This window comes from Amycolatopsis sp. NPDC051371 (genome assembly GCF_040682155.1).
Taxonomy (GTDB): Bacteria; Actinomycetota; Actinomycetes; order Mycobacteriales; family Pseudonocardiaceae; genus Amycolatopsis.
Genome location: NZ_JBFBAG010000053.1, coordinates 1 through 51,061 on the forward strand (window position 1 = coordinate 1; position 51,061 = coordinate 51,061).

Here is a 51,061-nt window from a genome sequence, read left to right on the forward strand (position 1 = left end):
CGATCGGGATGCTCAGTCCCGACACCTACGAGCGGTCGCTGGCAGCGGCTGCCTGAACTGTGTAAGCCCCTGTCCACCGTTCGGGGTGAACCTCATCGTGCAACCGATGCGCCGTCGACCTCGGTTGCTTCGATGTCATCGGAGCAGTGTGTTGACACGTCGTAGCGTGTCGGACGGCGCCTCACCGAATTGGTCGCGGTAGCTTCCGGCGAATCGTCCAAAATGGAAGAGACCGTGCCGTCGGGCGACCTCGGCGACAGTTACTACGTCAGGAGCGCTGATCTCGAGATCTTCACGTGCCCGCCGGAGGCGGACATCGCGAAGGTATCCGTTCGGCGTCATGTCCAGATGGCGTTTGAAGCCCCGTTCGAGGGCGCGCACGCTGACGCCGACCGCGTCGGCGATGCTGGCGATTTCACGGGTTCACCTGCCCATGCCAGCGCTTTTTCGGGCCCGATCGTCTGGATGGCATCCGGTCGGTTCCCCGCGACAAGTCACCTGGAGCGGTGGCGTTGGCGTTGGCGCCGCGAGTCCCGTTGCCTTTCGGCCACCGGCATCCGCTTCTTGGGCATCCTGTCCCGCCAGGGAGTTCAGCCCCTCTTGCGATCGGCTTACCGAGCTGCTGCGCTCGGACCCTGACGGGGTTTCCACGTTCCGCGCATGCGAGATGCGGTCGGGGTGGGCGCCCCCGAAACCCCGGGGCCAGCGGTGTCCACGCGACCAGAAGGAAGTTTCGGTCGCCGGCGCACCCGCAGCGATGTTGTCACCGGTGGCCTTCACTCGTGCGTCGTCGGTGTCGACCACAGGCGCGGGGAGCGGAACCGCCGCCAGCATGCGCTCTGGAGTCCAGAACTTTCGGATCTCCTAGGAGTGCAACGCCTGCGATGACACGGTTTTCCCGCCGATGGACTTGGCCTGGCTGATCGTCCAGCCCGGCGTTTCCTGCGGTGAAGCAGCCGCGACGCCGTTCGCTGTTGAAAAGCCGGCTGTCACGAAAACGCTTACTGCGAACACGCTGATGACGCGTCTCATTGACGTCCCCTCCTCCATCGAATGTGCTGCAATCGTCGGGAGAGCCCATAGCGGCAGGGGAGGATGCGCAGAACCTGCGACGTGGAAGCCGTCCCCTCGGCTACAACCCACCCTATCGATGCCCGTTTTGGGCGTTGTACCCCATTGGTGTGGTTCACTGGACTCATGCCCAGCAGCGATGACCAGGAGATCGGCGGCTTTTCCGTCAGTGGTGGCGGCGTTGCGCGCCGTTGGACCACGGAAGACATGCGGCGGGCCGTGCCGCTGCCGACTCCGGTGCCGCCCGGTCAGGTTTCGGCCGACGACGAGCTGGCTGCTCGGGTGATCGTCGCCGCGATGAGCCGGCTGGTGTCGACCGGAACGGTGACGGTCCCGCAGATCGCCTTCGATCTCGGCGAGTCACGGGAAGACGTGTCGGCATGCGTGCAGAGGCTGGCGCGTCCCTGAACCGGTGTATGCGAGAAGAGGTGACGGTGGAGCAGGCCGCCTCGATCGGTCTCGATCGTAACGGGATGACGTCCGTCGATCGAACGACCTGGCCCATCGACCTCAGCCTCGTAGCGGCGGCCGCCGTCGCCTACGTGCTGTGCCGCGGCTGGCAAGGCTGGCGAACCAATCCCACCACGGCAAGCGCCATACGTACCCGCTCAACCAGATGACGTAACCGGGCGGTGTCGAGCACTGGTTGATGCTCGACACCGCACACATCATCGGCCGGTACAGCCTCGCAGAGCGAGGCGATGCCGTGGGTGCCCGAGATTGTCCATGACCTCTAAGGATTACGGTGTGGCCAACTCTATCAAGATGCTGACCTTCGCCGTCACCCTGATCGGCGGCGATCAGGCGGTGTTGATCAGACTTGCATTAGTCTACAATGGACTAAGATAGCAGTGATTGCGTATCCGATGGGGTTCCGTTGCTTGAGTAGTGCCTGACACTGTGCGACACTTGACGATACTGAAAGGCGGTCAAGATGTCGGCTGACCTGCATTTATTGGCAGAGTCTGACACTTAGCGACACTCACCGACTTTGCTTTCCCTCGCACTTGTAATCAGATGGTCAGGTCGGCCACTTTCTGGGCAACCGCCTGGAGCGTGTTGCGCGACGCGGATGGCATCGTTGGCGACTGCGGGGCAGCGTGCGGCGGCCTGGCTGTCGAACTAGGGGCGATTTAAGGGCGAAATTGCAGGTCGAACGAGGTTGACCGACGTCGACTGAGAGCATGAGCGATTGCAAACATCCCAGCTAGAGCGACTGACGTCGACCCGAAACGACTCGAACCAATAATCCGGAGGATTTCTGGTTCGAGCGAGCTCAGCGATCTTGCCTGCGGGCTGCTCGGCTTGGCGTTGCCCCCGGCAGTTGGCGGGGGAGAACTCTTGCCGAGCTCCTGGCGGGCTCGGCGGGCGTGCTTAAGGTACTTGGGGACACCCACGCGATTCGGTGTCCCGGTTGTTGATCTCGTTCAGCGGCGGAAGGGGCGTCGTGGGTCCCGCGGGTCTATGTCGAGGAACCGTTCGAACCAGGCTTGTGGCCGGTAGTCGCCGATGCCGAGTTCTCGGTTTTGGTCGGCGTCTGGGTCTTCGATGCCGTCGAGCTGTTTGCTGAAGAGTGCGAGGATGTCGAGGTCTTGGAACAGTGTTTCGTTGAGCATGTCCCAGTCGTGGTCGTCGTCGTGTTCGGGCAGGTCTGCGTAGCGTTCGGCGAAGCCGGCCCAGTCATCGCCGACGGCGGCTTCAGCGGAGCGGAGGATGAGGTGCAGTGCCATCTCTTCGGCTGGGCAGCGGGGCTGGGGCCGGTTGCCGTCAGTTAGGTCGTCGCTGAGGTCGCCGAAGGAGCGTGCGGCTTGCCGGCGCCAGACGGCGTTCTGTCGCCAGGTGATCCGCGGGAACTCGTCGAACACGGCCCAGGCACCAGTTTCGTTCACCGGCTCGTCACCGTGTTCGAGGACATCGTCGTAAGCTTGATCGGCCAGAACTCCGGCTGCGGTCCACAGGGCTGCTGCCGTTCGTGGTGTCAGTTGGAAGCCGCCGCACCGGTTGCAGTCGTCCGCGCCGCAGGTGCACAGGGGGAAGAGTTCGGCGAATTGAGGCCAGGCCGAGACTGGTACGCCGAGTTCGTCGATCTCGACTACCAACTCGGTGGCTTCGACGAACTCGATCCCGGGACGATCATCGATCACGCCGCCTGCGTCGACGAACCATTGCACGGCGGCGACGGCGTCGCTGCGGATGTGGTCCTGCTCGTCCTGTCGGACCTGCGCGACGCTGCGGTCGCTGTCAGCGGAGACGGAGAACTGCGCTGTCTCGATGTCGGCGATCGCGGCCTGTTCGAGTGCGTTCTCATCGGTGATGTCGACAACCGCTTCGACGGTCACCCTGACTCTGCGGCTGCGTCCCTGGGCGCGGGTCATTCATCCAGGCTATCCCCGCGGGCTGCGTGTGGTAGTCGAGTCCGCGGGGGCGCACGCTGAGCTGGTCGACATGGAGGTCGCGATGGGACGAGCAGCGGTCTACAAGCGGTGCGGCTGTAAGGCACGAGGAGAAGCCGGCGGCGAGCGAGGTGCCCTGTGTCCGCGGTTGGCCGAGCGGGGGCATGGGAGTTGGTACTTCTCGCTGGAGCTGCCGTGCGGCCGGGACGGTCGGCGGCAGCGGGTGCGTCGTGGCGGCTTCCGGTCCCGTGCGGCCGCGGAGCAGGCGCGGGCGTATCTGCTCGGGGCTGATGTGGTGCCGGGGCGGAGCGCGGTCACGGTGGGGCAGTGGTTGGACATCTGGCTGGAGATGCGCCAGACCCTGAGCTTCAACACGCGCCGGTTGTACACCCAGCACGTCAGCGACTAGCTGAAGCCGTACCTGGGGAGTGTGCCGTTGCGGTCGTTGACGGTGGCGCGGGTGCAGGCGATGTTCGTCGCGTTGGCCCGGGCGAACGCAACACGGGAGCGGCCACTGTCGTCGGCCACGTTCGTGCGGATCCGGGGGACGTTGCATGCGGCGCTGAACGGCGCGATCCGGGTGGGAGTGATTGAGCGGAACCCGGCGCATCTGGTGGAGCTGCCGTCGGGGCGGCGGCCGCGCGCGGTGGTGTGGACCGAGGCGCGGGTGGCGCATTGGCGGGCGACGGGTGAGCGGCCGCCGGTGGCGGTGTGGACGGTCCGGCAGACGGCCGGGTTCCTTGAGCACGCGCGTGGCCATCCGATGTATGTGCTGTATCTGGCGGTCGCGTTGCTCGGGTTGCGGCGGGGTGAGGCGACCGGGCTGCGCTGGTGCGATCTGGACCTCGACGCTGCGGTCGTGCAGGTATCGCACCAAGTGCAGGACCGGGGCGGCCGCACAGTCGTGTGCCCACCGAAGACCGAAACGAGCGTCCGCACGTTGGCGCTGGATCATGGCTTGGTGGCCGCGCTGCGAGCGCTTCGAGCAGAGCGGCGACAAGAGCGGGCCGGCGAGCCGGTCGGGTTTCTGTTCACCAACCGGTATGGCGGGCCGTTGAGCCCGGGGCACGTGACACACGCCTTCAGGCGGCTGGTGGCGGAGGCGGGGTTGCCGCCGATCCGGTTGCATGACCTGCGGCACGGGGCGGCGAGCTTGTCGCTGGCCGCGGGGAACGATTTGAAGGTGGTCCAGGCGATGCTGGGGCATTCCAGCATCGTGCTTACCGCCGACACTTACACCAGCGTCCTGCCTTGCCTGGCCCATCAGGCCGCCGAGGCAACGGCGGCTCTGGTGCTGGCGGCGGCTCGGAATGCGGCGGCCTCGTTGCGCGGCCGGGCAAGCGGGAAACGACGCGGGCGAGGCAAAGGCCGCCATGCCCGCAACAAGAAGGTCAAGGACAACGGCCGGCAAGCGCGGTCTCATTCGGCCCCACGCCGGTCCCATCCATGATCAAAGCCCACTGGCAAGATCCTCGTGATCAAGGATACCCGCAGGTGGGCTTCGATTCAGTGGGGTGCGCCATCAGGGACTCGAACCCCGAACCCGCTGGTTAAGAGCCAGCTGCTCTGCCAATTGAGCTAATGGCGCCGGTGTCTGCCGGAGGTTTCCCTCGGCGACGTGGAAAACATTAGCACCCGGTTCCGGGGCTCGTTCCAGGGGGGTCCCGTTGACGAGTTCCGACGTTGCCGCCCCGGTGTCGGGGCTGGTCGGGCACACTGTAGTCGGACATCGACGGCGAAACAGGCAGGTGGACATGACGCGTGTGGGGGTGCGGCTGTTGGTGGCCGCGGGGGTGATCGGCCTCACGGTGGCCGGCTGCAGCAGTGGTAGCCCTTCGAGTGAACCTCCGAAGGCGACGCCGTCCTCGAGTGCGCCCAAGCCCGCGCCGAAGCCTGCCGTGCTCACGGTGAGCCCTGCGAAGGATGCCAAGGACGTCGCGCCCGGGGAGCCCGTCAGCGTCGTCGTTGCCGACGGGAAGGTCGGTGACGTGAAGCTGACCGGGGCCGACGGCAAGGTCGTCGCGGGGAAGGCGCGCGCCGACGGGTCGGGGTGGGACTCCGCCGAGCCGCTCGGCTACAACAAGGCCTACAAGCTGACCGCGACCGCGACCGGCTCCGACGGCAAGCCGGTGACGCAGGAGTCGTCGTTCGCGACCGTCAAGCCCGCGCGGCAGCTCGGCGTCTCGGTGAACCTCGACGACGGCGAGACGGTCGGCGTCGGGATGCCGCTGATCTTCACCTTCAGCGGGAACGTCGCCGACAAGGCCGCCGCCGAGAAGGCGCTCAAGGTCACCGCCGAGCCGGCCACCGAGGGCGCCTTCCGCTGGTCCGGCGACAAGCAGGTGACCTGGCGGCCGAAGGACTACTGGAAGAGCGGCACCAAGATCACGGTCGACGCCGCCGTCTACGGCAAGGCGCTCGGCAAGGGCAGCTACGGCCGCGAGGACAAGAAGATCACCGGCACGATCGGCGACAAGCTCGTCGCGGTCGCCGACGGCCAGACGCACCAGATGACGGTCACGATCAACGACAAGGAGGTCAGGACCATGCCGACCTCCATGGGCAAGCCCGGCCACAACACCCCGGCCGGCACCTACACCGTCATGAGCGAGCACACCGGCTACACGATGAACTCCGCCACCTACGGCGTCCCCGAGGACGCTCCCGGCGGCTACAGCACCTTCGTCCAGTACGCGATCCGCCTGTCCTACAGCGGCATCTTCTACCACTCCGCGCCGTGGTCGGTGCGGCAGCAGGGCCACAGCAACGTCAGCCACGGCTGCCTCAACCTGTCCACCGAGAACACGAAGTGGCTGATGGACACGTCCAGGAAGGGTGACGTCGTCACGGTCCAGAACAGCGGCGGCCCGAAGCTCGAGCCGACCGACGGCTGGAGCGTCTGGCAGCTGTCCTGGGACGAGTGGAAGACGGCCGCGAACTAGCGGTCGTCGTACTCCGCGCGGGCCGCCGCGATGAGCGGCAGGTGCGTGAGGCTCCACTCGAGCAGCGGCGCGGTGGCTTCGCGCAGCGTCCGGCCCATCGACGTCAGCTCGTAGCTGACGTGCGGCGGCATGACGGCGTGGACCGTGCGCGTCACGATCCCGTCGCGCTCGAGGTCGCGCAGGGTCACGGTGAGCATGCGCTGGCTGATTCCGTCGATGGCCCGCTTGAGCTCGGTGAAGCGCCGCGGCCCGTCCTTGAGCATCCGCACGACCAGCAGCGCCCACTTGTCCCCGACGATCCCGAGGACTTCGCGGGCCTGGCACGCGTCCTGCACGGTTACCTCCTGAGAACCGAGGCACCAAAAAGTGCCGTATTGTCCGGTGTGCTTCGAGTGATCACGATGGTTCCATGTCCACGTTTCTACTGGTACACGGTGCTTGGCACAGCGGACGCAGCTGGGACCGCGTGGTCCCGCTGCTGGAGTCGGCCGGGCACCGCGTGTTCGCGCCGTCGCTGACCGGGTACGGCGACAAAGCCCACCTGCTGAGCCCGGAAGTCGGGCTCGGCACCCACATCGACGACATCGCCGGCGTGCTCGAGGACGAGCACGACGTCGTGCTGGTCGGGCACAGCTACGCCGGGATGGTCATCTCGGGAGCCGCCGACCGGATGCCGGAGCGGATCGCGCGGCTGGTGTTCCTCGACGCGATGGTCCCCGAAGACGGCGAGACCGCGGCCGACGTCATCCCCGTCACGAAGCAGCTGATCGACAGCGCGGTGGACGGCTGGCGGGTGCCGCCGATGGGCCTGTTCGGGGTCACCGATCCCGACGACGTCGCCTGGCTGCGCTCGATGCTGTCCGACCAGCCGGTGCGGTGCTTGACCGAGCCGGTCCGGCTGGACAACCCGGCGGCGAAGGCGATTCCGCGTACGCACATCCACTGCGTCGGCGGCGAGCCGACGGGTATCACCCGGCGGCCGGTCCCGGCGGGCGAGCCGGTGCGGGAGCTGCCGACCGGGCACGACTGCATGATCACCATGCCCGCCGAGCTGACCGGGCTGCTGCTCGAGGCCGCTTAGCCCTTCGACTCGCGCACCAGCTCCCGCGCCTCTTCTTCGGTCGCCACCGCGGGACCCGAGCCCCAGAGAGGCTTGTTCGCCGTCTCCCGGCTGAAGTAGACCGCGACGGCGCCGACCGCGCCGGCGGCCATCATGTACCACGCGGGCCAGAAATCGTGGCCGGTGGACGAGATCAGCGCCTGCATGACCAGCGGCGTCGTGCCGCCGAAGAGCGACACGGAGATGTTGAACGCGATGGACAGCGCGCCGTAGCGGATCGCGGTCGGGAACAGCGCCGGCAGGGCCGCGGGCATCGAAACCTCGAAGCAGAGCAGCAGCAGGCCGAGGCCCATGAGCCCGAGGAACGTCAGGACCAGGCCGCCGTCGTGCACCAGCAGCATCAGCGGCCAGGACAGCACGAAGAAGCCGAGGCAGCCGGCCATCATGACGGGCTTGCGGCCGACGTGGTCGGTGATCCGGCCGCCGACCAGGATGATCAGCATCATCACGACCATGACGACGATGATCAGCAGCAGGCCGTGGGTCGCGTCGAGGTGCAGTTGCTCGGACAGGTACGTCGGCATGTACGACAGGAGCATGTAGTCGGTGACGTTGAACACGAGCACCAGGCCGACGCAGATCAGCAGCGCGGGCCAGTAGTCGGTGAACATCTTCCAGAACGGCTCGCCGGAGCGGCCGCGCTTCTCCGACTCTTCGGCGTGCTTCTGGAACGCTGGCGTTTCCTCGAGCTTGAGGCGCATGTAGAGGCCGATGATGCCGAGCGGGCCGGCGACCAGGAACGGGACGCGCCAGCCCCAGTCGAGCAGCGTCTCGTGCGGGACCCAGGCCTTCATGCCGGTGACGACGGACGCGCCGAGCACGTACCCGGACAGCGTCCCGAACTCGAGCCACGAGCCCATGAAGCCGCGACGTTTGTCGGGGGAGTACTCGGCGATGAAGGTCGTCGCGCCGCCGTACTCGCCGCCGGTCGAGAACCCCTGCACCATCCGGGCGACCACGAGCAGGATCGGCGACCAGACCCCGATGGAGGAGTACGACGGGATCAGCCCGATGCTCAGAGTGCCGATAGCCATCATGATCATGGTGACGGCGAGGACTTTCTGCCGCCCGATCCGATCGCCGAGGGGGCCGAAGACCAGCCCGCCGAGGGGCCGCATGAGGAAGGCGGCGGTGAAGGCGCCGAACGTCCCGATCAGCCGGACTCCGGGGGAGATCGTGGGCGGGAAGAAGACCTCGGCGATGGTGTCGGCGATGTAGGCGTAGACGCCGAAGTCGAACCACTCCATGGCGTTGCCGAGGGCGGCGGCTCCCACCGCCCGCTTGAGAAGCGAGCGGTCGATGACGGTGATGTCCTCGTACCGCAGCTTCTTCTTCCGGCCTTTGATCCTCGGTGCTGAACGTGCCACCAGAACACGGTGCACCGCCGACCGGCCGCGTGCACGCTGAGCCATCCGGTCGTGAGGGTTGCCACCGACGGCCGAAGGGTGCGAAAAGCAAAAACCCCAGTTCGGTCCGAAGATCCAAACTGGGGTGTTGGGGTGAGCGACGGGTTTCGAACCCGCGACCTCCTGGACCACAACCAGGTGCTCTACCAGCTGAGCTACGCCCACCATTACCGAGGGGATCCGCTTGCGATCGCCTCGCTGGCAGTAATCGTAGCGGGTGCCCTCAAGCGGATTGCAGGGGGTTACCCCTGGTGCCGTTCCTGCACTTCAGCGGCCGCCGCCTTGGCTTCGTCGCTGGTCGGGCCGGGTTGCGGGACGAAGGCGACGCGCCGGTAGTAGTCGAGTTCGCCGATGGATTCCTTGATGTCCGCCAGCGCCCGGTGCGCGAGGCCCTTCTCCGGCTTGGCGTAGTAGATCCGCGGGTACCAGCGGCGGACGAGCTCCTTGACGGAAGAGACGTCGACCAGGCGGTAGTGGAGGTGGGCGTCGAGCGCCGGCATGTCGCGCGCGATGAAGCCGCGGTCGGTGGCGATCGAGTTGCCGGCGAGCGGCGCGGTCCCGGCTTCGGGGACGTGCTCGCGGATGTAGTCGAGGACGCGGCGTTCGGCTTCTTCGAGGGTGACGCTGGAGGCGCGGACCTCTTCGGTGAGGCCGGAGTGGGCGTGCATCTCGCGGACTACGTCGGGCATCCCGGCGAGTTTTTCTTCGTCGGCGTGGATGACGATGTCGACTCCGTCGCCGAGCACGTTCAGCTCCGCGTCGGTGACGAGGGCGGCGATTTCGATCAACGCTTCCTTGCCGAGGTCGAGCCCCGTCATTTCGCAGTCGATCCAGACTAGGCGGTCGGTCACCTGGTGACCCTAACCCGACACGGGGATAAGAGCGGCGTTACCTGCGCGTACGGCGCGTTACGCTCGCGGTGTGGTGCAGGACACACGATCGGGGAGTTGCGAGTGACCGAGCAGGGGTCGCCGGCGAGCGAAATCGCCGCTGGTTATGCGAGTGAGGGTGCCGCGCTCGAGCTGGGCGCGGTGGTGATCGACGGGAAGACGGACGCCGCGGCCGCGGTGCGCCTGCCGCTGGCGACGCTGAACCGGCACGGCCTGGTCGCGGGCGCGACCGGGACGGGCAAGACCAAGACGTTGCAGCTGATCGCGGAGCAGCTGTCGGCGGCCGGGGTGCCAGTGGTGCTCGCGGACGTCAAGGGCGACCTGTCCGGCCTGGCCGCGGCCGGCGAAGCGAACGACAAGGTCGGTAAGCGCTCCCAGGAGCTGGGCGACGACTGGGCCGGCACGGCGTACCCGGTGCAGTTCCTGTCCCTGGGCACCGGCGGGAAAGGCTCGCCGATCCGCGCGACGATCACGAGTTTCGGGCCGGTGCTGCTGTCGAAGGTGCTCGGGCTGAACGAGACCCAGGAGTCGACGCTCGGGCTGATCTTCCACTGGGCCGACCAGCGCGGTCTCGCGTTGCTGGACACGAAGGACCTCCGGTCGGTGATCACGCACCTGACCAGCGACGAGGGCAAGGCGGACCTCAAGGGCATCGGTGGGGTGTCGGCGGTGACGGCCGGGGTGATCCTGCGCGCGTTGTCGAACCTCGAGGCCCAAGGAGGCGAGGACTTCTTCGGCGAGCCGGAGCTGGATGTCCACGACCTCATGCGCCAGAACGACGGCAAGGGCGTCGTCACGCTGCTGGAGCTGGACAACCTGCAGGCGAAGCCGGCGTTGTTCTCGACGTTCCTGATGTGGCTGCTGGCCGAGCTGTTCGAGGAGCTGCCGGAGGAGGGCGATCTCGACCAGCCGAAGCTCGTCTTCTTCTTCGACGAGGCGCATCTGCTGTTCAACGACGCGTCGAAGGCGTTCCTCGAGCGCATCGAGCAGACCGTGAAGCTGATCCGGTCGAAGGGCGTCGGCGTGTTCTTCTGCACGCAGCTGCCCACGGACATCCCCAACAACGTGCTTTCGCAGCTCGGCGCGCGGATCCAGCACGCGCTGCGGGCGTTCACCCCGGACGACCAGGCGGCGCTGGCCAAGACGGTCAAGACCTACCCGAAGACGAAGTTCTACGAGCTCGACACGGCGTTGACGTCGCTGGGCATCGGCGAGGCGATCGTCACGGTGCTGTCGGAGCGGGGCGCGCCGACGCCGGTGGCGTGGACGCGGCTGCGGGCGCCGCGGTCGAAGATGGGCTCGATCGGTCCCGAAGCCGTTGCCGCCGCGGTCACTTCGTCGGACCTGCACGCGAAGTACGCCGAGACGATCGATCGCGAGTCCGCGTACGAGAAGCTGGCCGCGAAGGTCGCCGCGGCTCCCGCGCCGGAAGCTGCGCCTGCTGAGGCTCCTCCGGCTCCCGAGAAGGAGAAGGACGAGCCGGGACTCATCGAGTCGGCGATGAAGAACCCGGCCGTGAAGTCGTTCATGCGGTCCGCCGCGAGCGCGCTGGGCCGGGAGATCACGCGCGGGCTGTTCGGCAACCGGAAGCGGTGACGAATACCTGACGCGAGCTGTCAGGTATGGCTGCGATGCTCGGCTCACCTTCGAGACAGGGGAAACCAGCCATGACCAGCACTGCCACCGCGTCGTTCGTCCTCGACGAGTGGGCGCCGCAAGCGACCGACGAGGCCGCGGGCACGGAGTTCGCCCGGGTGGCGATCGCCAAGACGTTCACCGGAGCGGTCGAAGGGACCAGCACCGTCGAGATGCTCACGGCGTCGAACGCGACTTCGCGTGCGTACGTCGCCTTCGAGCGTCTCGCCGTCTCGGTCGACGGTCGCAAGGGCGCCTTCGTCCTGCACCACTCGGCCGACGAGTCCGGCCTGACGCTGAAGATCCTCACCGGCTCGGGCTCGGGCGAGCTGACCGGGATCTCCGGCACGGCGAACATCGAGGTGGACGCCGAGCAGAACCACACCTTGACGCTCACGTACGAGCTGTAGACAGCGCGAAGGCCGTTTCGAGAGCCCCCGATTGACTCTCGAAACGGCCTTCGCTGTCCCCGCTCCCCGAAAGCGGGTGGAACGGACCGCCCCGACCACGGCCCGCCCGCGTCCTAGTTGTTCACGATCTGGTCGACGATCTTCTTGGCGTCGTTGATCGGGATGGCGAAGCCGATCCCGACGCTGCCGGCCGAGCCGTTGGCCGAGGCCGTCGGGCTGTAGAGGGCCGAGTTGATGCCGATGACGTTGCCCTGCGCGTCGACCAGCGCGCCGCCGGAGTTGCCCTGGTTGATCGAGGCGTCCGTCTGGATCGCGGTGTAGCTGGGCGAGTCTTCGGACTGGTTCGACGTGCGGCTGAAGGGCGACTGCTGTTGCTGCTCGCCCTGGCCGATGTCGGACAGGTTCCGGTTGAGCGCGCTGACGATGCCGGTGGTGACGGTGTTCTGCAGCCCGCCCGGCGAGCCGATCGCGACGACCTCTTGGCCGACGGCCAGCTTGCTCGAGTCGCCCAGCGTCGCCGCCGTCAGACCGCTCGCGTTCTGGGCTTGGACCACGGCGATGTCCGCCTTGGTGTCCGCGCCGACCACGCTGGCCTGGTACTTCTTGCCGTCGGAGGTCGTGATCACGACGTTCTGGGCGCCGTCGACGACGTGCGCGTTGGTCAGGATCCGGCCGTTCGAGGTGAGGATGACGCCGGAGCCGATCGCCTCGCCCTGCTCGGTGGTTACGTTGATCTGGACCACGCTCGGCGTCACCTTCGCCGCGACGCCGCTGACGTCGCCGGAGGTCGAGTTCGAGACCGTCTGCCCGTTCGCCGCGGGCGTGCTCACCGACGTCGTCGCGCCGTCCGCCGAGTTCGTGGTGAGCCCGACGATCGCGGCGCCGCCGACGCCACCGACCAGCGCCGCGCCGAGGGCGGTCGCGCTGACGATCATCGCGACGCGGCCGCCTTTGCGCGGCTTGGTCTTCAGCGCCGTGGGCGGCTGCCCCGGCTGCTGGAGCGGCGGCTGCGGGGTGAACAGAGGGTTCGGCGCGGCCTGCTGCTGGTAGCCGTACTGCTGCTGCGCGTACGGCCCGTACTGCTGGGTGCTGTGGTGCGGCTGGTGCCCACCGGGTGAGGCGGGGCCGGGCCGACTCTCGTTCTCGGTCATGGATCTAGATTCGCGCCCGTGCTTGTGAACAGCCTGTGGAAATACCTCAGGCTTTGCTGAGAAGAATCAGCTGAGAAAACTCAGGCGGTTCTCAGGCATCAGGCGAAGAACGACGGCACGTCCAGTGCGCCTCCCGCCGCCTCGAACTCGTCGTGGACCGCCTTCCGCAGTTCGGCGTCGCCCAGGTAGTCCGCCGCGGTCAGGGCCAGGCCCAGCGCGCCGTCGCGGACTCCCGCGTCGCCGGTCTCCGAACCGGCCGCAGCCGCGAACTCCTTGGTGTGCAACGCGACCGTCGGGCCCGAGACCGCGAGCATCGGGTGTAGCGCTGGCATCCGGTACGACAGGTTGCCCAGGTCCGTCGAGCCCGTGAGCGACTCCGGGACGATGCCCGGCGGGAGCGGCTTGCGGCCGGTGCCCGCCTGGTTGACCGACCAGCGGCCGGCGAGCGTGGTGTTGAAGCGGATCGGCAGGTAGGCGGCTTGGGCGTCCCAGGTCAGCTCGACGCCGCAGCCGGTCATCGCCGCCGCGCCTTCGGCGATCGACGTCATGCGCGCGGCGAGGTCGCGCAGCGTGTCGGGGGATTCGGAGCGGAGGTAGAACAGCAGTGCGGCCCGTTCCGGGATGACGTTCGGCCGGGCGCCGCCGTCGGTGAAGATGCCGTGGACGCGGTCGCTCTGCGGGAGTTGCTGGCGCAGCGCCGAGACGCCCTGGTAGGCGGCGACGGCGGCGTCGAGCGCGTTGCGGCCCATGAACGGCTGAGCGCTCGCATGGGCGCCGACGCCGTGGAAGACCATCTCCAGCTGGCGGCGGCCGAGGAACGGGTGCAGCGCGATGTCGTGGCTGAAGGGGTGCAGCATGATCACCGCGTCGACGTCGTCGAACACGCCGGCGCGGGCGAGGATCTCCTTGCCGCCGCCGCCTTCCTCGGCCGGGGTGCCGATCAGGCTGACCCGGCCGCCGAGCCGCTCGGCGACCGTGGCGGCACCGAGGAAGCCGCCCGCGGCGGTCGTGCAGATGACGTTGTGACCGCACGCGTGGCCGAGGCCGGGGAGCGCGTCGTACTCGGCGAGGACGGCGATGTGCGGGCCTTCTCGCTGCGGGGTGCTGACGCGCAGCGCGGTGTCGAGCCCACCGACGCCGACGGTCGCTTCGTGGCCGTGGCGGTTCAGGAGGTCCGCCAGCGCCTGCACCGAGCGGTGCTCGGCGAACCCCTCCTCGGGGTGGGCGTGCAGATCTTGGCTCAACGCCACCAGATCGGGTGAACTGCGCTCGACCGCGGCGGTCACCTCGGCCCGGGTCGCCTCGTCCGCACCGGGGTGCGGCGAGGACAGCGGTTCGGCGGCCGCGACGGCGTCGGCGGTGGCCTCGACCAGGGAACGCAGGTAGCTGTCGTCGGGCGGGACGGGCTCGTGGTGGGTCATGGGGCGATGCTAACCGCAGCCTCCGACAATCCGCGGTGCTCAGCCCAGCCGGCCCGCCACGATCTGCGTGACGCCGGCGTACCGCTCGGTGATCCCGGTGAAGCCGCGGGCGCGCAGGCTCGCCGCGATCTCGCCGCGGTCGAACATCCGTTGCCCGCTCAAGATCCCGCCGACGGACTCCGCTACCCGCGCGGGTTGCCAGCCACGCCGGGCGCTCGTCAGCAACACGATCCGGCCGCCGGGCTTCAGCACACGCGCGAAGGAGTCCAACGCGGTTTCGGGCTCGGCGAACATGTGAAGGGCGGCGAAGCAGCAGACGCCGTCCACAGTGGACTCTCTCAGCGGGAGGCGTACGGCGTCGGCGCGCAGGTAGGCGACGGAGGCCGGGCCGTCCTCGGCGACGGCTTTGGCGAGCATCGTGCGCGCGCCGTCGAGGCCGATGGCGAGCCCGCCCGCGCCGACGGCCGCACCGAACGCGCGCGTGAACCGGCCGGTGCCGCAGGCGACGTCGAGCGCGGTGTCGCCGGGGTTCAGATCGAGGAGCTTCGTCGCGAGCTTGATTTCGCCCGCCATGCTCGGTCCGAGTGGGCCCTTGAGCGCGCGGCCGAGGGTGGGGCGCCAGTACCGCTCGTAGACCCGCGGGAGAAGGGTGGTGCGCATCAGGCGCTGGGTGAGGCCGGTCGGCGGGCCGGCCTGGCTGATGGCGCCCAGCAGGTCGAGGTAGCCGTCGGCGGCCTTCGCGGGCGTCTCGAGCAGGTCTTCGAGGCGTTCGGTGGCGGTCTTGGTCGGCATTGCGCTCCTCTCGAATACCGGCAGTATGTCAAATCCCGGCCACTCGAACGAGTGAAGAATTCGCGGGCTCAGGCGTTCGAGTCCGGAATTGTCGGTGGTCCCGCCTAGTGTCGCAGGCAAGGTTCCGATCCGAGGAGGACAGATGACGATTTCCCTGCTGGGCAGCGAGATCACGGTACGTGGCGAGTTCGACCTGGCCGCGGCGGCCAAGTTCCTGACGGGTTTCGCGCCCGCCGGCCAGCCGGAAGCGGAGCCCGGCGCGCTCCGGGTGGCGTTCCCGCTCGACGGCGAGTGGACACCGGCGGGAGCGGTGCTGCGGCAGAGATCGCCCGGCGAGGTGGCGGTGGAGGTCCACGGCCCGCCCTCGCAGGCGGATGCGGTGGTGACGCAGGCGCGGAGGATGTGTTCGCTGGACGTCGACGGCACCGGGTTCGGGGAGATCGGCGCCCGCGATCCGGTGGTGTCGCTGGTGCAGGGGATGCACCCGGGGTTGAGGCCGGTCCTGTTCGCGTCCCCGTACGAGGCGGCGTGCTGGGCGGTGCTGAGCCACCGGATCTGGATGACCCAGGCGGTCCGGCTCCGCCGGCGTTTGGCCGAGCGCCACGGCACGGAGGTCGACGTCGGCGGCCGCGTGCTGACAGCGTTCCCGGCGCCCGCGGCGCTGGCGAAGCTGGAGTACCTGCCGGGCTTGTCGGGTCCCAAGATGCAGCGGCTGCGCGGAATCGCCGAGGCCGCGGCCGACGGCATGCTCGACGCGGCGGCGTTGCGGGCGATGCCGGCGGACGAGGCGCTGAAACAGCTGCAGCTCTTGCCGGGGATAGGCCGCTTCAGCGCCGAGCTGATCCTGATCCGCGGCGCCGGCCACCCGGACGTGTTCCCCCGGGCGGAGTCCCGCCTCCACGAGATCATGCGCGACGCGTACCACCTCCCGGAGGCGGGCGTAGAGGAGCTGACGGAGATAGCCGAGGCGTGGGCGCCGTTCCGCAGCTGGGTGTCGTTCCTGTTCCGAGTGGAAGGGGAGGCGCGGATGAGGGAGTCCCGATGACCTGACCCGCGGGCGGCGACCTCGGAGGTCCGGCGTGGGCTGGGATGAGTGCACTCACCTGGCTCGCCAACCTCGCGAGTCTCGGCCTCGATCACGCGAGTTCCGTCCCCAGTCACGCGAGTTCCGGCCCTGATCACGCGAGTTCCGTCCCCGATCACGCGAGTTCCGGCTTCAAGCACGCGAGTCTCGGCCTTGGTCACCCGAGTTCCGTGCTCCGGCACACGAGTCACGGCTTCAGTCACGCGAGGCCGGCTCACCGCGCCGGAAGCCGACGTTCCCCAGCGGCGCGGCCGGCCGCGCCGTGCCCGAGCGCCCAGTCAGTCCGTCGCCGCGAGCCCGAACCGGCGTCCAGCCCACACCACGACGACAGGAGACCGCATCGACCCGATACCGCAGTCGGCGAAACCGCCAGCGGCGGGGACTCACAGTAGCCAGATATCGCCTGTGGTGAGGTGTTCGGGTGAGCTCGCCCGTTCAACTCGCGCTCGGCGGCCAGGCCGGTGCCGGTGCTGCCGTCCACGCGGCCGCCACCACTCCGTCGCTGATCGAGCAGGCCCAGACCCCGGCCGTGATCACGCTGGTCGCCGGTGGGGTGGCGCTGCTGGTCGTGCTCGTCGGCGGCAGGCCTTGGCGGCTGGCGCGCAACGGCGTCACCATCGTGCACGAGGCCGGGCACGCCCTGGCCGCCGTGCTGGTCGGGCGGCGTCTGCAGGGCATCAAGCTGCACTCGGACACCTCGGGCGTCACCGTCTCGCGCGGCAAGCCCGAGGGGCCGGGCATGGCCTTCACCGCGATGGCCGGCTACCTGGCGCCGTCGGTGCTCGGGCTGCTGTTCGCCAGCCTGCTGGGCGCCGACCTCGTCGGCACCGTCCTCGTGCTGATCGCGCTGCTGCTGCTCGGCGTGCTGGTGATGATCCGCAACGCCTACGGGGTGTTCAGCGTCGTCGCCAGTGCCGTCGTGCTCGCGCTGGTCGCGTTCGTCGCGCCGGTCGAGGTGCAGGCTCCGTTCAGCTACCTCGTGACGTGGTTCCTGCTGTTCGGGGGCGTGCGGCCGGTGATGGAGCTGCAGGTCAAGCGGCGGCAGGGCCGCGCCCGCGACTCCGACGCCGACCAGCTGGGCCGGCTCACCGCGGTGCCGCCGGTGCTGTGGGTGCTGGTCTTCGCCGTCGGGACGGTCAGCTGCCTCATCGCCGGCGCGCTGTGGCTCCTGGAGCCCGTGGCCGCCTAGCCACGCCCATGCGGCAAACTGGTCTCTCGCTGGTCCGCGCGGAGGGAGCCGAACGATGGACGAGGTCGCCAAGGCCGTGGAGGAGTGCGCACGGGCGGCGAAGCTGGCCGCGCCGTCGCTCGCCGCCGCTTCCGCCGAGGCCGTCGACGCCGCGCTGACCGGGATGGCCGAGAGGCTGCTCGCGCACCGCGACGAGATCCTGGAGGCGAACCAGGCCGACGTCGAGCGCGCGAAGGCCGAGGGGATGAGCGCCGGTCTGCTCGACCGGCTCACCATCACCCCGGAGCGGCTGACCGGCATGGCCGAGCAGCTCCAGTTGCTCGCCGGCGCCCCGCACCAGGAGCGCTCGGTCGACGTGTCCACGCTGGACGGCGGCCTGAAGTTGGTCGAGCGGCGACGTCCGGTCGGCGTGATCGGCGCGAACTACGAGGCGCGGCCGAACGTGACCGTCGACGTGGCGTCGCAGCTGGTCAAGTCCCGCAACGGCGGTGTGCTGCGCACGGGCTCGGCCGCGCTCGGCTCGGCCCAGCGGCTGCGCGAGGTGGTCATCGCCCCGGCGCTGACCGAGGCCGGCATCGACGCGGACTGCGTCCAGCTCGTGCCGCGAGTGGAGCGCGAGGCGGCGTCCGCGCTGGTGCGGCTGCCGAACCTGGTGCCGCTCGTGATCCTGCGCGGCAGTGGTGACAGCACCCGGGCGCTGGCCACCGAGGCGGCCGTCCACGGCGTGCGCACGCTGGCCCACGCCGACGGCGGCGGCGTCCTGTACATCGATCGCGGGGCGGACGTCACAAAGGCGCGTGACCTCGTCTACGCGAGCCTCGACCGGCTGGGCGTCTGCAACCGGCTGAACCTGCTGCTCATCCACGAGGGCATCCACGACGACGTCTGGCCGGGCATCTCCGAGGCACTGGCCGAGCGGGGTGTCACGCCTTCGCTGGCGCCCCACGAGCACGCCATCGGCTACGAGTGGGCGCTGGACTCCGACCGCGAGGCGACCGTCACAGTGGCCAAGGTCGGCGCGCTCGCCGACGCCGTCGAGATCGCCAACGAGCGGACGTCGGGCCTGGCGGCGGGCATCGCCACCGACGACGCGTCGGCCGCGGACGCCTTCTTCGACGGCTACACCGGCACGGGCGTCTTCTGGAACGCCCCGACCCGTCTCCTCGACGGCTTCAAGCTGCTCGCGGTCCCGGAAACCGGCATCAACCTGGACAAGGTCCCCGGCCCCCGCGGGCCGGTGACGTACACGGACCTCTACGTCCGCCAGTACGCCGTCCTGCCCGCCTGAGGCCGGTCAGATCCGCGGCGGCACGCTCGCGAGCCGCCGCAGCTCCTTCACGGTCTGCTCGGTGTTGTCCAGCAGTTCGGTCCGGTCGCCGGCTTCGGCGGCGTAGCGGAAGATCGCGGTCGGACCGTCGCTGATGGCGATCGCCGCCACCAGCCGGCCTTCCGGGTCGCGGGTGAGCCCGGTCGACACCGGTACCTCCCGGCCGACGGTGTCGACCGTGGTGAGGGTCCGTTCGTGGTACCAGCCGCGCGTGTCCATGCCGGATAGACGCCGCGATCGCCGGGCGTGTTACGGCGCGGCATACTGGGCCGGGTGTTCACCCGGCCGCACGTCCTGCTGTCCGCCGCGCAGTCGCTCGACGGCTTCCTCGACGACACCTCGCCCGAGCGGCTCGTACTGTCCACAGAGGACGACTTCGCGGTGGTGGACCGGTTGCGGGCCGAGGCCGACGCGATCTTCGTCGGGGCCGGGACCGTCCGGGCCGACAACCCGCGGTTGCTCGTGCGCTCCCCGGAGCTGCGGAAATGGCGGCTGGAGCAGGGGAAGCCCGAACAGCCCGTCAAGGTCACCGTCACCACCCGCGGCCTCGACCCGGACGCGCAGTTCTTCACCGTCGGGGACACCGAAAAGATCGTTTACGCGCCGCCCGGGGCCGCCGACGCGCTGAAGCACGTCGCGACCGTCGTCGATGCCGGGGATCCGTCCGACTTCTCGCGCGTCCTCGACGACCTCGGCGCGCGCGGCATCGGGAACCTGCTGGTCGAGGGCGGCGGCGGGATCCACACCCGGTTCCTCACCGAAGGCCTCGCCGACGAGCTGCGGCTGGCGATCGCGCCGTTCTTCGTCGGGCAGCCGGACGCGCCGCGGTTCGTCGGGCCCGGGCTCTACCCGCGTCCGCTGACTCTCGTCAGCGCGGAAGAGCTCCAGGGTATGGCGATTCTCCGCTACCGGGCCGCGGCCGAGCCGACCGGCCGGGACGTCCGGCGCCTGCGGGAAGCCATCGCGCTCGCCGCCGAGTGCCCGCCGAGCCACACCTTCCGGGTCGGGGCCGTCATCACCGACGCCGACGGCGAAGTCATCGCGACCGGGCATTCCGGCGAGGGCGACCCCCTGAACCACGCCGAGGAAGCCGCGCTCGCCAAGTGCGGCGGCGACCCGCGCCTGGCCGGGGCGACGATCTACAGCTCGCTGGAGCCGTGCAGCAACCGCAGCTCCCACCCGCTCAGCTGCACCCGGCTCATCCTCGACGCCGGGATCCCTCGGGTCGTCTTCGCGTGGCGCGAGCCGCCCGTCTTCGTGGACGCCCGGGGCACCGAGCTGCTGCGGGAAGCCGGGCGGCACGTCGTCGAGGTGCCCGCGCTGACCCCGGAGGTCCAGCGCGAGAACACCCACCTCGAGTTCTGAAAGCCACGAAGGCCACCCCACGCAGCTCGGAGTGGCCTTCGCCGGACGTCAGGTGCTAGCAGGCGCCGTTGTCCTGCCACACGCCCCATTCGCCGGTGGTGCCGGGCTCTTCGCCCTGCGTCCACCACTTGGCCGTGAACTTGTGGCTGTTGTGCGAAACGACGTTGTCCTTGACGTAGACCTTCGTCCGGTCCCACTCCGCTGCGGTGCAGGAGCCGCCGCCCGGGGTGGTGGGGGTCGTGGTCGGCTGGGTCGGCGTCGTCTGCGGCGGGGTCGCGCCGGCGAACCGGACGCTGAACTTCGTGAAGTCCCAGTCGTTCTGCGGGACGTTGCTGCAGACGCCGTTGTCGGTCGTCCCGACGCACGCGCGGTCGCGGTTGACCGACCAGAACGTGAAGCGGCCGAGGCCGTGGCTGGTCGCGTAGTCGTAGACCGTCTGGAAGTCGGCAGTGTAGAACATCTCCGCCGCGTCCGACTTGCCGTTCATGCCGGAAAAGCCCTCGTGCGAGTACGCGGTCGCGCTGTCCCAGCCCATGTGCGACATCAGCAGGCCGTGCAGCGCTTCCAGGGCGGACACCTGAGACGACCCGCCGTTGAAGCCGCCGTCGAACGGCATGATCGAGAAGTTGTTGGGGGTGAAGCCGATCGACTTCGCCTGGTCGAGCAGCTGCGTGCCGAACCAGCCGGTGCCGGCCGCGGTGCCCGGCATGGTCACCGACACGAACAGGCCGGGGTTGTTGGCCTGCAACGTCTTCGCCGCGCCGAGCTCGTTCGCGATGGCCGCGGTGTTTTCGTACTCGGGCTCTTCGAGGTCGAAGTCGATCGCCTTGAGCGAGTACTTGCTGATGACCTGCTGGTACGCGGCGGCGGTCGCGGCCACGTTCCCGCAGGTCTGGCCGAGCTTCGTACCGCCGTAACCGCCGACGGACACCGAGACGTCGCCGCCCGCGCCGCGGATCCGCGAAATCACGTTCGCGACGGTGGTGTCGGACGAGACGGCCGAGGTGCCGTCCCAGGTCGGGCTGCAGCCGCCGCCGTTGGGCGCCAGGATGAACGCGAGCTGGAAGGCCTTGAGCCCGGTCGCGTTCATCACGGTGATCGGGTCGGGCGGGTTGTTGCTCACGGGCATCAGGTAGGGCGCGGCGGCGTACCAGTTGTTGCTCAACGCCGCGGTGGCCGAGGGCGCGCCGAGCACGAGGCTGACGGCGGTGGCGGCGAAAGTGGCGGCGGCGAGCCCGATGGCGGCCAGTCTGCTCCTGCGCATGATCTGTCCTCCCGGTGGGGATCGAGGGTGGACAAACTATTGGACTAGACCATTGACTAAGTCAAGACACGAAGGTCGGATAGGGGCGATCGACGGGTGAAAAGCGCCGTAATATCCGATATTTGTCCGAGATCCGTGACGAGCGGGTGAGCCAGAGGCGGGTCGCCGCGGCGGAGGAAGCGGGAGAGTAAGGCGGCGGCAGGATTCCCGCGCGCCGAAGCGAGGTCCGGTGGCGGGACGGGCAAGCGGAGGCGGAGAAACGGGCAAGCCGCGTGAGGTGAGCCAGTGCGGGCAAACGGCGCACGTAGGGCGGCACCGGCGGGCAGCGATGCGCGGCAGGACCGCGCTGCCAAAACGAGGTGCCTCGTCGAGCCCTCAAGCCGCAGGCAGGGACACGACCACCACCAGCCCACCCTCCGGCCGGGCCGTCGCCACCACCTCCCCGCCGTGCGCGTGCGCCACCGAGCGCACGATCGACAACCCCAGCCCCGCGCCCTCCGCGGCCACCCGGGCCCGCCGGTGGAACGGGTCGAACAGCGCCGGCACCTCCGCCGGTGGGATCACCGGGCCGCTGTTGGCCACCTCCAGCTCCACCCGCCCCGGCAACGACCGGGTCGTCACCCGCACCCAGCCGTCCTCGACGTTGTGGCGGATGCCGTTCTCCACCAGGTTGTGCGCCAGCCGTTCCAGCATCAGCGCGTCTCCCAGGGCCGTCGCTTCACCCAGCTCCTCGAAAACCCCCGGCGGCACGACGTGCGCCACCACCGCCGCCAGGTCCACCGGGCAGCGCTCGGTCAGCGCGCTCTCGGATCGGGCCAGCAGCAGCAACCCGCTGATCAGCCTCTCGTGCCGCGCGTTGATCTGCAGCAGCTTGCCGCCGAGCTGCCGGACGTCCTCGGATGCCGTTCTGCGGTGCATCGCCACCTCGACCAGCGAACGGTTCAGCGTCAGCGGCGTGCGCAGCTCGTGCGACGCGTTCGCGACGAACCGCCGTTGCGCGTCGAACGACCGGTCGAGCCGCTCGACCATCACGTCGAACGCGTCGGCCAGGTTCTTCACCTCGTCGTCGGGGCCGCGCAACGCGATCCGCGAGTGACCGCCCGGGTCGGCCGCCGCCGCGATGTGGCGCGCCGTGTCCGTGACCTGCCGCAACGGCGCCAGTGCCCGGCCTGCGACCAGCCAGCCCAGCCCAGCCGCCAGCACCGCCACCGCGCCGAGCGCGATCGCACCCTGGGTCAGGAGCGACGTCGCCGCCGCTTCGCGCACCTGACGCGCCTGCTCGTCGAGGGACTCCGGCGAAGGCAGCTGCGGCAGACCGACCGGCGCGGTGCCCGCGATGAACGTGACCCGCCGCCCGACCTGCTGTGTGAACAGCAGGTACGTGACGCCCAGCAGCGCCCCGCCCGCCAGCACGAACAGGCCGCCGTACAGCACGGTCAGCCGCAGCCGGAGGCTCATCGGAGCCGGTAGCCGACCCCGGTGACCGTCTCCACCAGCGGCGGGTCACCGAGCTTGCGGCGCAGCTTGAGGATCGTGAGCCGGACCGCGCCGGTGAACGGGTCCGCGTGCTCGTCCCACGCCTTCTCCAGCAGGTGTTCGGCGGACACGGCGGCGCCGTCCGCGCGCAGCAGCTCGGCGAGCACGGCGAACTCCTTTTTGGACAGCGGGAGGTACCGCCCGTCGCGGAACACCTCGTGCCGCGCCGGATCGAGCGTGACGCCGGAGCGGCGCAGGATCGGCGGCGCGGCCGGGCGGCAGCGCCGCCCCAGCGACTGGATGCGGGCGGCCAGCTCGGGGAAGGCGAACGGCTTCGTCAGGTAGTCGTCGGCGCCGAGGGACAACCCGGCGACGCGGTCGGTGACCTCGACGGCCGCGGTGAGCATCAGGACCCGCGTCGCCGCCTCGGAGGCGACCACCCGCCGGCAGACGTCGTCGCCGTGCACGACCGGCAGGTCCCGGTCGAGCACGACGACGTCGTAGTCGTACACGGCGATCCGCTCGAGCGCGGCGCCGCCGTCGTGGGCGATGTCGACGGCGTGGGACTCGTCGCGCAGCCACTCCGCGATCGCGTCCGCGAGCATCGGCTCGTCCTCCACCACCAGGACCCGCATGCCGCCATGATCGCCGCGCCGGTGTTTCCTCGCCGTTAGCGGCACCGGTACAGCGTGTCCGGGCCGCCGATGACGCGCATCGGACCGGAACCGCCGTACGCGCCGGGGTCGACGACCGCGCAGTGCCGCTCGATCCAGCGTTGACGTTCGCCCTGGACCGGGCTCCGCGGCGGTCCGGGCGAAGTTCCCGCGCCGCTCAGCACGAACCGGAGCTTGCCCTCGGCGAGCCAGCGGTCGAGCTGCGAGACCGTGGGCGCGTCGTCGCGGCCGCCGAAACCGCCCATGCCGATCACGGTCGCGTCCGAGTCGATGAGGAACGGCGCGACCGCACCCGCCTCGGCGTTCACCGCCAGGGTGATCTCGGTGCCGTTCCGGCGGGCGTAGTCGAGGATGCGCCGTTGCTGGTCCGACAGCGTGGCCGTGCCGTCTCCGCCGGCGAGCATGAGCCGGGGCTGCGGCCCACCGGGCGACGGCGTCGGCGGCGCACCGGGCCCGCCGGCTGGTCCCGCGGCGGGCAGCGTCCCGGCCGACGTGCTCTGCGCGGCGGCGAACGACCACACCGCCGGCGTGAGCAGCAGCGGCACCAGCGCGGCGACGAATGCGCGTCGATGAGGTGCCACCACCAGCCAGGCGATCGCGGCCGCGGCCGTCCCGATCACCGCCCAGCGCGTCCAGCCGTGGAACGTCGTGTCGCGCGAAGTCAGGACGAACGCCCAGACCGCGCTCAGCGCGATGGCCAGAGGGAGCAGCGTCCGCCGGTGGTACCGCCACAGCAGCGCGAGCCCGGCGGCCGAAATCGCGGCGATCGCGGGTGCCATCGCCGTCGTGTAGTACGGGTGCCAGATGCCGCCGGCGAAGCTGAAGACCGCGGTCGTCACCAGCAGCCAGCCGCCCCACAGCAGCCAGCCGGTGTCCCGCCACCGGCGGCCGATGACGATCAGGACGAGCAACGCGAGCGGCAGCAGCCACGAGATCTGCCCGCCCACGAGGTCGTTGAACATCCGGCCCGGCCCGGGGTCACCGCCGAACGACGTCATGGTCTGCTGCCCGTTGCGCATGATCATCATGCCGCCGCCCTCGCTGTCGCCGGAGAGGCGGCCGAAGCCGTTGTAGCCGAAGACGAGGTCCCACGCGGAGCCGTCCTCGCTGCCGCCCATGTACGGCTTGGCGCCGGGCCACCAGTCGTGGAGCGCGATCCACCAGAACGACGAGACGGCCAGGACCGCGCCGGCGCCGAGGATGTCCAGCAGACGGCACTTGAGCGGTCCGGTCGTCCCGGCGAGGTAGGCGAGGACCAGGGCGGGCACGACGATCCACGCCTGCAGCATCTTCGTCAGGAAGCCGCAGCCGACGAAGAAAGCGCACCACCACAGCCATTTCCGGCCGTCTTCGAGCGCGCGGGTGACCGCGTACGCGGCGGCGACCAGGAACAGGACGAGCAGCGTGTCGGGGTTGTTGTCGCGGTCGATGATCACGGTGACCGGCGTCAGCGCGAGGATCGTCGCGGCCAGGAGGGCGACGTTCTCGCCGGCCCACAGCCGGACGGTGCGGTGAAGCAGGAAGACCGCCGCGACGCCTTCGAGGACTTGCGGCAGGAGCAATGCCCAGCCGTGGTAGCCGAAGACCAGGACGGAGATCGCCTGCGGCCACAGCGCCATCGGCGGTTTGTCGACCGTGACGACGCCGTAGGGGTCGAAGGAGCCGAAGAGGAAGTTGGTGAAGCCGCCGGTCATCGACTTGACGGCGGCCGAGTAGTAGGTGTTGCCGAGCTGGCCGTCGCCGATCTTCCAGGCGTAGAGCAGGGCGGCGCCGAGGCAGACGAGGGGGAGCGCCCAGGGGCGGGTCTTCGGAGGGGCGGCGGTGATCATGGCCGCCACCCAACTCCGGCCCGCGTTTCCCGGGCGTTTCCGAGTTACTCCGCCTCGAGGTCACCTTCCAGGGACAGGTAGACCTCACGCATGCGAGCCAGCAGCTCCGGGTCCGGCTCTTCCCACAGTCCGCGATCCGCGGCCTCGTTCAACCGCTCCACGATCCCCCGCAAGGCCCACGGATTGGCCTGCCGCAGGAACTCCTGGTTCACCTCGTCCAGCACGTACGACTCGGTCAGCTTCTCGTACATCCAATCGCCGACGACGCCCGCCGTCGCGTCGAAGCCGAACAGGTAGTCCACCGTTGCCGCCAGCTCGAACGCGCCCTTGTACCCGTGGCGGCGCATTGCCGCCAGCCAGCGGGGGTTGACCACCCGGGCGCGGAATACCCGGGCTGTCTCCTCGCCCAACGTCCGTGTGCGGACCGCGTCCGGTGAAGTGCTGTCGCCCACATAGGACGCCGGGGCCGTGCCCGTCAACGCCCGGACCGTCGCGATCATCCCGCCGTGGTACTGGAAGTAGTCGTCCGAATCCGCGATGTCGTGCTCGCGTGTGTCCGTGTTCTTCGCCGCCACCACGATGCGCTTGTACGAGTTCTCCATGTCCTCGCGCGCGGGACGTCCATCGAGATCACGGCCGTACGCGAAGCCGCCCCAGACCGCGTACACCTCCGCCAGATCCTTGTCGTCGCGCCAGTTTCCGCTGTCCATCAACGGCAGCAAGCCCGCGCCGTACGCGCCCGGCTTCGAGCCGAAGATTCGCGTCGTCGCGCGGCGAGAATCACCGTGAGCGGCCAGGTCGGAAGAAACGTGCGCCCGGACGAAGTTCTCCGAGTCAGGTTCGTCCAGAGCGGCCACCAGCCGGACCGCGTCGTCCATCATGGCGATCACGTGCGGGAACGCGTCCCGGAAGAAGCCGCTGATCCGGATCGTGACGTCGATGCGCGGCCGGCCCAGTTCGGACAGCGGGATCGCCTCGATGCCCGTGACCCGGCGGGACGCCTCGTCCCACACCGGCTGGACCCCCAGCAGCGCCAGGACTTCCGCCGCGTCGTCGCCGGACGTCCGCATCGCCGACGTCCCCCACACCGACAGCCCGACCGACCGCGGCCAGTCCCCATTGTCGTCGCGATATCGGCGAAGAAGAGAATCCGCCAGCGCCTGCCCGGTTTCCCAAGCGAGCCGGCTCGGGATCGCCTTCGGGTCGACCGTGTAGAAGTTGCGCCCGGTCGGCAGCACGTTCACCAGCCCGCGCAACGGCGACCCGCTCGGCCCGGCCGGGATGTACCCGCCGTCCAGCGCGTGCAACACGGCGTCGAGTTCGGCGGACGTACCCGCCAGCCGCGGGACGATCTCGGTGGCCGCGAACGAAAGAATCCGTGCGACAGCCTCGTCCGGCGCCACCGACTCGACCGCCGTGGCGTCCCAGCCCCGCATCTCCATCGTCTGGACGAGTTCGCGCGCCGTCTTCTCGACCGCGTCCACTTCGGACGTCGACGCGTCTTCTTTCAGCCCCAGGGCTGACCGCAGTCCCGGCACCGCGCCTTCGCGACCACCCCAGATCTGCGACGCCCGCAGCATCGCCAGCACGAGGTTGACGCGCGCCTCGCCGACCGGCGCCGCGCCCAGGATGTGCAGCCCGTCGCGGATCTGGGCGTCCTTGATCTCGCACAGCCAGCCGTCGATGTGCAGCAGGAAGTCGTCGAACTCCGCGTCGTGCGGACGCTCGCCGACGCCGAGGTCGTGGTCCAGCTTCGCGGCCTGGATCAGCGTCCAGATCTGGGCGCGGATCGCCGGCAGCTTCGCCGGGTCCATCGCCGCGATGTTCGCGTGCTCGTCGAGCAGCTGCTCCAGCCGAGCCATGTCGCCGTACGACTCCGCGCGCGCCATCGGCGGGATCAGGTGGTCGACGATCGTCGCGTGCGCCCGCCGCTTGGCCTGCGCGCCCTCGCCCGGGTCGTTGATCAGGAACGGGTACACCAGCGGCAGGTTCCCGAGCACGGCGTCCGGCGCGCACGACGCCGCGAGCCCGGCCGTCTTGCCCGGCAGCCACTCGAGGGATCCGTGCTTGCCCAGGTGGACGACGGCGTGCGCCCCGAACTCCTCCTCCAGCCAGCGGTACGCGGCCAGGTAGTGGTGGCTCGGCGGCAGGTCCGGGTTGTGGTAGATCGCGACGGGGTTCTCGCCGAACCCGCGCGGCGGCTGGATCATGATGATGACGTTGCCGCTTTGCAACGAGGCCAGCACGATGTCGCCGTTGTCGACGTACAGCTCGCCCGGCGCCGGGCCCCAGTGCTCCTCGACGCCCTCGCGCAGGTCGGCGGGCAGCGCCTCGAACCACGAAAGGTAGCGGGCAGCGGGCACGCGGATCGGGTTCCCGGCCAGCTGCTCCTCGGTCAGCCACTCCGGATCCTGACCGCCCGCGGCGATCAGCGCGTGGATCAACGCGTCACCGTCGGGCTGGTCAGTGCCGGTGGGATCGACGCCCGGGAACGCGTCCGCGCCCAGGTCGTAGCCCTGCTCCCGCATCCGTCGCAGCAGCTCGATGGTCGACGCGGGCGTGTCCAGCCCGACCGCGTTGCCGACGCGAGAGTGCTTCGTCGGGTACGCGGACAGCATCAGCGCGATGCGCCTGTCGGCGGGAGGCGTGTGCCGCAGGCGAGCGTGCGCCAGCGCGATGCGAGCGACGCGGGACGCGCGCTCGGCGTCCGGCACGTACCGGGGGAGGCCGTCGGCGTCCAGCTCCTTGAACGAGAACGGGACCGTGATCAGCCGCCCGTCGAACTCCGGGACGGCCATCTGGTTCCCGGCGTCGAGCGGCGAGAGGCCTTCGTCGCTGGCCGCCCAGGTCTCGCGGTCGCTGGTCAGGCACAGCGCCTGCAGGATCGGGACGTCGAGCGCCGCCATCTCGGCGACGTCCCACGCCTCGTCGTCGCCCCCGGCGCCCACCTCGGACGGCCGGGTGCCGCCCGCCGCGAGCACCGTGACCAGCAGCGCGTCGACCTTGCCCAGCTCGGCCATCATCTCCGGCTCGCGCGTACGCAGCGAAGCACAGTAGATCGGCAACGCGCGCCCGCCCGCGGCTTCGATCCGGTCGGCGAGGGTGTGGACGAAGTTCGTGTTCCCGGACAGGTGATGCGCCCGGTAGTAGAGGATCCCGATGACCGGGCCCGTGGCCTGCGAAGACCGTTCCAAGATGCCCCACGCCGGCTGCCGAGCGGGCGGCTCGAAGCCGTCGCCGGTGAGCAGGAGTGTGTCGGAGAGGAACCGGTGCAGCTGGGTGAGGTTCGCCGGGCCGCCCTGCGCGAGGTAGGCGTGGGCCTCGGCGGCGATGCCGGCCGGAACGGTCGAGAGCTTCATCAGCTCGGCGTCCGGCGTCTGCTCCCCGCCCAGGACGACGACGTGCGCGCCCGACGCACGCAGCGTGTCCAGGCCTTCCTGCCAGCTCCGCGGGGTGCCGAGGATGCGGACGACGACGATCTTGACGCCGTCCAGCAGCGCGGGCAGCTCGGCGACGTCGAGCCGGGCCGGGTTGCCGAGCCGGTATTCGCCGTCGGCCGAGCGGGCGCTGAGCAGGTCTGTGTCCGAAGTGGACAGAAGCAGGATCACGAGGTTCCTCCTCGGGGTCCGCGCCCCGGGTCGACGGGCGCGCCGGCCGGAGTTCCTGGCTCTCGAAGATCACTCTCCGATGACAGTGGCGGGACCGCCCCGGACTCTCACCGGGTTCCTCCACCTGCCGACGCGTGGGTATCGCCCTCACTCTCCGGTGCCGGTCGAGGTGCGTCAAGGTGACGTTCACCGGCGCTCGGTAGCCTGGGGGCTTGGAAGCCTTCCTCCGCGACTTCACCGCCGCCCAGTCGAGCCGCGGGCCCTACCGCACCGCGACCGCGGCCGAGCTGGAAGCCGCCGAGACGGGGTTCGCGGCCCTGCTCGACGGTGCTCCCCACCACCTCGATGAGCTGGGCTTTTCGGTCGACGACGACAGTCTCGTCCTCCAGGAACCGGGCTCCGAGCGCGCCTGGGGCCTCTACGTCTTCGACCGGTCCGCCCCACCCTCGCTGGTGGTCGAGGTGCCGCACGCTTCGTCCGACCTGCTCACCGAACTGATCGGCCTCGGGCTCTTCCGGCGCACCCCGGGCGCGATCCTCGCGGTCGGCGGTGCCCACCGGCGCCGGGAAGACCCCGCGCACGACACCGGGACCGTCTTCCACGCCGTCACCACGCTGCTCGCCCGGCGCGGCCTGCCGCAGGTCCAGCTGCACGGCTTCAAGGACCGGACCCTGCCCGCGGCCGACGTCGTGCTCTCGGCCGGGGCCGCCGAAGCCGGGGACGCCGCCCGCCGCGCGGCCGCCCGTCTCGCCGACGCCGGGTTCCGGGTCCGCCGGGCCTGGGCCGAGCCGTGCCGGGGCCTGGCCGGGACGACGAACGTCCAGAGCCAGGCCGCCGGCGGCACGCCGTTCCTGCACGTCGAGCTGAGCCGGACGGTCCGGGAGACCCGGCGCGACGACGTCGTCCGCGCGCTCGTCGAGGCCGACCTGCGCAAGCCCTAAGCGGACTGCTCTCCCAGCCGCGGGAACGGCTTCGTCGAGAACAAGACTTCCAGCGGGACCTCGAAGAACTCCGCGATCCGCAGCGCCACGAACAAGCTGGGGCTGTACTCGCCGCGCTCCAGGTACCCGATCGTCTGGTAGTGCACGCCCAGGGCCTCCGCCAGCTGGCGCCGCGAGATCGACCGTTCCGCGCGCAGCATCGCGATCCGGTTGTAGACGACCTCACTCATGACTCACCCCACACGCTGCATGGCCTTCTCCCGGCGCTCCGCCAGCGACGAACCCGCTTCCCGCCGCGCCATGCGGCGGAGCAGCACCGGGGCCAGGGCCAATCCGATCACGGACCACGCGAGCAGTACCGCGAGGGTCGGCAGCGGCCGCCAGGACTGGCCGATCTCGACGACGATCGCGCTGTCCGGCAGCAGCGCCGAGCGCATGCCGAGGCCCAGCCAGTACATCGGGAACACCTGCGCGATGTCCTGCACCCACACCGGCAGCGCGGTGACCGGGTAGAAGATCCCCGAGATCGCGCCGAGGCCCATGATCGGCAGGGTGATCAGCGCGATGGAGCGTGGGCTGTTCGTGAGCGATCCCAGCGCGGCCCCGAGCGGCAGCGTCGCGACCAGCCCGAGCGCCAGCGCCCAGAGCAGGTGCAGGTACGACCAGAAGCCGTTCGGGGCCAGCGAGTCGAACATGAACAGGCACGGGATGAGCACCAGCAGGATGCCGGTGACCTGCGCCATCGACAGCGCCGCCGTCTTCCCGACCAGGTAGCCGAGCATGCCGTTCGGCGTCGCCTTGGCGCGCAGCAGCGTGCCGTCCTCGCGGTCGACGGCCAGGTAGCCCGCCGCGCTGTTCAGCCCGTTGAACACGACGCCGGCGCCGAGCACGCCGGGCACGGTGGCCGCGCCGAGCGAGAACCCGGTGCCCGGCAGGGTCGCGTCCCGCATGAAGAACAGCGTGCCCAGGAAGAGCGCGACGAAGACGAACTGGCCGACCACGTCGTCGCGGTTGGTCCACGTCTGCTTGAACTCGATCCACCCGCGCTCCAGCCCCGAGCGCAGCGCGGCGGTCTTGGCGTTCATCGGGCGCCCGCTTCCTGGAGTCCCAGCTCCGTCTCGCCGCCGGCTTCCGCGCGGTGGACCAGCGTCATGTAGGTGTCCTCCAACGACGCCCGTCGCACTTCGAGGTCCGAGACGGCTTCGCCGTGCTGCTTGAACAGGTCGTACACGTACTTCGTCGCTTCGGTCGTCGAGTGGACGAAGCGCTGGCCGTCGAGCGTCCAGCGGACCTCGGCCTCGCCGGCGATCTGCCGGGACAGCGCGTCGGCCGAGCCGTCGGCGATGATGCGCCCGCCGTTGAGGATGAGGATCCGGTCGGCCAGCTTCTCGGCCTCGTCGAGGTCGTGCGTGGTGAGCAGGATCGTGGTGTCGAGCTCGTCGGAGAGCCGGTGCACCAGGTCGTGGAACTCGCGGCGCGCCTCCGGGTCGAAGCCCGCGGTCGGCTCGTCGAGGAACAACAGTTCAGGGCGCCCGACGATGCCGATGGCGACGTCGAGCCGCCGCCGCTGGCCGCCGGAGAGGGTCTTGATCTTCTTCTGCGCGTGCTCGGTGAGCCCGACGGCCGCGATCAGCTCGTCGGCGTCCCACGGCCGCGGGTGCGTGTCCGTCGAGTAGGGCGCGTAGTACCGGCCGAGGTGCGCGAGCAGCTCCCGGACGCGCCACTTCCCGTGGTCGCGCCAGGACTGGAGCACGACCCCCAGCCGCGCCCGCCAGTCCTCACCGCCGTGCGCCGGGTCGACACCCAGGACGCTCACCTCGCCGGCCGACCGCATCCGGAAGCCTTCGAGGATCTCGATCGTCGTCGTCTTGCCCGCGCCGTTCGGCCCGAGCAGGCACACGACCTCGCCCCGGTGGGCCTCGAACTCGACGCCGTGGAGCACGTCGTTCGCGCCGTAGCGCATCCGCAGCCCGCGCACGCGGACCACGGGGACAGCTGGATCTCTCATCGCCAACCCCCATCGAACTGGTGCGATCGAATGTAGCACACCTACTACATTCGATCAGACTTCTGCTGCGAGGGGAACTTGACCGGCGGTCATCCGGTTCGCCGGGCATGGGTACTTGGCTGGGGCTGGCTCTCCCGGGTGGCGTCGTGATCCTGCTGGTCATGGCCGCGATCGAGCTGCGGCCGCGCAAGAACGGCTCGCGCTTCAAGGCGCGGCTGTCCGCGACGTACATCGAGGAGACGACCGCCTTCCTCTACGGCACCAAGCGGCGTGAGCTGGAACACCGGGAAACGATGTCGATGCTCGTCGAGCAGGACGCCGAAGGCGCGCCTCCGTGGCGTGACGTGGATCTGGAGGCCGGAATCGCCCGGATCCGGCCCCGTTCGGACCCGCCGGAGCCGGAAAACCGCCAGCTACAGTGACCCCATGCCGACCCCAGCACGTGTGCGAGCCGACGCGTGCCCGGGTGTTTTCGCTCCCCACGACGCCGCCGATGGCCCCTTGGCCCGCGTGCGCCTGCCCGGCGGCACGATTTCCGCAGCGCAGCTGCGCGCGCTGGCCGCCTGCGCCGAAGAGTGCGGCGACGGCGACCTCCACCTCACCTCGCGCGGCAACGTCCAGCTGCGCGGCGTCACCCGGCCCGGCCTCGCGGCGCAGCTGACCGACGCCGGCCTGCTGCCTTCGCCGTCGCACGAGCGGGTGCGCAACGTCCTCGCGTCGCCGTTGAGCGGGGTGCGCGGCGGACTCGCCGACGTCCGGGGCTTGGCGGCTTCGCTGGACTCGCTCCTGTGCGCGACGCCGGAACTCACGTCGCTGCCCGGCCGGTTCCTCTTCGCCTTCGACGACGGACGCGGCGACGTCGCGGGCGAAGGCGCCGACGTCTGCTGGCGGGCGACCGGCCCTGCCGAAGGAACTCTGCTGCTCGCGGGCGGCGACACCGGACGTCGCGTGGCACGTGCCGACGCCGTCTCGGAATTGGTCGAGGTCGCCTTGAAGTTCCTTGACGTGCGCGGGTCAGCCTGGCGCGTCGCCGAACTCGACGACCCGGCCTGGCGCGGGACGCCGCTGCCCCGCACCGAAGCCGCGGTCCCGGGCGGGCTCATCGAGCGCGACGACGGCGGGCTCGCGGCGGGGGTCGTGCCGCGTTTCGGGCAGCTGACCGCCGATCAAGCCCGGGCTCTCGCCGAGTTCGGTCCCGCGCTGGTCACGCCGTGGAAGTCCGTGGTTCTGCCGGACGTGCCCGCCGACGTCTTCGAGCGGCTGGGCTTCGGTGGCGTGCCGCTCGGCACGAGCGCGTGCATCGGCCGGCCCGGCTGCGCGAAGTCGCGCGCCGACGTTCGGGCCGACGCCGTCTTCCAGCCGGGCCTGCGCGCGCACTTCTCGGGCTGCGAACGGCGGTGCGGGAAGCCGTCGCAGTCCCATGTGGACGTGGTCGCCGAAGCGGATGGATATCGGGTCGACGGCCGATGGGTGCCGTTCGACGAGCTGAAAGGGAAGCTGTGATCGACTACCTGCGGGACGGTGCCGAGATCTACCGGCACTCGTTCGCCACGATCCGCGAGGAGGCGGACCTGGCGATCCTGCCCGACGACGTGGCGGGCCTGGCGGTCCGCATGATCCACGCCTGCGGCATGGTCGATCTGGTCGACGACCTGCGCTACACGCTCGACGTCGTCGAGTCCGGCCGCGCCGCCCTCGAAGCCGGCGCGCCGATCCTGTGCGACGCGCAGATGATCGCCAGCGGCGTCACGCGGCGTCGCCTGCCCGAGGGCAACGAGGTGGTCTGCACGCTCTCCGACCCGAGCGTGCCCGGACTGGCCGAGCGGATGGGCACGACGCGTTCGGCGGCGGCGCTGGAACTGTGGCGCGACAAGCTGCCCGGCTCGGTCGTGGCGATCGGCAACGCGCCGACCGCGTTGTTCCGGCTGCTGGAGATCCTCGACGAAGGCGTCGGCGCGCCCGCGGCGATCATCGGCGTGCCGGTCGGCTTCGTGGGCGCCGCCGAGTCCAAAGTGGAGCTCGCCAAGCAGGCACCGGCGCCGTACCTGGTGGTGCACGGACGTCGTGGCGGCAGCGCGATGGCCGTCGCCGCGATCAACGCCCTCGCGAGCGCCGAAGAATGACCGGGACGCTCTACGGCGTCGGGCTCGGCCCCGGCGACCCGGAACTGATGACGGTCAAGGCGGCGCGGCTGATCTCCGAGGCTTCGGTGATCGCCTACCACTGCGCGCGCCACGGACGCAGCATCGCGCGGTCGGTCGCCGAGCCGTACCTGCGCGAGGGGCAGGTCGAGGAGAAGCTCGTCTACCCGGTCACGACCGAGACGACCGACCACCCCGGTGGCTACGAGGGTGCGATCGCGGACTTCTACGAGCTTTGCGCGAAGCGGCTCGCCGAGCACCTCGACGCGGGACGCGACGTCGTCCTGCTCTGCGAAGGCGATCCCTTCTTCTACGGCTCGTACATGTACATGCACGAACGGCTTTCCGGGCGGTTCGACGCGGTCGTCGTGCCCGGCGTGACGTCGGTGAGCGCGGCGTCGTCGGTGCTCGGCCGGCCGCTGGTGCAGCGCGACGAGGTGCTGACCGTGCTCCCGGGGACGCTACCGGCGCCGGAGCTGGCCCGGCGGCTCGCGGACACCGACGCGGCGGCGGTGCTGAAGCTGGGCCGCACGTTCGGCTCGGTGCGGGAGGCCTTCGAGGAGGCCGGGAAGCTCGACGACGCCGTCTACGTCGAGCGCGCGACCTGGGGGCAGCAGCGGATCGAGCCTCTCGCTTCGGTGGATCCTTCGACGGTGCCTTACTTTTCGCTGGCACTGCTGCCTTCGCCGGCTTACGCGTCCCGGGTTTCGCCAGCTCCCGCTGAATCTCCTTCGCCGGCCGCGGGTGGCGAAGTGGTCGTCGTCGGCCTCGGCCCGGCGGGCCCGGAGTGGCTGACACCCGAGGCCGCGGCGGAGCTTTCGGCCGCCGAGCACATCGTCGGGTACGGGCCGTACGTCGCGCGGGTGCCGCAGAAGGCAGGGCAGCAGCGGCACGCGTCGGGCAACCGCGTCGAGGCGGACCGGGCTCGCGAGGCGTTGTCGCTGGCTTCCGGCGGTTCCCGGGTGGCTGTCGTTTCCTCGGGTGACCCGGGGGTGTTCGCGATGGCGTCGGCGGTGCTGGAGCAGGTGTCCTCGGGGCACGGCGCGGGCGTCCGGGTGCGGATCGTCCCGGGTGTGACGGCGGCCCAGGCGGCGGCGTCGCGGGTCGGTGCGCCGCTCGGGCACGACTACTGCGTGCTGTCGCTGTCCGATCGGCTCAAGCCGTGGGAGATCATCGAGAAGCGCCTGGACGCGGCGGGCGCGGCGGACCTGGTGCTGGCGCTGTACAACCCGGCGTCGCGCTCCCGGACGACTCAGCTCACGGACGCGCGCGATGTCTTGCTGCGGCACCGCGCTCCGGAGACCCCGGTCGTGGTGGCGCGGGACGTCGGCGGCCCGGAGGAGGACATCCGGATCACGACCCTCGGCGACCTCGATCCGTCCACAGTGGACATGCGCTGCCTGCTGATCGTGGGTTCGTCGAAGACCCGCGCGGAGAACGGGGTGGTGTGGACCCCGCGCAGCTACTGACGGCCGAGCGGGCGTTGCACCGCCGGGCGGCGATGGCGGGCGAGGCGGCGTCGGCGGCCGGAGTGCCCGGCCGGTTCCGCGCGTGGGAGCACGCGGGGTCGCTGGCGGTGCTGGCGACCGACCCCGCGCTCGCGTACCTGTCGACGGTGACCGGGGTGACGCCGGAGACGCTGCCCGAGGTGGCCGGCTTGCTGCGTTCGCCGGAGTGGGACGGCGTCCACCCGGCGGTCGTCGCCCCGGCGGGCCTGCCGGTGCCGGGACTGGTGCCGGCGGGCGAGCGGTTCCTGGCCGTCCGCGGGCTGGAGCCCACGCCGGCCTCGCCTGGGGAACAGGCCGACGCGGAGGTGTTCGTGCGCGTCCTGCTGACCGGGTTCGGGGTGACCGGGCCGGTGGCGGAGTTCATGGCCGCGGAACACCGGCTCCCGATCATGCGGCGCTTCCTGCTGCGGGAGGGGGAGACGCCGATCGCGGCCGCGGGCATGACGATCGACGCCGGGGTGGCGATCCTCGGCGCGGCCTCGACTCTCCCGGAGTTCCGCGGCCGGGGAGCGCAGCCGACCCTGCTGCGCCACCGCCTCGAAGCGGCCGCGGCCGAGGGCTGCACCCTGGCGGTGGCGACGGCCCGCCCCGGCTCACCGAGCGTGGCGAATCTGGAGCGGGCCGGGTTTCGGCTCCACCGCCGGACGGCGTGGACCCCCTGACCCGAGTCTGCCGCGGCTTGTCGTGAGTGAGAAACAGGGTTAGAACACTGTTTCTCACTCACGACCGGGGTCAGCGCGTCGGGTCCTTGCCGTTCGGCTGGCTCGGCCCCGGTCCCGGGGACCACCAGCCCGGCACGGTCTTCTCCCCGTGCACCACGGTCGGCGCGATGCCTTCGGTGAACGGCTCGATTTGCAGCAGCTGGCCCCACGACTGGCTCGGCTGCCCGATCAGGTAGCTCGGCACCTCGGGCTCCTCGGCCAGCTCCTCCAGCCACCCGATCGGCCCGCCGTTCGTCGACGACGCCCACTCGGCCTCGTCCGCCAGGCCGCCCGCCGTGATGCGGTACTCCGGCACCTGCGAAATCCCGTCGTGGGACGTCACCGGCTGGACGCACGGGTACACGAACGACGCCGGCCAGTCGACGTACACCGGCTTCGAGCCGATCTTGTCCGTCAGCGTCGTGAACGTCGGGACGCGCGGGGCCGACGCCGCGATCCAGCCGTCCTCCGTCAGGTCGTTGTCGACGATGTTGATGCGGACCGCGTTCGTCTCCGGGGGCAGGTCGCGCAGGTTGATGCGCGTGTCGTTCCAGCCACCCGTGCCCGAGCCCGGCGGGAGCATGAACTGGCTGCGCACCACCTTCACGCCCTCCGGGGTGTTGACGCCGTAGTCGAGGCTGACCGACGTCGGGCGGCGGGCCGCGCCGGCCGTGGCCACCACGATCTGGCCGTCCGCCGGCTTCTCCGTCAGCGCGTACCAGTCGCTGCGCAGGCGACCCGCGCGCGTCTCCGGGTCGAGGTAGCTCGACCACATCGGCACGGTCTCCGGGGTGAACCCGTGCGGCGGCTCGGCCAGCGGGTCCTTGTCGTCGACCGAGCGGGTGTGGAAGCCGGTCTGGACGCGGCCGTTGTCCTGGTCGGGGTTCGGCAGCGGCGAGTCCGGCTCCTTGGGCTTCTCCGCGACCGTCCGCTGCTCGGACTGCGGGTGCAGGATGCTCGTCGCCGCGTCGCGCTCCACCATCACGTGGTCGGACAGGTTGCAGCTCTTGCCGAACAGGTGCCCGACGTTCGCCGCGCCCAGGCTGTAGCTGCCGGCCTGGTTGTGGATCGCCCACGCCATCGTGACGAACTCGCCCGCCGCGACCAGGCCGCAGACCACCACCAGCGACAGCGAACCGAGCCGCAGCGCGCGCAGCCTGCCCTCCTGCGGCTGGGCCGGCAGCCCGGGCCGGTGCGCGCGGACGTTCTCGACGAACGCGTAGATCCCGGCGATCGCGGCCGCCACCAGCAGGATCGTGGACAGGCCGATGCCGCCGATCGACGGCGCCACGTTCGTCCACTGGACGCCGAGGCGCGAGACGAACCAGTACGTGTTGGGCCCGGTCGCCGCCAGCGCGCCGACGACCAGCAGCCCGGCGAGGAACGCGGCGCGGTTGCGTTTGGACCGCAGCACGGTCGAGCTGGTCGCGAGCGCGGTGAGCGCAGCCATCGACGCCCCGACCGCGGCGAACGCGCCGAAGTGGTGCGTCCACTTCGTCGGCGTCAGCGCCAGGAGCAGGAAGAACAGCGCCGTCGTGCCGATCAGGCGGCGCGCGGGGCCGAGCGACGCGCCCTGGATGCGGCCGCGGCGCAGCAGCATCACCAGGCAGGTGGCGGTGCACAGCACGACCAGCAGCACCGGGAACCGGCGTGGCGCCGAACCGTCCGGTAGATCGGCGAACAACAGCTGGTAGCGCGCGAGCTCTTGGAACCACGACAGGTTCGGGCCGACCTGCGTGCGGATCCGGGTCGCCTCCTGGACCGTCGCGAAGGTCTGGTCGGCGAACACCACGACCAGCACCAGCAGCCCGGCCGCGGCGACCGGCGCGAGCACCGGCAGCCAGCCGTTCTCGTTGGCGCGCTGGCGGATCAGCTTGAACAGCGGGCGCGCGGCGACCAGGTACGGCGCCACCGCGATCAGCCCGGTCGGCGTCGCGGCCAGGGTGAACCCGGCCGCGGTCAGGCCGAGGCACAGCGGCAGCAGCCGCCGCGTCACCAGGGTGCGTTCGACGGCGCAGATCGCCAGCAGCGAGCCGAGCGCGGCGACCGGTTCGGGCCGGACGCCGTTGTTGTAGGGCATCCACCAGACCAGGAAGACCGTCGCCGCCGCCCAGCTGGCCGGGCGGCTGGTGCGCACCTGGGCGCCGAGGCGCGGCATGACCTCGCGGCTGATCAGCAGCCAGCTCAGGACGCCGAGCAGGAACGACGGCAGCCGGATCCACGGCGGCACCACGCTGACGTGCGCCATCAGCTCGAACACGTGGTAGAACCAGCCGAACGGCGCTTCGGCGACCCCGAACCAGCGGTGGTAGTTCGTGAGGAACCCGGTCTGCTCGGTGACCCGGGCCATCGTCAGGATGTAGCCGTCGTCCGAGGTCACCGGCCCGATGAAGACCCACGCGCCGAGCGCGGCGATCACCGTCGTGTCCCGCAGCGTCAGCCGCCACCAGCCGACCGGCGCCCAGCGCGGCGCGCGTCTCGCGGAGCCGGAGTCGCGGCGCCAGACCGCGATCATGCAGCCGATCAGCGACAGCACGGCGAGCACGCCGACGCCGATCTTCAGCGCGGTCGGCGACGTCTGGTAGCGCGTGTCCGGCACGACCGAGACGTGCAGGCCGGCGATCGGGTCCTTGCTCGAGTTGATCGAAGAGTAGATACCGACCACGCGGGGCCGGACGTCGCCGTTGGCGTGGAAGATCGGTGTTCCGGCCACGGCGAGGGTCATCTGCGTCGCGTCGACGTCCAGCTCGACATCGCACTTCTCGGCGGGCAGCGGCTGCTGGGCGATCTGCTGGCCCTGGCTGGAGGCGAACAGCACGCCGTTGTCGACGCGCAGCTGCAGCCCGACGCCCTTGCCGGCGTTCGGGTCGGTGCGGCCGTCCGGCACGGTGGCGAAGAGCAGGCCCGGGCCGCCGGTGCGGGCGTCGACCGAGCGGATGGCCGCGCACGGCAGTTCGGCGCGCAGGTCCTGCGCCCAGTACCCGGTCAAGGGCGCGTTGACGGAGCGGGTGTCGCTGCCGGTCGGCCAGACGACCTCCGCCGTGTCCTGCACCACCGGCAGGAAGGGGAAAGCCAGCGCGCACAAGGCCGAGAGCAGCCCCAGCGCTACGGCAATCAGACGCATCGGCGCAACGCTAACGGGTCAGAGGTCGGCGGCTGACGCAACCCCCGGATCACGCGGGGTGAAGCGCCCGTGGTGCACGGCGTCGGCCAGGGGACGGCGGTTGCGCCAGCCGTGGCGCTCCAGGTCGGGCACGGTTTCCAGCTTGCTCACCGGGCCGACGCAGAGCCACGCGACCGGCCGGATCCCGTCCGGGATGCCGAGCAGCTCGCCGAGGAACGGCTCGCGGTAGAAGCTGACCCAGCCCACGCCGAGGCCTTCGGCGGTCGCGGCGAGCCACAGGTTCTGGATCGCGAGGCACACCGAGTAGAGGCCGGCGTCGGCGATGGCGTGCCGGCCGAGGACGTCGGGCGCGCCGCGGGCCGGGTCGTAGGTGACGACGACGCCGAGGCTCGACTCGAGGATGCCTTCGATCTTGATGTTCGCGAAGGTGCTCGCGCGGTCTTCGGTGAGCTGGTCCGCGAAGACCTCGCGCTCCTCGTGGACGTGCCTCGCGAACGTCTCGCGCGTCGTGTGGTCGTCGACCAGCACGAAGTCCCAGGGCTGGGTGAGACCGACGCTGGGTGCGGCGTGCGCGGCCTCGAGGATCCTGAGCAGGGTGGCTTCGGGGATCGGCTCGCCGGTGAACTCGCCGCGGACGTCCCGGCGTTTGCGCAGGACTTCGTAGAACTCTTCGATCATCGGTTCAGGACCCATTCGACGGCTTCGGGCACGGTCTCGGCGGTCTCCGTTTCCGGTCGCGGCGGTCGCCGGATCAGGAGGACGGGTTTGCCCAGTTCGCGCGCCGCGGTCAGTTTCGCGCTGGTCTGCGGGCCGCCGGAGTCCTTGGTGACCAGGACGTCTGTGCGGCGGAGCAGCTCACGTTCGGCCGCCACTTCGTACGGCCCGCGCGCGAGGATCAGCTCGTGGTGGCGGGGCAGCGGCGGCTCGGGCGGGTCGACGCAGCGGATCAGGAACCACAGGTCGTCGAGGTGCGCGAAGGCCGGCAGACCCTGGCGGCCGCTGGTGAGGAAGACGCGTCTGCCCAGGTCGGGGAGCTGTCGGGCGGCATCGGCGAGGTCGTCGGCCCAATGCCAGACGTCTTGGGGTCCCGGCTGCCAGCCCGGCCGGGCGAGCCGGAGGAGGGGGATTCCGGTCAGCTCGGACGCTTTCGCCGCGTTCGCGCCGATGCGCTCGGCGAAGGGGTGTGTCGCGTCCACAACGGCTTTCACGTCGTTCTCGCGCAGCCAGGCCGCGAGACCTTCCGCGCCGCCGAAGCCGCCTACGCGTACTTCGCCGACCGGGAGCCGTGGCCGTGCGACGCGGCCGGCGAGCGAAGACACGACGTGGACTTCGCTTCTTACAAGCTCTTCGGCGAGCTTCCGCGCTTCGCCCGTGCCGCCGAGGATGAGGATCACTGCGGGCGTCCGTAGCCGACGGCCTCGCGCCACCGGTCGAGCGTGCGCATGTTGGCCAGCGTCTCGGCCCAGGTCAGCTCCGGCGCCTGCCGGTCGCCGACGTGCGCCGCGACGTGGTCCGCTTCGCGCGCGAAGACGCCCTGAGTCGCTTCGACCTCGATGACCTCGGGCTCGCCGTCGGCCGGCGTCAGGATGATCCGGGAGGTACCGGGCTTGCGCAACGGGTGGATCCACGCCGGTTGCGGCACGTAGAGCCGGCCGCGCGAGCCGAACACGCGGATGCCGTCTTCGCGGGTGAGCCGGATGCCGCACGAGATCGTCGCGAGGATGTCGCCGGGCAGGCGCAGCAGGCCGGTGGCGTACTCGTCGACGCCCGTTTGCGACAGTTTCGCCATCCCGCTGACCTCGACCGGCTCGACGACGTCCTGCCCGGTCGCGGCCTGGGAGACCAGCCGCGCCAGCGACGTGCAGTAGCAGCCGACGTCGAGGATCCCGCCGCCGCCGAGCGCCGGGTCGGACAGGCGGGCGGTCTCCTCCGGGTTGCTGTCGAAGGAGAACGTCGTGTCGACCGCGCGGACTTCGCCGATGGCGCCGCTCGCGATCAGCTCGACCAGCCGCCGCGTCTGCGGGTGCAGGCGGTACATGAACGCCTCCATGAGGAAGACGTCGTGCGCGCGAGCCGCGTCGATCACCTCTTGGGCGTCGGCGGCGGTGATCGTCAGGGGCTTCTCGCAGAGCACGTGCTTGCCGGCTTCGATCGCGGCGATGGCCCATTCCTTGTGCAGCGCGTGCGGCGTCGAGACGTACACGGCGTCGACGTCCGGGTCGGCGAGGAGGTCCTCGTAGCTGCCGTAGGCCTTGGGGATCTCGAAGCGGGTGGCGAAGTCGCGGGCACGGTCGCCGTTGCGCGCCGCGACGGCGGTGAGCGTGCCGTGCTTGCTTTCGTCGACGCCCGCGGCGAAGTGGGCGGCGATGGTCCCGGCGGCCAGCAGGCCCCAGCGCAGGTGCGTCACAACGACTCCGGTTGGTTCGCCCGGTCGCGGGCACTGGAATAGAGGAAGCTGTCCGGAAAGCCCGCGGCGGCGAGCACCCGGCCGACGAAGATGGTGGCAGCCCGCGTCATTCCGGCCTCGCGGACTCTCTGGGGAAGTTCGCCGAGTACCCCGCGCACGATCGTCTCCCCGGGCTGGGTCGCCAGCGCGACCACGGCGATGGGGCAGTCGGCGCCGTAATGGGGAGTGAGCTCCTTGGTCACGCGCTCGACGTGGTTGATCGCGAGGTGCAGCGCGAGTGTCGCCTCGGTGGCGGCGAAGGCGGCGAGGGTTTCCTTGGGCGGCATCTTGGTGGATCGCGCCTGGACGCGGGTGATCACCAGGCTCTGCCCGACTTCGGGCACGGTGAGTTCGCGTTTCAGCGCGGCGGCCGAAGCGGCGAAGGCGGGTACGCCGGGTACGACGTCGTAGGGGACGTTCTCCGCGTCGAGCCGCCGGGCCTGCTCGGCGACGGCGCTGTAAAGAGAGGGATCGCCGGAGCACAGCCGGACGACTTCGTGGCCGTTCTCGTGCGCCTCGACGAGCTTTCCGACGATTTCTTCGAGGCTGAGGCCGGCGGTGTCGACCAGGGTCGCTTCGGGCGGGCAGTACGCGAGCAGGTCGGGCGGGGTCATGCTGCCGGGGTAGAGGCAGACGGCGCAGCGGGCGAGGAGGTCCCGGCCCCGGACGGTGATGAGGTCCGCGGCACCGGGTCCCGCGCCGACGAAGTGCACGGTCATCGGCTGCTCCGCGGGGTGATCGAGGGCGGGTTCACGGCGACGGTCACTGGCTGCTCCACTGCGTCACGACCCGGGCAGGGGTCCAGCCCGTGAACCCGCCGAGGGGAGCGGCCCGCTCGACACCGATCCTCACCAGTTCTCCTCCGTGCTGCTCGTACGTGCGCGCCAGCACCTGCTCGGCTTCCAGCGTCACCCCGTGCGCCACCAGCCGGGCGCCGGTGGCCAGGCACGCGTCCAGCAGCCCCGGTGCGGTCAGGCCGCCGCCGATGAAGATCGCGTCCGGGCGCGGGAGCGCGGTCAACGACTCCGGGGCCGGGCCCGTCACCACCTCCAGCTCCGGAACACCCAGGTCCAGCGCGTTCCGCCCGATCCGCTCCGCCCGCGAAGGATCGCGCTCGATCGCGATGGCGCGGTTCATGCCGTGCAGCCGCGACCATTCGATCCCGACGCTGCCCGCGCCCGCGCCGATGTCCCACAGCAGCTCGCCGGGGCTCGGCGCGAGCCGCGCCAGCGCCGAGACCCGCAGGTCGCGCTTGGTCAGCTGGCCGTCGTGGGAGTACACGTCGTCCGGGATGCCGATCAGGGGCAGCGCCGGACCCTCGCACATCAGCGCGAACACCGTCAGCGGACCGGGTTCGCCGGCCCAGCCGTCGGTGATGCGCTCGTCCGGCCCGCCCAGGTTTTCCAGCGCGAACAGCTCGCTCTCGCCGTACCCGCGCACGGTCAGCAAGGAGCGCAACGCCGCCGCGTCGGCACCCAGGACGAGCACCCGCCGCCCCGGCGCCAGCACCCGGGCGACGCGGGCCTGCGACCGGCCGACGAGCGTCACCACCTCGGTCTCTTCGGCGGACCAGCCCAGCCGGGCCCGGGCCAGTGTCACCGACGAGAGCGCGGGCAGCGCCTCGACCTCGTATCCATGTGCCACGAGCGTAGTGCCGACCCCCGACAAAAACGGATCTCCGCTGGCCAGGATGCAAATCCGTTCCCCGACATGCTCCGCGATGAGCGCGTCGAGTCCCGGCAGCAACGGCGACGGCCACGGCTCGCCCGGGACGTCGTCAGGCAGGTACGCCAGCTGCCTCGGCGCCCCGATGACGACGTCGGCGCCGAGCACCAGAGCCTGGGCCTGTTCGGAGAGCCCGGGCCACCCGTCGGCCCCGATGCCCACCACGGTGAGGCGTGCTCTGCTTTCCCGGGGCCGAGCCTCCGGACCCCACGCCGGGGGCACGCCCCCGGACCCCTCGCGGGTCAGGTCGGGAGCGGCGTGTCCCGTTGCAGGTCGACGTGATTTTTCGCGCACGATTTCCCACCCTAAGCGAGCCCGGCGCTGTGCGATGATCGGCCGGTCGCCGACCTCAGGAGTGCTGTTGAAGCCGTACCCGTTCACCGCCGTCGTCGGGCTGCCGGACCTGCGCCTGGCGCTGGTCCTCTCCTCGATTTCCCCCGCGGTCGGCGGCGTGCTGGTGCGTGGTGAGAAGGGCACGGCGAAGTCGACCATCGTCCGCGCGCTCGCGGGTCTGCTGCCCGGCGTCGACGTCGTGGACGGCTGCCGGTTCTCCTGCGATCCCGCGGCCCCGGACCCGCTCTGCCCGGACGGCCCGCACGACGGAGCGAAGAGCCACCGGCGACCGGCGAAGCTGGTCGAATTGCCGGTCGGCGCGGCCGAAGACCGCGTCGTCGGCTCGCTGAACCTGGAACGCGCGCTGGGCGAAGGCGTCACGGACTACCAGCCGGGCCTCCTGGCCGCCGCGCACCGCGGGCTGCTCTACGTCGACGAGGTCAACCTCCTCCACGACCACCTCGTCGACACCCTGCTCGACGCCGCCGCGATGGGCCGCGCGACCGTGGAGCGCGAGGGCGTCTCCGTGTCGCACGCCGCGCGGTTCGTGCTGATCGGCACCATGAACCCCGAGGAAGGCGAGCTGCGGCCGCAGCTGCTGGACCGGTTCGGGCTGACCGTCGAAGTCGCCTCCAGCCGGGACCCGGAGCAGCGCGTCGAGGTCGTCCGGCGCCGCCTCGCCTACGAAGCCGATCCGGACGGTTTCGCCGCGCAGTACGCCGGTGAAGACGCCCGGCTGGCCGAAGAGATCGAGTCGGCGCAGAAGCTCCTGCCCGCGGTCAAGCTGCCGGACGACGCGCTGCGCCAGATCGCCGAGATCTGCGCGTCCTTCGAGGTCGACGGCATGCGCGCGGACATCGTCACCGCGCGCGCCGCCGTCGCGCACGCGGCCTGGGCCGGCCGCGACGAGGTGACCACCGACGACGTCCGCGTCGCCGCGCGGCTCGCGCTGCCGCACCGGCGCCGCCGGAACCCGTTCGACGCTCCCGGGATCTCCGAAGAGCAGCTGGAGCAGGCACTTCAGGACGCCCAGCCCCCGGAGCCGGGCCCCGAAGACGACGGCCCCGGCTCCGGGTCGACGCCCGAGGAAGCGCCGCAGGAAGTTCCCCAGGGAGACGCGCCGCAGGGCGAGCCCCGGCAACAGCAGAGTGGCGGGCAGCAGAAGACCGTCGGCGCCGGCGAGACGTTCAAGGCACGCGTGTTCCGGGTCAAGGGCACGGGCGAAGGCGAGCGCGGACGCCGTTCGCGCGCGATCACCGACAGCGGCCGCACCATCGGCGTCCAGCCCCCGAGCGTCCGGGACGGCCGGCCGCACCTGGTCGCGACCGTGAAAGCCGCGGCGCCGCACCAGAAAGCGCGCGGCCGCGACGGCGCCGGGCTGAAGCTGCGCCGGCAGGACCTCCGCTTCGCGCTGCGCGAAGGCCGCGAAGGCAACCTCGTGCTGTTCTGCGTCGACGCGTCCGGCTCGATGGGCGCCAAGGCGCGGATGCGCGAGGTCAAGTCCGCGGTGCTGTCCCTGCTGCTCGACGCCTACCAGCGCCGCGACAAGGTCGGGCTCGTCACCTTCCGCGGGAACGCCGCCGAGCTCGCGCTGCCGCCGACCATCAGCGTCGACGCGGCCGCGTCCCGCCTCGAAGGCCTGCCGACCGGCGGCCGGACGCCCCTCGCGGAAGGCCTCCTGGAGGCCGCGCGGGTGCTGCGCGTCGAGGAGATCCGCGACCCGCGGCGCCGTCCGCTGCTGGTCGTCGTCACCGACGGCCGCGCCACCAGCGGCCCCGACGCCGTCGCGCGCGCCCAGGCCGCGGCCGGGCTTCTCACCGGCGTCACCACCATCGTGATGGACTGCGAAAGCGGCAAGATGCGGCTCGGCCTGGCCGCCGACCTCGCCGCGCACCTCGGCGGCGAGCACGTGCCGCTGTCCGACGTCGCCGCCGAGTCGTTGGCGGACGCCGTCCGCGCACGCACCGGAAGGGCTGCCTGATGCCGCAGGGGAAACCGGACGTCGTCCCGGCCGACGGGCTGACCACGCGCCAGCGCCGCAACCGGCCGCTGCTCGCTGTGCACACCGGCGAGATGAAGGGCAAGTCGACTGCCGCGTTCGGCATGGCGCTGCGCGCCTGGAACCAGGGTTGGTCGATCGGCGTGTTCCAGTTCGTCAAATCGGCGAAGTGGCGCGTCGGCGAGGAAGCCGCGTTCCGCGCCTTGGGCAAGCTGCACGACGACACCGGCGAGGGCGGGCCGGTCGAGTGGCACAAGATGGGCGAGGGCTGGAGCTGGGCGCGCAAGTCCGGCACCGACGAGGACCACGCTTCGAACGCGCGTGAGGGGTGGGCGGAGATCAAGCGCCGGCTCGCCGCCGAGACACACGACTTCTACGTCCTCGACGAGTTCTCCTACCTGCTGAAGTGGGGCTGGCTCGAAGTCGACGACGTCGTGTCCACTTTGGTCTCGCGGCCGGGGCACCAGCACGTCGTCATCACCGGCCGGTACGCGCCGCCGGAGCTGATCGAGGCCGCCGACCTCGTCGCCGAGATGACCAAGGTCAAGCACCCGATGGACGCCGGCCAGAAGGGCCAGCGGGGGATCGAGTGGTAGCGCGCGTGGTCGTCGCCGCGCCCGGCTCGGGGCACGGCAAGACCACCATCGCCGCCGGGCTGATGGCGGCGCTGCGCGAGGCCGGGCACCGCGTCTCCGGGCACAAGGTCGGCCCCGATTTCATCGACCCGAGCTACCACGCCCTCGCGACCGGGCGTCCCGCGCGCAACCTGGACCCGTTCCTGCAGGGCGAGGACCGGCTGATCCCCTTGCTGCGGCACGGTTCGGCCGGTGCCGACATCGCCGTCATCGAAGGCGTGATGGGCCTGTTCGACGGCGCGCTCGGCACCGAGGGCTACGCCTCGACCGCACACGTCGCCCGGCTCCTGGACGCGCCGGTGGTGCTGGTGGTGGACGCCTCGGCGGCGTCGCGCAGTGTCGCCGCGACCGTGCTCGGGTTCGCTTCCTACGACACGCGGGTGCGGCTGGCCGGGGTCATCCTCAACAAGCTGGGCTCGCAGCGGCACCTCGACGAGATCGCGGCCGCGCTGGAGGCCACCGGCGTCCCGCTGCTGGGGGCGTTGTACCGCAACGAAGAGATACATGCGCCGAGCCGGCACCTCGGGCTCGTCCCGGCGGCCGAACGAGCCGTCGACGCGCAGCGCGTGCTGCCGTCGCTGGCCGCGTGGGTGCGGGACGGGGTCGATCTCGAAGCGATCGTCCGGATCGCTTCGGCGGCGTCTTCGCTTTCCGCTCCTGCGTGGGAACCGTCCGGTGTGGATGGTCCACGGGTGACGGTTGCGGCCGCGGGCGGGCCGGCGTTCACGTTCCGCTATACCGAGAACATCGAGCTGCTGGCCGCGTGCGGGGTCGACGTGGTCGACGTCGACCCGTTGCGGGACAAGGCTTTGCCCGACGGGTGTGCCGGGCTGTACTTCGGCGGCGGGTTCCCCGAGGTGCACGCGGCGGAGCTGTCGGCGAACACGCCGTTGCGTGCTGAGGTGGCTTCGGCGATTTCCCAGGGTATGCCGGTGAGCGCGGAATGCGCGGGCCTGCTGTACCTGTGCCAGTCGCTGGACGGCTTGCCGATGGTCGGCGCGATCCCCGCGGACGCGAAGATGACCGCCCGCGGCAAGCTCGGCTACCGGCGCGCGGTCGCCGTCGAGGACAACCTGATGGTCGCGGCCGGGCAGCGCGTCACCGGGCACGAGTTCCACCGCACCGAGGTCACGCCGTCGCACGGCGTTTCGGCGGCCTGGGGCTGGGATCGGCAGCTGGACGGTTTCGCGTCGCCGACGCTGCACGCGTCCTACCTGCACGTCCACTGGGCCGGGTATCCCGAGCTGGCCCAGCGGTTCGCGGCGCGGGTCCGAGCTCATGCGTGACTACGACCTGCACCACCACGGTGACCGCGAGGTCGGGCCGGGGCTGGTCGACCTCGCCGTGAACGTCCGGCTGCCGCGCCCGCCCGCGTGGCTGCGTCAGGAGCTGGCGTCCGCTCTGGACACCCTGGCTGCTTATCCGTCCACTGTGGATGCCTCACGGGCGATCGCTTCGCGGCACGGCCGTCCCCCTTCGGAAGTCCTGGTCACCGCGGGTGCGGCGGAGGCGTTCACGCTGCTGGCTTCGGCGCTCCGGCCGCGGCGCGCGGTGGTCGTGCACCCGCAGTTCACCGAGCCGGAGGCGGCACTCCGGGCAGCCGGGCACGCCGTCTCGCGCGTGATCCTGTCCGAAGCGGACGGTTTCGTGCTCGACCCGGTGCTGGTCCCGGCCGACGCAGACCTGGTGTTCGTGGGCAACCCGACGAACCCGACGTCGGTGCTGCACCCGGCGGCGGTCTTGCGTTCCTTGGCCCGGCCCGGGCGGCTGCTCGTGGTCGACGAGGCCTTTCTGGACGCCGTGGCGGGCGAAAGCGAAAGCCTCGCTGCCGGCGTACCTGGCGTCGTCGTGCTGCGCAGCCTGACGAAGACGTGGGGCCTGGCCGGGCTGCGGGCGGGGTACGTGCTCGCTTCGGCGGACGTCGTCGAGCGGCTGCGGGCGGTGCAGGTGCCGTGGTCGGTGTCCACGCTGGCCGGGGTGGCGACGGTGGCGTGCTGCCGTCAGTCCGCTTTGGAGGAAGCGGAAAAGCTTGCTGTGGCGGCGGAATCGGACCGCGAGTACCTGGTGTCCGGCCTGGCGGACGCGGGCGTCCCCGTGCTGGGCGACCCGCGAGGCCCGTTCGTGCTGGTGCGCGTCCCGGACGGCGCTTCGGTGCGCGCGCGGCTGCGGGAAGCGGGCTACGCGGTGCGGAGGGGCGACACGTTCCCCGGCCTCGGCCCGGACCACTTGCGCCTGGCGGTCCGCGACCGCGACGTGACGGATGCGTTCTTGAGCGCGCTCCGAAAAATCTGGTAAACACCGACAGGGGGTTGTCGCCGGCACCCGGGAAAGTGGTCTTCGTCGCCGGGAAAGGCCCGGTGTGACGGCGAAAGGACCGCCATGCCCCGCTTCAACGACGTCGCCTGGTTCGAGATCGGCACCGACGACCCGGCTGCCGCCGAACGGTTCTACGGCGAGGTCTTCGGCTGGCAGACCGGCCAGGACGAAACGGCCAGCACCAGCCCGGCCTACCGGGTCATCGACACCGGGGGCTCACGCGGCGGGCTGTTCACCGGAACGGAGAACTACGCGATCTTCAGCGTGCTCGTCGAGGACGTCGACGCCGCCTGCCGGAAGGTCGAGGCCGCCGGCGGGCGAGTACAGCGGCCACCGGCGGTCAATCCGGTCGGCGTGACCTTCGCGCACCTGCTCGACCCGGCCGGCAACCACTTCTCGGTGTTCACCCCGCCAAGCTGAGCTGCTCGACCACGCCGTAGGGGATGTCGAGGTCCTCGCGCCGCAGCAAGCGGAGCGGGGGCACTTCGGCCGTGACCGTCACGGACGTGATCCGGTCGGTGCGGAAGGCGCGGATTTCCTTGCGCAGCCGGCACCACGCGATCAGGTACCAGTGCGTCGGCTTGCCGACGTATCCGAGCGGCTCGATCTCCCGCCGCGTCACGGCGCCCTGGCGGTCGCCGTAGCCGATGCGCAGGACGCGGCCGGCGGCGAGCGCGTCGGCGATCTCCCGCGGTATCGGCGGGGGCGAGCTCTTGCCGAGCACGTGGACGCGGGCGGCCAGGTCCTGGGCCGCGGTGGCGTCGTCGTGCTGCATCGCCGCGACGAGCTTGCGCAGCGCCGAGGCGGCCTCGGCGCGGAACGGCGTGCCGTCGAGGTGTTTCAGCGCGAGCGCCATGGCGACAGCCTCACTGGGCGTCAGGTTGACCGGCGGCAGCGTGTGCGCCTTGTCGAGGCAGTATCCGCCGGTGCGGCCGGGCTCGGCGTAGATCGGCACGCCCGACTGCTGCAGGGCGCCGATGTCGCGTTCGATCGTGCGCGCGCTGACCTCGAACCGGTCGGCGAGCCAGCGCGCACTGCGCGGGCGGGGCGCGATGGCGCGGAGTTCTTCGACGAGTGCGTAGAGACGGTCGGTCCGGTTCACGCGCTCACTGTAGGGAGGAGGTACGACGTTTTCAGACGAGTGCGAGCAACGCGGCCGCGACAGCGACCTCGACCCCGGCGCCGAGGACGTCGCCGGTGACGCCGCCGAGGCGTCTGGTGCACCTGATGAGGAGGGCCGCGGTCACGACGTAGGCGATGGCCACGGCGAGGGGGCCCCGCCACCAGTCCGTCCCGGGGATCAGCGCGGCGAGCCCGCCGGCGGCCACGGCGATCACGACCGCGACGGTCCTCGGCACCGACCCGGCGACGGTGGCACCAAGCCCTTCCGGCCGCGCGGACGGCACACCACGCGCGCAGGACATGGAGAGCGTGCAGCGTCCGACGAGCACGCTCACGACGACCGCGGAGACGGGGTGCGCGGCCCCGGCGAGGGCACCGACCTGGACGAGCAGGACGAAGACGAGCGTCGCAACGCCGGTGGGCCCGGAGTCGCCGCGGCGCATGACGTCAAGGGCCTTGGCGCGATCGTAGGAGGCACCGAGGCCGTCGGCGGTATCGGCGAGCCCGTCGAGGTGCAGGCCCCGGCTCCCGAGGGCGACGGCTCCCAGCGCAAGGGCCGCGGTGGCGAGAGAGGGGAGGTGCAGCGCGATTCCACCGGCGACGATGAGCCCGGCGACCGCGGCGAGCGGAAGGGCGGCGAGCGGGCCGAGCATCATGGCGCCACCGGCAACGCGGCGATCGATGACGCGGGGCGCCGGGACGGGAACGGTGGTCAGCGTCCCGACGGCCATCCGCGCGGAGTCGGCCCAGCGGCTCATGCGCGCCCCAAGGTGGCCTCGGTTGCGTTGGGTGCGCTGAACGCACCGAAGGGCCCCTCGGTTGCAGCCAACGCACCGAGGGCCATTTTGGGTGCGCCGGACGCACCGGGGGCCGCCTTGGGTGCGTTGGGCGCACGGAAGGCCACTTTGGTTGTGCTGGGCGCACCGAGGGCCATTTTGGGTGCGCCGGACGCACCGGGGGCCGCCTTGGGTGCGTTGGGCGCACGGAAGGCCACTTTGGTTGTGCTGGGCGCACC

General features: G+C 70.9%; 48 protein-coding genes, 2 tRNA genes and 1 riboswitch. Of the genes, 22 read left to right on the forward strand and 28 right to left on the reverse strand.

Annotated features, from left to right (window positions below):
* Positions 1–135 precede the first annotated feature (135 nt).
* Together AB0M59_RS43690 and AB0M59_RS43695 are read right to left on the reverse strand one after the other, a co-directional pair.
* On the reverse strand, positions 136–381 hold the full coding sequence (locus AB0M59_RS43690) for a helix-turn-helix domain-containing protein (protein WP_364627572.1): 246 nt from the start codon (positions 379–381) through the stop codon (positions 136–138).
* A gap of 483 nt (positions 382–864) precedes the next feature.
* Positions 865–1,032, reverse strand: coding sequence for a hypothetical protein (locus tag AB0M59_RS43695; RefSeq protein WP_364627574.1), 168 nt, complete (start codon positions 1,030–1,032; stop codon positions 865–867).
* A gap of 165 nt (positions 1,033–1,197) precedes the next feature.
* On the opposite strand from AB0M59_RS43695, the gene AB0M59_RS43700 reads away from it, so the two are divergent.
* Entirely contained in the window at positions 1,198–1,479 is a 282-nt protein-coding gene (locus AB0M59_RS43700) for a hypothetical protein (RefSeq protein ID WP_364627575.1), read from the forward strand.
* 1,019 nt (positions 1,480–2,498) lie between these two features.
* On the opposite strand, the gene AB0M59_RS43705 is transcribed toward AB0M59_RS43700, so the two are convergent.
* Positions 2,499–3,446, reverse strand: a complete 948-nt coding sequence (locus AB0M59_RS43705; RefSeq protein ID WP_364627576.1) for a hypothetical protein — start codon at positions 3,444–3,446, stop codon at positions 2,499–2,501.
* Between the two features lie 82 nt (positions 3,447–3,528).
* On the opposite strand from AB0M59_RS43705, the gene AB0M59_RS43710 reads away from it, so the two are divergent.
* Positions 3,529–3,873 (forward strand): hypothetical protein, encoded by a 345-nt coding sequence (locus AB0M59_RS43710; RefSeq protein WP_364627578.1) that lies wholly within the window; start codon positions 3,529–3,531, stop codon positions 3,871–3,873.
* Between the two features lie 60 nt (positions 3,874–3,933).
* The gene (locus AB0M59_RS43715; RefSeq protein ID WP_364627677.1) at positions 3,934–4,914 is read left to right on the forward strand and encodes a site-specific integrase; all 981 of its coding nucleotides are present in this window, start codon (positions 3,934–3,936) and stop codon (positions 4,912–4,914) included.
* A 65-nt stretch (positions 4,915–4,979) separates the two neighbouring features.
* Here the strand turns inward: AB0M59_RS43715 and AB0M59_RS43720 are convergent.
* Positions 4,980–5,052 (reverse strand) — tRNA-Lys (locus AB0M59_RS43720).
* Positions 5,053–5,218: 166 nt separating this feature from the next.
* Between AB0M59_RS43720 and AB0M59_RS43725 the strand changes: the two genes are divergently transcribed.
* Positions 5,219–6,406 (forward strand): Ig-like domain-containing protein, encoded by a 1,188-nt coding sequence (locus tag AB0M59_RS43725; RefSeq protein ID WP_364627579.1) that lies wholly within the window; start codon positions 5,219–5,221, stop codon positions 6,404–6,406.
* Here the strand turns inward: AB0M59_RS43725 and AB0M59_RS43730 are convergent.
* A complete protein-coding gene (locus AB0M59_RS43730; protein WP_364627580.1) occupies positions 6,403–6,741 on the reverse strand; it encodes a helix-turn-helix domain-containing protein in 339 nt (112 codons plus the stop codon). The genes AB0M59_RS43725 and AB0M59_RS43730 overlap by 4 nt on opposite strands.
* A 74-nt stretch (positions 6,742–6,815) precedes the next feature.
* Between AB0M59_RS43730 and AB0M59_RS43735 the strand changes: the two genes are divergently transcribed.
* Positions 6,816–7,487 carry an alpha/beta fold hydrolase gene (locus AB0M59_RS43735; protein WP_364627581.1) on the forward strand — a complete coding sequence of 224 codons (672 nt, stop codon included), beginning with the start codon at positions 6,816–6,818 and terminating at the stop codon, positions 7,485–7,487.
* Here the strand turns inward: AB0M59_RS43735 and proP are convergent.
* The 3 genes from proP to orn form a co-directional block, all read right to left on the reverse strand.
* The gene (gene proP, locus AB0M59_RS43740; protein WP_364627583.1) at positions 7,484–8,938 is read right to left on the reverse strand and encodes a glycine betaine/L-proline transporter ProP; all 1,455 of its coding nucleotides are present in this window, start codon (positions 8,936–8,938) and stop codon (positions 7,484–7,486) included. The genes AB0M59_RS43735 and proP overlap by 4 nt on opposite strands.
* Positions 8,939–9,021: 83 nt before the next feature.
* Positions 9,022–9,097, reverse strand: a tRNA-His gene (locus tag AB0M59_RS43745).
* Between the two features lie 77 nt (positions 9,098–9,174).
* Positions 9,175–9,783 (reverse strand): oligoribonuclease, encoded by a 609-nt coding sequence (gene orn / locus AB0M59_RS43750; RefSeq protein WP_364627584.1) that lies wholly within the window; start codon positions 9,781–9,783, stop codon positions 9,175–9,177.
* Between the two features lie 102 nt (positions 9,784–9,885).
* Between orn and AB0M59_RS43755 the strand changes: the two genes are divergently transcribed.
* Both AB0M59_RS43755 and AB0M59_RS43760 read left to right on the forward strand, forming a co-directional pair.
* A complete protein-coding gene (locus AB0M59_RS43755; protein ID WP_364627586.1) occupies positions 9,886–11,418 on the forward strand; it encodes a helicase HerA-like domain-containing protein in 1,533 nt (510 codons plus the stop codon).
* A 71-nt stretch (positions 11,419–11,489) separates the two neighbouring features.
* Positions 11,490–11,867, forward strand: a complete 378-nt coding sequence (locus tag AB0M59_RS43760; protein WP_364627588.1) for a DUF3224 domain-containing protein — start codon at positions 11,490–11,492, stop codon at positions 11,865–11,867.
* Positions 11,868–11,980: 113 nt separating this feature from the next.
* Here AB0M59_RS43760 and AB0M59_RS43765 read toward each other — a convergent pair whose 3' ends face one another.
* From AB0M59_RS43765 to AB0M59_RS43775, 3 genes are all read right to left on the reverse strand, one after another.
* Positions 11,981–13,018 (reverse strand): trypsin-like peptidase domain-containing protein, encoded by a 1,038-nt coding sequence (locus AB0M59_RS43765; RefSeq protein WP_364627589.1) that lies wholly within the window; start codon positions 13,016–13,018, stop codon positions 11,981–11,983.
* 98 nt (positions 13,019–13,116) lie between these two features.
* On the reverse strand, positions 13,117–14,439 hold the full coding sequence (locus tag AB0M59_RS43770; RefSeq protein ID WP_364627591.1) for a M20 family metallopeptidase: 1,323 nt from the start codon (positions 14,437–14,439) through the stop codon (positions 13,117–13,119).
* 39 nt (positions 14,440–14,478) lie between these two features.
* The gene (locus AB0M59_RS43775) at positions 14,479–15,231 is read right to left on the reverse strand and encodes a class I SAM-dependent methyltransferase (protein ID WP_364627592.1); all 753 of its coding nucleotides are present in this window, start codon (positions 15,229–15,231) and stop codon (positions 14,479–14,481) included.
* Positions 15,232–15,373: 142 nt separating this feature from the next.
* Between AB0M59_RS43775 and AB0M59_RS43780 the strand changes: the two genes are divergently transcribed.
* From AB0M59_RS43780 to AB0M59_RS43790, 3 genes are all read left to right on the forward strand, one after another.
* Positions 15,374–16,276: a DNA-3-methyladenine glycosylase 2 family protein gene (locus AB0M59_RS43780; protein WP_364627594.1), complete on the forward strand. Its 903-nt coding sequence runs from the start codon at positions 15,374–15,376 to the stop codon at positions 16,274–16,276.
* Positions 16,277–16,736: 460 nt separating this feature from the next.
* Complete coding sequence (locus AB0M59_RS43785) at positions 16,737–17,504, forward strand: M50 family metallopeptidase (RefSeq protein WP_364627596.1); 768 nt, start codon at positions 16,737–16,739, stop codon at positions 17,502–17,504.
* 55 nt (positions 17,505–17,559) lie between these two features.
* Positions 17,560–18,792 carry an aldehyde dehydrogenase family protein gene (locus AB0M59_RS43790; RefSeq protein ID WP_364627598.1) on the forward strand — a complete coding sequence of 411 codons (1,233 nt, stop codon included), beginning with the start codon at positions 17,560–17,562 and terminating at the stop codon, positions 18,790–18,792.
* A gap of 6 nt (positions 18,793–18,798) precedes the next feature.
* On the opposite strand, the gene AB0M59_RS43795 is transcribed toward AB0M59_RS43790, so the two are convergent.
* Positions 18,799–19,050 (reverse strand): hypothetical protein, encoded by a 252-nt coding sequence (locus AB0M59_RS43795; RefSeq protein WP_364627600.1) that lies wholly within the window; start codon positions 19,048–19,050, stop codon positions 18,799–18,801.
* Positions 19,051–19,104: 54 nt separating this feature from the next.
* Between AB0M59_RS43795 and AB0M59_RS43800 the strand changes: the two genes are divergently transcribed.
* Positions 19,105–20,196 (forward strand): dihydrofolate reductase family protein, encoded by a 1,092-nt coding sequence (locus tag AB0M59_RS43800; protein ID WP_364627602.1) that lies wholly within the window; start codon positions 19,105–19,107, stop codon positions 20,194–20,196.
* A 55-nt stretch (positions 20,197–20,251) separates the two neighbouring features.
* On the opposite strand, the gene AB0M59_RS43805 is transcribed toward AB0M59_RS43800, so the two are convergent.
* The 5 genes from AB0M59_RS43805 to cobN all read right to left on the reverse strand — a co-directional run bounded on the left by AB0M59_RS43805 (position 20,252) and on the right by cobN (position 29,047).
* Positions 20,252–21,460 carry a chitinase gene (locus tag AB0M59_RS43805; protein ID WP_364627603.1) on the reverse strand — a complete coding sequence of 403 codons (1,209 nt, stop codon included), beginning with the start codon at positions 21,458–21,460 and terminating at the stop codon, positions 20,252–20,254.
* 375 nt (positions 21,461–21,835) lie between these two features.
* Entirely contained in the window at positions 21,836–22,918 is a 1,083-nt protein-coding gene (locus AB0M59_RS43810; protein ID WP_364627605.1) for an ATP-binding protein, read from the reverse strand.
* Positions 22,915–23,571, reverse strand: coding sequence for a response regulator transcription factor (locus AB0M59_RS43815; protein ID WP_364627607.1), 657 nt, complete (start codon positions 23,569–23,571; stop codon positions 22,915–22,917). The genes AB0M59_RS43810 and AB0M59_RS43815 overlap by 4 nt, the downstream gene beginning before the upstream one ends.
* Positions 23,572–23,606: 35 nt before the next feature.
* Complete coding sequence (locus AB0M59_RS43820; protein WP_364627608.1) at positions 23,607–25,439, reverse strand: glycosyltransferase family 39 protein; 1,833 nt, start codon at positions 25,437–25,439, stop codon at positions 23,607–23,609.
* A gap of 44 nt (positions 25,440–25,483) precedes the next feature.
* The gene (gene cobN, locus AB0M59_RS43825; RefSeq protein ID WP_364627610.1) at positions 25,484–29,047 is read right to left on the reverse strand and encodes a cobaltochelatase subunit CobN; all 3,564 of its coding nucleotides are present in this window, start codon (positions 29,045–29,047) and stop codon (positions 25,484–25,486) included.
* Positions 29,048–29,096: 49 nt separating this feature from the next.
* A riboswitch (cobalamin riboswitch) is annotated at positions 29,097–29,168 on the reverse strand.
* A gap of 91 nt (positions 29,169–29,259) precedes the next feature.
* Between cobN and AB0M59_RS43830 the strand changes: the two genes are divergently transcribed.
* Entirely contained in the window at positions 29,260–29,988 is a 729-nt protein-coding gene (locus AB0M59_RS43830; protein WP_364627611.1) for a hypothetical protein, read from the forward strand.
* Here AB0M59_RS43830 and AB0M59_RS43835 read toward each other — a convergent pair.
* From AB0M59_RS43835 to AB0M59_RS43845, 3 genes are read right to left on the reverse strand one after another with little or no spacing between them, the layout of a single operon-like run.
* A complete protein-coding gene (locus AB0M59_RS43835) occupies positions 29,985–30,218 on the reverse strand; it encodes a helix-turn-helix transcriptional regulator (protein ID WP_155541712.1) in 234 nt (77 codons plus the stop codon). The two genes, AB0M59_RS43830 and AB0M59_RS43835, sit on opposite strands and share 4 nt — an antisense overlap.
* 3 nt (positions 30,219–30,221) lie before the next feature.
* Positions 30,222–31,073: an ABC transporter permease gene (locus tag AB0M59_RS43840; protein ID WP_364627613.1), complete on the reverse strand. Its 852-nt coding sequence runs from the start codon at positions 31,071–31,073 to the stop codon at positions 30,222–30,224.
* Positions 31,070–31,996 (reverse strand): ABC transporter ATP-binding protein, encoded by a 927-nt coding sequence (locus AB0M59_RS43845; protein ID WP_364627614.1) that lies wholly within the window; start codon positions 31,994–31,996, stop codon positions 31,070–31,072. The genes AB0M59_RS43840 and AB0M59_RS43845 overlap by 4 nt, the downstream gene beginning before the upstream one ends.
* A gap of 107 nt (positions 31,997–32,103) precedes the next feature.
* Here AB0M59_RS43845 and AB0M59_RS43850 point away from each other — a divergent pair, with 107 nt between their 5' ends.
* The 5 genes from AB0M59_RS43850 to AB0M59_RS43870 are packed head-to-tail and all read left to right on the forward strand — an operon-like array spanning position 32,104 to position 36,307.
* Positions 32,104–32,418, forward strand: a complete 315-nt coding sequence (locus AB0M59_RS43850) for a DUF6191 domain-containing protein (protein ID WP_364627616.1) — start codon at positions 32,104–32,106, stop codon at positions 32,416–32,418.
* A 4-nt stretch (positions 32,419–32,422) separates the two neighbouring features.
* Positions 32,423–33,499 carry a precorrin-3B synthase gene (locus tag AB0M59_RS43855; protein ID WP_364627617.1) on the forward strand — a complete coding sequence of 359 codons (1,077 nt, stop codon included), beginning with the start codon at positions 32,423–32,425 and terminating at the stop codon, positions 33,497–33,499.
* On the forward strand, positions 33,496–34,119 hold the full coding sequence (locus AB0M59_RS43860; protein WP_364627619.1) for a precorrin-8X methylmutase: 624 nt from the start codon (positions 33,496–33,498) through the stop codon (positions 34,117–34,119). The genes AB0M59_RS43855 and AB0M59_RS43860 overlap by 4 nt, the downstream gene beginning before the upstream one ends.
* Positions 34,116–35,606, forward strand: coding sequence for a precorrin-2 C(20)-methyltransferase (locus AB0M59_RS43865; protein WP_364627620.1), 1,491 nt, complete (start codon positions 34,116–34,118; stop codon positions 35,604–35,606). The genes AB0M59_RS43860 and AB0M59_RS43865 overlap by 4 nt, the downstream gene beginning before the upstream one ends.
* Positions 35,585–36,307: a GNAT family N-acetyltransferase gene (locus tag AB0M59_RS43870; RefSeq protein ID WP_364627622.1), complete on the forward strand. Its 723-nt coding sequence runs from the start codon at positions 35,585–35,587 to the stop codon at positions 36,305–36,307. Before AB0M59_RS43865 ends, AB0M59_RS43870 begins: the two co-directional genes overlap by 22 nt.
* A 70-nt stretch (positions 36,308–36,377) precedes the next feature.
* On the opposite strand, the gene AB0M59_RS43875 is transcribed toward AB0M59_RS43870, so the two are convergent.
* The 6 genes from AB0M59_RS43875 to cbiE are packed head-to-tail and all read right to left on the reverse strand — an operon-like array spanning position 36,378 to position 43,806.
* Entirely contained in the window at positions 36,378–39,470 is a 3,093-nt protein-coding gene (locus AB0M59_RS43875) for an arabinosyltransferase domain-containing protein (RefSeq protein WP_364627623.1), read from the reverse strand.
* 18 nt (positions 39,471–39,488) lie between these two features.
* Positions 39,489–40,148 (reverse strand): 5,6-dimethylbenzimidazole synthase, encoded by a 660-nt coding sequence (gene bluB / locus AB0M59_RS43880; RefSeq protein ID WP_364627625.1) that lies wholly within the window; start codon positions 40,146–40,148, stop codon positions 39,489–39,491.
* Positions 40,145–40,864 carry a cobalt-precorrin-6A reductase gene (locus AB0M59_RS43885; protein ID WP_364627627.1) on the reverse strand — a complete coding sequence of 240 codons (720 nt, stop codon included), beginning with the start codon at positions 40,862–40,864 and terminating at the stop codon, positions 40,145–40,147. Before AB0M59_RS43885 ends, bluB begins: the two co-directional genes overlap by 4 nt.
* Complete coding sequence (locus tag AB0M59_RS43890) at positions 40,861–41,877, reverse strand: Gfo/Idh/MocA family oxidoreductase (RefSeq protein ID WP_364627629.1); 1,017 nt, start codon at positions 41,875–41,877, stop codon at positions 40,861–40,863. The genes AB0M59_RS43885 and AB0M59_RS43890 overlap by 4 nt, the downstream gene beginning before the upstream one ends.
* Complete coding sequence (cobM, locus tag AB0M59_RS43895; RefSeq protein WP_364627630.1) at positions 41,874–42,635, reverse strand: precorrin-4 C(11)-methyltransferase; 762 nt, start codon at positions 42,633–42,635, stop codon at positions 41,874–41,876. The genes AB0M59_RS43890 and cobM overlap by 4 nt, the downstream gene beginning before the upstream one ends.
* A 43-nt stretch (positions 42,636–42,678) precedes the next feature.
* Positions 42,679–43,806 carry a precorrin-6y C5,15-methyltransferase (decarboxylating) subunit CbiE gene (gene cbiE / locus AB0M59_RS43900; RefSeq protein ID WP_364627632.1) on the reverse strand — a complete coding sequence of 376 codons (1,128 nt, stop codon included), beginning with the start codon at positions 43,804–43,806 and terminating at the stop codon, positions 42,679–42,681.
* Positions 43,807–44,002: 196 nt separating this feature from the next.
* Here cbiE and AB0M59_RS43905 point away from each other — a divergent pair, with 196 nt between their 5' ends.
* From AB0M59_RS43905 to AB0M59_RS43925, 5 genes are all read left to right on the forward strand, one after another.
* A complete protein-coding gene (locus AB0M59_RS43905; protein WP_364627634.1) occupies positions 44,003–45,955 on the forward strand; it encodes a putative cobaltochelatase in 1,953 nt (650 codons plus the stop codon).
* Positions 45,955–46,569: a cob(I)yrinic acid a,c-diamide adenosyltransferase gene (cobO, locus tag AB0M59_RS43910; protein WP_364627635.1), complete on the forward strand. Its 615-nt coding sequence runs from the start codon at positions 45,955–45,957 to the stop codon at positions 46,567–46,569. Before AB0M59_RS43905 ends, cobO begins: the two co-directional genes overlap by 1 nt.
* A complete protein-coding gene (locus tag AB0M59_RS43915; RefSeq protein WP_364627637.1) occupies positions 46,563–47,894 on the forward strand; it encodes a cobyrinate a,c-diamide synthase in 1,332 nt (443 codons plus the stop codon). The genes cobO and AB0M59_RS43915 overlap by 7 nt, the downstream gene beginning before the upstream one ends.
* Positions 47,887–48,903, forward strand: a complete 1,017-nt coding sequence (gene cobC / locus AB0M59_RS43920) for an Rv2231c family pyridoxal phosphate-dependent protein CobC (RefSeq protein ID WP_364627639.1) — start codon at positions 47,887–47,889, stop codon at positions 48,901–48,903. The genes AB0M59_RS43915 and cobC overlap by 8 nt, the downstream gene beginning before the upstream one ends.
* Positions 48,904–48,987: 84 nt before the next feature.
* Positions 48,988–49,344: a VOC family protein gene (locus AB0M59_RS43925; RefSeq protein WP_364627641.1), complete on the forward strand. Its 357-nt coding sequence runs from the start codon at positions 48,988–48,990 to the stop codon at positions 49,342–49,344.
* Here AB0M59_RS43925 and AB0M59_RS43930 read toward each other — a convergent pair.
* Together AB0M59_RS43930 and AB0M59_RS43935 are read right to left on the reverse strand one after the other, a co-directional pair.
* Complete coding sequence (locus AB0M59_RS43930; RefSeq protein WP_364627643.1) at positions 49,328–50,026, reverse strand: YafY family protein; 699 nt, start codon at positions 50,024–50,026, stop codon at positions 49,328–49,330. The two genes, AB0M59_RS43925 and AB0M59_RS43930, sit on opposite strands and share 17 nt — an antisense overlap.
* Positions 50,027–50,057: 31 nt before the next feature.
* Positions 50,058–50,804, reverse strand: coding sequence for an adenosylcobinamide-GDP ribazoletransferase (locus AB0M59_RS43935; RefSeq protein ID WP_364627645.1), 747 nt, complete (start codon positions 50,802–50,804; stop codon positions 50,058–50,060).
* Positions 50,805–51,061: the final 257 nt, after the last annotated feature.

Excerpts from the sequence above, each read along its gene's own strand:
- AB0M59_RS43845 (WP_364627614.1), bottom strand. The coding sequence starts at position 31,996 with ATGAGAGATCCAGCTGTCCCCGTGGTCCGCGTGCGCGGGCTGCGGATG.
- AB0M59_RS43840 (WP_364627613.1), bottom strand. The coding sequence starts at position 31,073 with ATGAACGCCAAGACCGCCGCGCTGCGCTCGGGGCTGGAGCGCGGGTGG.
- AB0M59_RS43735 (WP_364627581.1), top strand. The coding sequence starts at position 6,816 with ATGTCCACGTTTCTACTGGTACACGGTGCTTGGCACAGCGGACGCAGC.
- AB0M59_RS43865 (WP_364627620.1), top strand. The coding sequence starts at position 34,116 with ATGACCGGGACGCTCTACGGCGTCGGGCTCGGCCCCGGCGACCCGGAA.
- AB0M59_RS43780 (WP_364627594.1), top strand. The coding sequence starts at position 15,374 with ATGACGATTTCCCTGCTGGGCAGCGAGATCACGGTACGTGGCGAGTTC.
- AB0M59_RS43805 (WP_364627603.1), bottom strand. The coding sequence starts at position 21,460 with ATGCGCAGGAGCAGACTGGCCGCCATCGGGCTCGCCGCCGCCACTTTC.
- cobO (WP_364627635.1), top strand. The coding sequence starts at position 45,955 with ATGCCGCAGGGGAAACCGGACGTCGTCCCGGCCGACGGGCTGACCACG.
- AB0M59_RS43705 (WP_364627576.1), bottom strand. The coding sequence starts at position 3,446 with ATGACCCGCGCCCAGGGACGCAGCCGCAGAGTCAGGGTGACCGTCGAA.
- AB0M59_RS43770 (WP_364627591.1), bottom strand. The coding sequence starts at position 14,439 with ATGACCCACCACGAGCCCGTCCCGCCCGACGACAGCTACCTGCGTTCC.
- AB0M59_RS43925 (WP_364627641.1), top strand. The coding sequence starts at position 48,988 with ATGCCCCGCTTCAACGACGTCGCCTGGTTCGAGATCGGCACCGACGAC.
- proP (WP_364627583.1), bottom strand. The coding sequence starts at position 8,938 with ATGGCTCAGCGTGCACGCGGCCGGTCGGCGGTGCACCGTGTTCTGGTG.
- AB0M59_RS43850 (WP_364627616.1), top strand. The coding sequence starts at position 32,104 with ATGGGTACTTGGCTGGGGCTGGCTCTCCCGGGTGGCGTCGTGATCCTG.
- AB0M59_RS43835 (WP_155541712.1), bottom strand. The coding sequence starts at position 30,218 with ATGAGTGAGGTCGTCTACAACCGGATCGCGATGCTGCGCGCGGAACGG.
- AB0M59_RS43710 (WP_364627578.1), top strand. The coding sequence starts at position 3,529 with ATGGGACGAGCAGCGGTCTACAAGCGGTGCGGCTGTAAGGCACGAGGA.
- AB0M59_RS43700 (WP_364627575.1), top strand. The coding sequence starts at position 1,198 with ATGCCCAGCAGCGATGACCAGGAGATCGGCGGCTTTTCCGTCAGTGGT.
- AB0M59_RS43725 (WP_364627579.1), top strand. The coding sequence starts at position 5,219 with ATGACGCGTGTGGGGGTGCGGCTGTTGGTGGCCGCGGGGGTGATCGGC.
- AB0M59_RS43815 (WP_364627607.1), bottom strand. The coding sequence starts at position 23,571 with ATGCGGGTCCTGGTGGTGGAGGACGAGCCGATGCTCGCGGACGCGATC.
- AB0M59_RS43760 (WP_364627588.1), top strand. The coding sequence starts at position 11,490 with ATGACCAGCACTGCCACCGCGTCGTTCGTCCTCGACGAGTGGGCGCCG.
- cobC (WP_364627639.1), top strand. The coding sequence starts at position 47,887 with ATGCGTGACTACGACCTGCACCACCACGGTGACCGCGAGGTCGGGCCG.
- bluB (WP_364627625.1), bottom strand. The coding sequence starts at position 40,148 with ATGATCGAAGAGTTCTACGAAGTCCTGCGCAAACGCCGGGACGTCCGC.
- AB0M59_RS43790 (WP_364627598.1), top strand. The coding sequence starts at position 17,560 with ATGGACGAGGTCGCCAAGGCCGTGGAGGAGTGCGCACGGGCGGCGAAG.
- AB0M59_RS43820 (WP_364627608.1), bottom strand. The coding sequence starts at position 25,439 with ATGATCACCGCCGCCCCTCCGAAGACCCGCCCCTGGGCGCTCCCCCTC.
- AB0M59_RS43715 (WP_364627677.1), top strand. The coding sequence starts at position 3,934 with ATGTTCGTCGCGTTGGCCCGGGCGAACGCAACACGGGAGCGGCCACTG.
- AB0M59_RS43795 (WP_364627600.1), bottom strand. The coding sequence starts at position 19,050 with ATGGACACGCGCGGCTGGTACCACGAACGGACCCTCACCACGGTCGAC.
- AB0M59_RS43935 (WP_364627645.1), bottom strand. The coding sequence starts at position 50,804 with ATGAGCCGCTGGGCCGACTCCGCGCGGATGGCCGTCGGGACGCTGACC.
- AB0M59_RS43855 (WP_364627617.1), top strand. The coding sequence starts at position 32,423 with ATGCCGACCCCAGCACGTGTGCGAGCCGACGCGTGCCCGGGTGTTTTC.
- cobM (WP_364627630.1), bottom strand. The coding sequence starts at position 42,635 with ATGACCGTGCACTTCGTCGGCGCGGGACCCGGTGCCGCGGACCTCATC.
- AB0M59_RS43875 (WP_364627623.1), bottom strand. The coding sequence starts at position 39,470 with ATGCGTCTGATTGCCGTAGCGCTGGGGCTGCTCTCGGCCTTGTGCGCG.
- AB0M59_RS43810 (WP_364627605.1), bottom strand. The coding sequence starts at position 22,918 with ATGAGCCTCCGGCTGCGGCTGACCGTGCTGTACGGCGGCCTGTTCGTG.
- AB0M59_RS43695 (WP_364627574.1), bottom strand. The coding sequence starts at position 1,032 with ATGAGACGCGTCATCAGCGTGTTCGCAGTAAGCGTTTTCGTGACAGCC.
- AB0M59_RS43775 (WP_364627592.1), bottom strand. The coding sequence starts at position 15,231 with ATGCCGACCAAGACCGCCACCGAACGCCTCGAAGACCTGCTCGAGACG.
- AB0M59_RS43765 (WP_364627589.1), bottom strand. The coding sequence starts at position 13,018 with ATGACCGAGAACGAGAGTCGGCCCGGCCCCGCCTCACCCGGTGGGCAC.